This window comes from Tessaracoccus sp. ZS01 (assembly GCF_022342445.1).
GTDB lineage: Bacteria > Actinomycetota > Actinomycetes > Propionibacteriales > Propionibacteriaceae > Arachnia.
The window spans coordinates 1-57,671 of sequence record NZ_PQFE01000018.1 but is presented as its reverse complement, the minus strand read 5'-3'; the positions used below and the strand labels follow the sequence as shown (position 1 = coordinate 57,671).

The 57,671-nt window shown below is 68.7% G+C and carries 47 protein-coding genes, 1 tRNA gene and 1 pseudogene (1 of these 49 running past the window's edge); 20 read left to right on the top strand and 29 right to left on the bottom strand.

Annotation, left to right across the window (positions count from 1 at the left end):
* Nucleotides 1–167, bottom strand: partial view of a DUF480 domain-containing protein gene (locus C3E87_RS14990; protein WP_083665653.1) — the 5' end (the start) only. Its footprint begins 1,012 nt before the window's first position; 167 of the gene's 1,179 nt are visible here — the first part of the coding sequence; the start codon lies at nt 165–167; its stop codon lies beyond the left edge, outside the window.
* Between the two features lie 482 nt (nt 168–649).
* On the opposite strand from C3E87_RS14990, the gene C3E87_RS12840 reads away from it, so the two are divergent.
* Nucleotides 650–1,924 (top strand): aspartate kinase, encoded by a 1,275-nt coding sequence (locus tag C3E87_RS12840; protein ID WP_076063547.1) that lies wholly within the window; start codon nt 650–652, stop codon nt 1,922–1,924.
* A gap of 82 nt (nt 1,925–2,006) precedes the next feature.
* Nucleotides 2,007–3,401 carry an N-acetylglucosamine/diacetylchitobiose ABC transporter substrate-binding protein gene (ngcE, locus tag C3E87_RS12835; protein WP_076063544.1) on the top strand — a complete coding sequence of 465 codons (1,395 nt, stop codon included), beginning with the start codon at nt 2,007–2,009 and terminating at the stop codon, nt 3,399–3,401.
* Between the two features lie 3 nt (nt 3,402–3,404).
* Here the strand turns inward: ngcE and C3E87_RS12830 are convergent, their stop codons facing one another.
* Nucleotides 3,405–5,054 (bottom strand): helicase HerA-like domain-containing protein, encoded by a 1,650-nt coding sequence (locus C3E87_RS12830; protein WP_198928311.1) that lies wholly within the window; start codon nt 5,052–5,054, stop codon nt 3,405–3,407.
* 109 nt (nt 5,055–5,163) lie between these two features.
* Here C3E87_RS12830 and C3E87_RS12825 point away from each other — a divergent pair, with 109 nt between their 5' ends.
* Nucleotides 5,164–5,457 (top strand): type II toxin-antitoxin system VapB family antitoxin, encoded by a 294-nt coding sequence (locus tag C3E87_RS12825; protein ID WP_076063541.1) that lies wholly within the window; start codon nt 5,164–5,166, stop codon nt 5,455–5,457.
* 43 nt (nt 5,458–5,500) lie between these two features.
* Complete coding sequence (locus tag C3E87_RS12820; RefSeq protein WP_076063539.1) at nt 5,501–6,049, top strand: LytR C-terminal domain-containing protein; 549 nt, start codon at nt 5,501–5,503, stop codon at nt 6,047–6,049.
* 84 nt (nt 6,050–6,133) lie between these two features.
* Here the strand turns inward: C3E87_RS12820 and C3E87_RS12815 are convergent.
* Nucleotides 6,134–6,218 (bottom strand) — tRNA-Ser (locus tag C3E87_RS12815).
* Between the two features lie 81 nt (nt 6,219–6,299).
* Here C3E87_RS12815 and C3E87_RS12810 point away from each other — a divergent pair.
* The gene (locus C3E87_RS12810; protein WP_076063536.1) at nt 6,300–7,478 is read left to right on the top strand and encodes an MFS transporter; all 1,179 of its coding nucleotides are present in this window, start codon (nt 6,300–6,302) and stop codon (nt 7,476–7,478) included.
* A 45-nt stretch (nt 7,479–7,523) separates the two neighbouring features.
* Here the strand turns inward: C3E87_RS12810 and tadA are convergent, their stop codons facing one another.
* Both tadA and C3E87_RS12800 read right to left on the bottom strand, forming a co-directional pair.
* Nucleotides 7,524–7,955: a tRNA adenosine(34) deaminase TadA gene (gene tadA, locus C3E87_RS12805; RefSeq protein WP_083665652.1), complete on the bottom strand. Its 432-nt coding sequence runs from the start codon at nt 7,953–7,955 to the stop codon at nt 7,524–7,526.
* A 32-nt stretch (nt 7,956–7,987) separates the two neighbouring features.
* Nucleotides 7,988–8,578 carry a tRNA adenosine deaminase-associated protein gene (locus C3E87_RS12800; protein ID WP_076063533.1) on the bottom strand — a complete coding sequence of 197 codons (591 nt, stop codon included), beginning with the start codon at nt 8,576–8,578 and terminating at the stop codon, nt 7,988–7,990.
* A 119-nt stretch (nt 8,579–8,697) separates the two neighbouring features.
* Between C3E87_RS12800 and upp the strand changes: the two genes are divergently transcribed.
* The 4 genes from upp (at nt 8,698) to C3E87_RS12780 (ending at nt 13,005) form a co-directional block, all read left to right on the top strand.
* Nucleotides 8,698–9,339, top strand: a complete 642-nt coding sequence (upp, locus tag C3E87_RS12795; RefSeq protein WP_076063531.1) for a uracil phosphoribosyltransferase — start codon at nt 8,698–8,700, stop codon at nt 9,337–9,339.
* Between the two features lie 48 nt (nt 9,340–9,387).
* Nucleotides 9,388–10,149, top strand: a complete 762-nt coding sequence (locus tag C3E87_RS12790) for a YwiC-like family protein (protein WP_076063528.1) — start codon at nt 9,388–9,390, stop codon at nt 10,147–10,149.
* Nucleotides 10,150–10,220: 71 nt separating this feature from the next.
* Nucleotides 10,221–11,996, top strand: a complete 1,776-nt coding sequence (locus C3E87_RS12785; RefSeq protein WP_233120808.1) for an alpha-amylase family glycosyl hydrolase — start codon at nt 10,221–10,223, stop codon at nt 11,994–11,996.
* 22 nt (nt 11,997–12,018) lie between these two features.
* Complete coding sequence (locus tag C3E87_RS12780; protein WP_076063524.1) at nt 12,019–13,005, top strand: hypothetical protein; 987 nt, start codon at nt 12,019–12,021, stop codon at nt 13,003–13,005.
* Here C3E87_RS12780 and C3E87_RS12775 read toward each other — a convergent pair.
* From C3E87_RS12775 to C3E87_RS12760, 4 genes are all read right to left on the bottom strand, one after another.
* Nucleotides 12,998–13,558, bottom strand: a complete 561-nt coding sequence (locus C3E87_RS12775; RefSeq protein WP_076063522.1) for an NADAR family protein — start codon at nt 13,556–13,558, stop codon at nt 12,998–13,000. The two genes, C3E87_RS12780 and C3E87_RS12775, sit on opposite strands and share 8 nt — an antisense overlap.
* Before the next feature lie 160 nt (nt 13,559–13,718).
* Nucleotides 13,719–14,615, bottom strand: a complete 897-nt coding sequence (locus C3E87_RS12770; RefSeq protein WP_076063520.1) for a 1,4-dihydroxy-2-naphthoyl-CoA synthase — start codon at nt 14,613–14,615, stop codon at nt 13,719–13,721.
* 202 nt (nt 14,616–14,817) lie between these two features.
* Entirely contained in the window at nt 14,818–15,549 is a 732-nt protein-coding gene (locus C3E87_RS12765) for a glycerophosphodiester phosphodiesterase (protein WP_083665651.1), read from the bottom strand.
* 49 nt (nt 15,550–15,598) lie between these two features.
* A complete protein-coding gene (locus C3E87_RS12760) occupies nt 15,599–19,423 on the bottom strand; it encodes an alpha-N-acetylglucosaminidase TIM-barrel domain-containing protein (protein ID WP_076063515.1) in 3,825 nt (1,274 codons plus the stop codon).
* Nucleotides 19,424–19,600: 177 nt separating this feature from the next.
* Between C3E87_RS12760 and C3E87_RS12755 the strand changes: the two genes are divergently transcribed.
* The gene (locus C3E87_RS12755) at nt 19,601–20,179 is read left to right on the top strand and encodes a hypothetical protein (protein ID WP_076063513.1); all 579 of its coding nucleotides are present in this window, start codon (nt 19,601–19,603) and stop codon (nt 20,177–20,179) included.
* 40 nt (nt 20,180–20,219) lie between these two features.
* Here C3E87_RS12755 and C3E87_RS12750 read toward each other — a convergent pair whose 3' ends face one another.
* From C3E87_RS12750 to C3E87_RS12730, 5 genes are all read right to left on the bottom strand, one after another.
* Nucleotides 20,220–20,546 carry a type II toxin-antitoxin system PemK/MazF family toxin gene (locus C3E87_RS12750; RefSeq protein ID WP_076063511.1) on the bottom strand — a complete coding sequence of 109 codons (327 nt, stop codon included), beginning with the start codon at nt 20,544–20,546 and terminating at the stop codon, nt 20,220–20,222.
* Nucleotides 20,543–20,749: an antitoxin MazE family protein gene (locus C3E87_RS12745; RefSeq protein ID WP_076063509.1), complete on the bottom strand. Its 207-nt coding sequence runs from the start codon at nt 20,747–20,749 to the stop codon at nt 20,543–20,545. Before C3E87_RS12745 ends, C3E87_RS12750 begins: the two co-directional genes overlap by 4 nt.
* Nucleotides 20,750–20,834: 85 nt before the next feature.
* Nucleotides 20,835–21,434, bottom strand: coding sequence for a malonic semialdehyde reductase (locus C3E87_RS12740; RefSeq protein ID WP_076063506.1), 600 nt, complete (start codon nt 21,432–21,434; stop codon nt 20,835–20,837).
* Between the two features lie 65 nt (nt 21,435–21,499).
* Nucleotides 21,500–22,843, bottom strand: coding sequence for an ATP-binding protein (locus C3E87_RS12735; protein WP_076063504.1), 1,344 nt, complete (start codon nt 22,841–22,843; stop codon nt 21,500–21,502).
* Nucleotides 22,840–23,493, bottom strand: a complete 654-nt coding sequence (locus C3E87_RS12730) for a response regulator transcription factor (RefSeq protein ID WP_076063502.1) — start codon at nt 23,491–23,493, stop codon at nt 22,840–22,842. The genes C3E87_RS12735 and C3E87_RS12730 overlap by 4 nt, the downstream gene beginning before the upstream one ends.
* 94 nt (nt 23,494–23,587) lie before the next feature.
* On the opposite strand from C3E87_RS12730, the gene C3E87_RS12725 reads away from it, so the two are divergent.
* From C3E87_RS12725 to C3E87_RS12710, 4 genes are all read left to right on the top strand, one after another.
* Nucleotides 23,588–24,808 carry a hypothetical protein gene (locus tag C3E87_RS12725; RefSeq protein ID WP_076063499.1) on the top strand — a complete coding sequence of 407 codons (1,221 nt, stop codon included), beginning with the start codon at nt 23,588–23,590 and terminating at the stop codon, nt 24,806–24,808.
* Nucleotides 24,805–25,746 (top strand): ABC transporter ATP-binding protein, encoded by a 942-nt coding sequence (locus C3E87_RS12720; RefSeq protein ID WP_076063497.1) that lies wholly within the window; start codon nt 24,805–24,807, stop codon nt 25,744–25,746. The genes C3E87_RS12725 and C3E87_RS12720 overlap by 4 nt, the downstream gene beginning before the upstream one ends.
* Nucleotides 25,733–26,566 carry an ABC transporter permease gene (locus C3E87_RS12715; RefSeq protein WP_076063495.1) on the top strand — a complete coding sequence of 278 codons (834 nt, stop codon included), beginning with the start codon at nt 25,733–25,735 and terminating at the stop codon, nt 26,564–26,566. The genes C3E87_RS12720 and C3E87_RS12715 overlap by 14 nt, the downstream gene beginning before the upstream one ends.
* Nucleotides 26,567–26,679: 113 nt before the next feature.
* Nucleotides 26,680–27,252 carry a heme-binding protein gene (locus C3E87_RS12710; RefSeq protein ID WP_076063492.1) on the top strand — a complete coding sequence of 191 codons (573 nt, stop codon included), beginning with the start codon at nt 26,680–26,682 and terminating at the stop codon, nt 27,250–27,252.
* Here the strand turns inward: C3E87_RS12710 and C3E87_RS12705 are convergent.
* The 3 genes from C3E87_RS12705 to C3E87_RS12695 all read right to left on the bottom strand — a co-directional run bounded on the left by C3E87_RS12705 (nt 27,238) and on the right by C3E87_RS12695 (nt 28,789).
* Nucleotides 27,238–27,831 (bottom strand): hypothetical protein, encoded by a 594-nt coding sequence (locus C3E87_RS12705; RefSeq protein ID WP_076063489.1) that lies wholly within the window; start codon nt 27,829–27,831, stop codon nt 27,238–27,240. The two genes, C3E87_RS12710 and C3E87_RS12705, sit on opposite strands and share 15 nt — an antisense overlap.
* A gap of 378 nt (nt 27,832–28,209) precedes the next feature.
* Nucleotides 28,210–28,509 (bottom strand): ribbon-helix-helix protein, CopG family, encoded by a 300-nt coding sequence (locus C3E87_RS12700; RefSeq protein ID WP_076063487.1) that lies wholly within the window; start codon nt 28,507–28,509, stop codon nt 28,210–28,212.
* Nucleotides 28,496–28,789, bottom strand: a complete 294-nt coding sequence (locus C3E87_RS12695; protein ID WP_143571042.1) for a BrnT family toxin — start codon at nt 28,787–28,789, stop codon at nt 28,496–28,498. Before C3E87_RS12695 ends, C3E87_RS12700 begins: the two co-directional genes overlap by 14 nt.
* A gap of 242 nt (nt 28,790–29,031) precedes the next feature.
* On the opposite strand from C3E87_RS12695, the gene C3E87_RS12690 reads away from it, so the two are divergent.
* Entirely contained in the window at nt 29,032–30,615 is a 1,584-nt protein-coding gene (locus tag C3E87_RS12690) for an SDR family NAD(P)-dependent oxidoreductase (RefSeq protein WP_076063485.1), read from the top strand.
* Between the two features lie 212 nt (nt 30,616–30,827).
* Here the strand turns inward: C3E87_RS12690 and C3E87_RS12685 are convergent, their stop codons facing one another.
* Both C3E87_RS12685 and C3E87_RS12680 read right to left on the bottom strand, forming a co-directional pair.
* Nucleotides 30,828–31,109, bottom strand: a complete 282-nt coding sequence (locus C3E87_RS12685) for a HigA family addiction module antitoxin (protein WP_198928310.1) — start codon at nt 31,107–31,109, stop codon at nt 30,828–30,830.
* 22 nt (nt 31,110–31,131) lie between these two features.
* On the bottom strand, nt 31,132–31,410 hold the full coding sequence (locus C3E87_RS12680; protein ID WP_076063482.1) for a type II toxin-antitoxin system RelE/ParE family toxin: 279 nt from the start codon (nt 31,408–31,410) through the stop codon (nt 31,132–31,134).
* Nucleotides 31,411–31,561: 151 nt separating this feature from the next.
* Here C3E87_RS12680 and C3E87_RS12675 point away from each other — a divergent pair, with 151 nt between their 5' ends.
* Genes C3E87_RS12675 through C3E87_RS12665 form a run of 3 tightly spaced genes read left to right on the top strand, consistent with a single transcriptional unit; the run spans nt 31,562 to nt 33,842 of the window.
* Nucleotides 31,562–32,356, top strand: coding sequence for a CPBP family intramembrane glutamic endopeptidase (locus tag C3E87_RS12675; protein ID WP_076063480.1), 795 nt, complete (start codon nt 31,562–31,564; stop codon nt 32,354–32,356).
* A 50-nt stretch (nt 32,357–32,406) separates the two neighbouring features.
* Nucleotides 32,407–33,477: a serine hydrolase domain-containing protein gene (locus C3E87_RS12670; RefSeq protein ID WP_076063477.1), complete on the top strand. Its 1,071-nt coding sequence runs from the start codon at nt 32,407–32,409 to the stop codon at nt 33,475–33,477.
* A 2-nt stretch (nt 33,478–33,479) separates the two neighbouring features.
* The gene (locus C3E87_RS12665) at nt 33,480–33,842 is read left to right on the top strand and encodes a hypothetical protein (RefSeq protein ID WP_076063475.1); all 363 of its coding nucleotides are present in this window, start codon (nt 33,480–33,482) and stop codon (nt 33,840–33,842) included.
* Between the two features lie 219 nt (nt 33,843–34,061).
* On the opposite strand, the gene C3E87_RS12660 is transcribed toward C3E87_RS12665, so the two are convergent.
* The 9 genes and pseudogenes from C3E87_RS12660 to C3E87_RS12610 all read right to left on the bottom strand — a co-directional run bounded on the left by C3E87_RS12660 (nt 34,062) and on the right by C3E87_RS12610 (nt 54,210).
* Nucleotides 34,062–34,463, bottom strand: coding sequence for a type II toxin-antitoxin system VapC family toxin (locus tag C3E87_RS12660; protein WP_076063473.1), 402 nt, complete (start codon nt 34,461–34,463; stop codon nt 34,062–34,064).
* Entirely contained in the window at nt 34,450–34,680 is a 231-nt protein-coding gene (locus tag C3E87_RS12655; protein WP_040283599.1) for a hypothetical protein, read from the bottom strand. The genes C3E87_RS12660 and C3E87_RS12655 overlap by 14 nt, the downstream gene beginning before the upstream one ends.
* Nucleotides 34,681–34,883: 203 nt before the next feature.
* Nucleotides 34,884–37,097: a UvrD-helicase domain-containing protein gene (locus C3E87_RS12650; RefSeq protein WP_076063471.1), complete on the bottom strand. Its 2,214-nt coding sequence runs from the start codon at nt 37,095–37,097 to the stop codon at nt 34,884–34,886.
* 1,198 nt (nt 37,098–38,295) lie between these two features.
* Nucleotides 38,296–43,523 (bottom strand): annotated as a pseudogene (locus C3E87_RS14985) (DEAD/DEAH box helicase); the annotation flags it as partial.
* A gap of 39 nt (nt 43,524–43,562) precedes the next feature.
* Complete coding sequence (locus tag C3E87_RS12635; RefSeq protein WP_369819274.1) at nt 43,563–44,282, bottom strand: HEPN domain-containing protein; 720 nt, start codon at nt 44,280–44,282, stop codon at nt 43,563–43,565.
* Nucleotides 44,283–44,374: 92 nt separating this feature from the next.
* The gene (locus C3E87_RS12630; protein ID WP_083665648.1) at nt 44,375–45,604 is read right to left on the bottom strand and encodes a DUF262 domain-containing protein; all 1,230 of its coding nucleotides are present in this window, start codon (nt 45,602–45,604) and stop codon (nt 44,375–44,377) included.
* Between the two features lie 222 nt (nt 45,605–45,826).
* The gene (locus C3E87_RS12625) at nt 45,827–50,479 is read right to left on the bottom strand and encodes a restriction endonuclease subunit M (protein WP_076063467.1); all 4,653 of its coding nucleotides are present in this window, start codon (nt 50,477–50,479) and stop codon (nt 45,827–45,829) included.
* Entirely contained in the window at nt 50,472–53,306 is a 2,835-nt protein-coding gene (locus C3E87_RS14980; protein ID WP_076063465.1) for a helicase-related protein, read from the bottom strand. Before C3E87_RS14980 ends, C3E87_RS12625 begins: the two co-directional genes overlap by 8 nt.
* Before the next feature lie 49 nt (nt 53,307–53,355).
* Nucleotides 53,356–54,210, bottom strand: coding sequence for a DUF4349 domain-containing protein (locus C3E87_RS12610; RefSeq protein WP_076063462.1), 855 nt, complete (start codon nt 54,208–54,210; stop codon nt 53,356–53,358).
* Nucleotides 54,211–54,489: 279 nt separating this feature from the next.
* On the opposite strand from C3E87_RS12610, the gene C3E87_RS12605 reads away from it, so the two are divergent.
* Nucleotides 54,490–54,906, top strand: a complete 417-nt coding sequence (locus tag C3E87_RS12605) for a DUF302 domain-containing protein (RefSeq protein ID WP_076063460.1) — start codon at nt 54,490–54,492, stop codon at nt 54,904–54,906.
* Nucleotides 54,907–54,912: 6 nt separating this feature from the next.
* Here C3E87_RS12605 and C3E87_RS12600 read toward each other — a convergent pair whose 3' ends face one another.
* A complete protein-coding gene (locus C3E87_RS12600; protein ID WP_076063458.1) occupies nt 54,913–55,380 on the bottom strand; it encodes a DUF2892 domain-containing protein in 468 nt (155 codons plus the stop codon).
* A 211-nt stretch (nt 55,381–55,591) separates the two neighbouring features.
* On the opposite strand from C3E87_RS12600, the gene C3E87_RS12595 reads away from it, so the two are divergent.
* Nucleotides 55,592–57,671: NPCBM/NEW2 domain-containing protein (locus C3E87_RS12595; RefSeq protein ID WP_158069087.1), on the top strand; the 2,080-nt coding region annotated here is incomplete at its 3' end.

Below are 57,671 nucleotides of genomic sequence, written 5' to 3'. Positions count from 1 at the left end.
GTGCGCTCGTCGTAGTCGACGACGGGCTCGCGGCTGCTGGACTGGTTGCAGGCGGTGCGCAGGGCGTTGAGCGTCAGCGGATAGCTGGCCGGGACGGTGATCTCCTTCTCGAGGAGGCACCCCAGCACGCGCTGTTCTTCTGCGGTGAGGATCGGGAGCGCGGTCACGGGCCCGACATTACCCGCTGGGGCCGGGCGCCGTCGGGGCGGGTGCGGGGGTCGCCCTGGCGACCCGAATCTTGATTCGGCGTCGTCCACAGGGCTGAACCCAGCAATGAACCACGACCTCCTCGTTCAATGCTGGATTTGGCGCCGTCCACAGGGATAAACCCAGCAATGAACGACCGCCTGCTCGTTCAATGCTCAGCCTGATTCCACGCGCCGGGACTGCCCCCAGCGCTGGCGCGCACGTCAGCGAGCAACGGCGACCCGCTGCCCACCCCCTCGCGCTGGCTGCCCCGCCCAGCGCAAGCACCCAACAGCCCAGACCTGACGTGCTCAACTCCCGCGGACTGAGCGCTGCACGTGTGGGTGGTGAGTGCCAGCTCTGAGCGACGGCAGCAACGCGCGACCGGTGCGCGGCGGACGACCCTCGCATCCAGGCCCCGGGCGAACTATCCTGATACGCGGTCCTCAGGAGGTTCTTACACATGGGTCGCATCGTTCAGAAGTTCGGCGGCAGTTCGGTTCAGGACGCGGAGTCCATCAAGCGCGTCGCCCGCCGCATCGCGCGCACCCGCGGCGAGGGGCACGACGTCATCATCGTCATCTCCGCCATGGGTGACACCACCGACGAGTTGATGGACCTGGCGCTGCAGGTCTCCCCCAGCCCCAAGTCACGCGAGCTCGACATGCTGCTGACCACCGGCGAGCGGCAGTCCGCCGCGCTGCTGGCGATGGCGCTGTCGGACCTCGGTGTGGAGGCGGTGTCCTACACCGGATCACAGGCCGGCATCCTTACCACCCCCACGCACGGAAACGCGCGCATCATCGACATCACTCCGGGCCGCGTCGTGAAGTCGCTCGAAGAGGGCAGCGTCGTGATCGTCGCCGGCTTCCAGGGCGTCGCCCAGACCACCAAGGACGTGACGACGCTCGGCCGCGGCGCGTCGGACACCACCGCCGTCGCGCTCGCCTCCGCGCTGGGCGCCGACTACTGCGAGATCTATTCGGATGTGGACGGCGTCTACACGGCGGATCCGCGCATCGTGAAGTCCGCCCGCCAGATCAGCGAGATCGGCTACGAGGACATGATGGAGATGGCCGCCAGCGGCGCCAAGATCCTGCACCTGCGCTGCGTCGAGTACGCGCGCCGCGAGGGCGTGCCCGTGCACGTGCGTTCCTCGTTCACCGACAAGCCCGGCACCTGGGTCAAGAGCCAGGATCAGATCACGAAAGACGGAGCCATGGAAGAAGCCATCATCACCGGTGTCGCCCACGACCGCACCGAAGCCAAGATCACCATCGTCAACGTGCCGGACCGGGTGGGCGAAGCCGCCAGCATCTTCCGCGCGATCGCCCAGGCCGATATCAACATCGACATGATCGTGCAGAACATCTCGCGCCTGTCGGACGCCGCCACGGACATCTCGTTCACCCTCCCCATGGACCTGGGCGCCAAGGCCATCGCCGCGCTCGACGCCATCAAGGACGAGGTGGGCTTCGAGGAGGTGCTCTACGACGACCAGATCGGCAAGGTCTCGGTGGTGGGCGTGGGCATGCGCTCGCACCCGGGGGTCTCCGCCACGTTCTTCGACGCGCTGGCCAAGGCGGACGTGAACCTGCAGATGATCTCCACCTCGGAGATCCGCATCTCGGTGATCGTCGGTGCCGATGATGTCGACGACGCCGTGCGCGCCGCCCACAGCGCCTTCGGGCTCGACGGCTCGGACGAGGCCACGGTCTACGCGGGCACCGGTCGCTGACCCCCCCTCGGCCCCCGTCCCGGCGCTGGGCGCCGGGCAGGCCGAAGGGTGCTCCCTGCGGACCCGGGGCTAGAGTTCCTGCATGACCATTCTGGGGCGACGACACTTCCTGGCCGCGGCCGCCGTCGTGCCGCTGACGGCGTGCGTCAGCACCCAGCCGCCGGCGCCCCCGGGCGAGAGCCGGACGGGGAGCCCCGCCTCCACGCCGGAGCCCAGCCCCACGGTCACCCATCCGTTCGGGCTCACGGTGCCCAGCAGCGTCAAGGCCGTCATCTTCGACGGCGCGTTCGGCGTCGGCTACGTGCGCGACGCCGCCACCGCCATGCGGAAGACCTATGGGGGCCTGCGGGTCCAGGTGGCCGCGAGTAGCGACATCACCGCAGACGTGGCGCCCCTGTTCGCCGACGGCGCCACCCCGCCGGACCTCGTCGACAACTCAGGCAGCCACCAGCTCGCCGTCGCGGACATCGTCGACGAACTCCTTCCGCTCGACGACCTGATGTCGTCCCTCAACCTGGAGGGCGTCCCCATCGAGGAGACGCTGTATGGCGGCGTGGTGCAGGCCGGCACGTTCAACGGCCGCCACGTGGCGCTGGATTACGCGCTGAGCGTCTACGGACTCTGGCACTCCGCCAGCCACTTCGCGGCCCAGGGCTGGGCAGTGCCCACCGCCTGGGACGAGCTGTTGGAGCTCGGCGAGCGGGCCCGCGAGTTGGGTCAGGACCTGTTCGTGTGGGGCGACGACGCCGCCGGCTACTACGCCGAGCTGGCCATCTCGTCGGCCATCAAGGAGGGCGGCCACGACGTGCGCCGCGCGCTCGACAACCTGGAGCCCGAGGGCTGGTACCACCCCGCAGTCACAGGCGTGCTGCAGTCGCTGGCGGAGTGCGTGGCCGCGGGCTTCGTGCGCTACGGCGGGGCGTACGTGGACGCCCAGGCCGAGTGGTCGCAGTACCAGAAGGCCCTGTTCTACCCGTCGGGGTCCTGGATCGCCAGGGAGATGGACGGCCGCACTTCGCAGGGCTTCGAGATGACGGTGGCCCCGGTGCCCGCGCTCACGGCCGCGCCGACGCTGCCCTGGTCAGCCGCGCACGCGCAATCGATCGAGCAGTTCATCGTGCCGAAGAACTCAGCGAACCCGGCCGGCGGACAGGAGCTCCTGCGGACGCTGCTGTCGAGGGAGGCCGCGGAGTCGTTCGCACGGAACAACCTGGTGCCCACGGTCGTGCGCACCACGGTGCCGGCAGACCTGGAGTCGACGGCGTTGGCCGCGCAGACCCGCCTCCTGGCAGATGCCGGGGAGGACGTGTACTCGTGGCGCTTCGTGTCCCACTATGGCCTGTCCGAGGACTACAACCGCCTCTGGGGGCAGTTCCTCAGCGGCGACCTGGGCGCGCAGGCGCTGGCCGAGGAGCTGCAGGCGTTGTCGGACGCCGTGCGCGAGGATCCGGAGATCCCCACCTACACCGTCGACTGAGCGCTACCGCCCCCTGCGGCCGGTGCCGAAGATGCTGCGCACGATCTCGCGGCCGGCCGTGCGCATGACGTCCTTGAACACCGGCGACTTCGTGACCTGCTCGATCAGCGACGGGTTCTCCCGCTCGTAGCGGCGCCGCTCGGCCTCCGCCTGCTTGCGTTCGCGCTCCAGCCGGGCCAGCTCGCGCTCGTTCTCGCGCTGCTGCTTCTCCCACTCCTGCTGGGTGCGCTCGTGCTCCTTCTGCGCGGCGGCCTCGGCCTCCGCCCGCTCCGCCTCGAGCCGTTCGGCCTCGGCCTGCGCCGAGCCGGCCTCGAGCCGGCGGGTCAGGATCTCGTAGGCCGATTCCCTGTCCACCGCCTGGCCGTACCGCGCGAACAGGGGCGACGCCTCCACCGAGGCCCGCAACTGGGCCTCGGGCGTTGGCGACATCGAGGAGGCCGGCGCCCAGATCCGCGTCCAGGCCACCGGGGTGGGCGCGCCCTTCTCGCTCATCACGGTCACGACGGCCTCGCCGATGCCCAACTGCTGCAGCACCTGCTCGAGGTCGTAGTGGGAGTGCGGGTAGGTGTCGACGGTGGCCTTGAGCGCCTTCGCATCGTTGGGCGTGTGGGCCCTGAGCTGGTGCTGGACGCGCGAACCGAGCTGGGCCAGCACGTCGTCGGGCACGTCCTTGGGGGTCTGCGTGACGAAGAACACGCCGATGCCCTTGGAGCGGATCAGCCGGACGGTCTGCGTGATGGCCTGGAGGAACGCCTTCGACGCGTCGTTGAAGAGCAGGTGGGCCTCGTCGAAGAAGAACACCAGCTTGGGCTTGTCGAGGTCGCCGACCTCGGGCAGCGAGGTGAACAGGTCTGCCAGCAGCCACATCAGGAACGTGGAGAACAGCGCGGGCTGCGTGGCGAGTTGCGGCAGTTCCAGCAGCGACACCACGCCGCGGCCGTCCGGCGCCACCCGCAGCAGCTCCGAGGGCTCGAACTCGGGCTCGCCGAAGAAGACGTCGCCACCCTGGTCCGAAAGGGTCACGAGCGAGCGGAGGATCACGCCGGCGGTGGCCGTCGACACCCCGCCGATGCCCTTCAGCTCCGGCTTGCCCTCATCCGAGGTGAGCCATTTGAGCAGGCCGACGAGGTCCTTGAGGTCGAGGAGCAGCAGGCCGTTCTTGTCGGCGTAGTGGAACACCAGCCCCAGCGAGGATTCCTGCACCTGGTTGAGGCCCAGCACCTTGGACAGGAGGATGGGCCCGAACGACGACACCGCCGCCCGCACCGGCACTCCGATGCCCTGCCCGCCCAGGGCGTAGAACTCGGCGGGGAACGCCGTCGGCTGCCAGGGCTGGCCCTGCTTCTGCGTGCGCGCGAGGATCTTCTCGTTCGATTCGCCCGGCGAGGCCATGCCGCTGAGGTCGCCCTTGATGTCCGCGGCGAAGACGGGTACACCGGCCACCGACAGCGCCTCGGCCATCACCTGCAGGGTCTTGGTCTTGCCCGTGCCGGTGGCCCCGGCCACCAGGCCGTGCCTGTTGAACATCGACAGGGGGATGCGGATGGGCACGTCGACGGCGGGCTCTCCGTCGACGAGGACGCCCAGCGTCGCTGCGGGTGCCTCGAAGGTGTAGCCGGCCCTGATCTGGTCAGTCGGTGCTGCATCGTTCACGTCCGCATCGTCCCACAGACCCCCGTCGAAGGGGCGTGTTCACGCAGTACGGGGGCACCTCTGGGCGCCGCGGGCTCCGGGCGGCGGGCGGGTTGGGTAGGCTGGCGGCGTGATCTTCAAGCGAGTCGGCGATTCCCGCCCCTACCCGGACCACGGGTACACCCAGAAGCAGTGGATCGCGATCGCGCCCCATCAGGTGCGCCTCGACGAACTCGTGACCACCAAGCGCACCCTGGATCTGGAGGCGCTGCTGGAGGAGGATTCCACCTTCTACGGCGACCTCTTCGCGCACGTCGTGTCCTACCGCGGCGAGCTCTACCTGGAGGACGGGCTGCACCGGGCGCTGCGCGCCGCGCTCCAGCAACGGCAGACAATGCACGCCAGGGTCCTCGAGTTGAAGTAATCTCCCACCAGGGAAACTCCTCGACGAAAGCGAATGTAAACAAGTGCGCATCTTCCGCCTGATAGCCACCCCGGTGATTCTGCTGGGCCTGCTGGGCTTTCTCGGGTGGGGTTTCCTGTGGGGTTGGCGCGAACTCACCGCGCCGCTGCCGACGACACCGCCCACGCCGTGCGTCACTGAAGCCACGGAGTTCGTCAACCCCACCATGGTGTTCGTGCACGTGTACAACGGCGGCTTCACCACCGGGCTGGCGCGTCGGATCGGCACGCAACTGACCGACGGTGGGTACAACGTGGTGAGCGTCGACGACACCGAGGAGACCATCAAGGAGACGGTGATCCGCGGCAACAAGGATCAGTACCCCGCCATGCGGCTGCTGATGTCGAACTTCATCGACCCGAAGATCGAGTACGACGACCGCATCGACGGCACCCTCGACGTGCTGGTCGGCACCGCCTGGCAGGGCTACGCGCCCACGGAGCAGATCATCTACCAGGTGTCGTCCGCGGGTGGTTCGATCTGCAGGCCGCCGGTGGCCACGGACGAGTCGGCGTCTGCGTCCCCGTCCCCCTCGCCGACGACGGAGAGCTGAGCCCGTCGCACGCACGCCCGTAGCCTCGGCTCCGGGGCCCACAGAAACATTGAACCCCCGGAATCTCTTCCGGGGGTTCGTCGGCGGTGATGGAGGGATTTGAACCCCCGGTAGGTTGCCCTACTCTCGCTTTCGAGGCGAGCTCTTTCGGCCGCTCAGACACATCACCGCAGACCAGTGTAGTGATTCCCACCGGTGATCACCAATCGTGGTTTGCCAGCCACCCGCGCCCGGCGCGTACAGTAGGCCGGTGCGTGAAATCTCGGCCCTCCTCCGTGTCCCGGGACTCCCGCTCATCTTGGCGGCCCAGCTGGCCGCCCGGTTCCCGGCGGGGATGTACACGCTGGGGATCCTCATGCACGTGGAGCGGGCCCAGGGCACGTACACCGCCGCGGGCCTGGTGCTCGGCGCGTTCTCGGCGGCCATGGCTGTGGCCGGGCCGCCGGTGTCGCGGCTGCTGAGCCGGTTCGGCACCTTCCGGGTGCTGCTGGTGTGCACCCTCCTGTCGGTCACCGCCTTCTCCGCGCTCGCACTGTTCCCCACCCTCCCCCTGTTCTGGCTCATCGTGCTGGGCGCCCTGGGCGGCGGCACCGTCCCGCCCGTGATCCCTGCGGTCCGCACCCTGTACCCGCGGGTGACCCCGCGCCCCCTCCTCACGACGCTCTTCAGCTTCGACGCCGCGCTGCAGGAGGTCATCTGGGTCATCGGCCCGGTGTCCATCACCATGCTGGTGGCCGCGTTCGACACCACCGTGGCGCTGCTCATCGTGGTGGCCGTACAGATCGTCGGCGGCCTCGCCTTCATGCTGGCCCCGGCGGTGCGCACCATGAAGATCCCGCTGACCGACCGCAAGCTGGGCCGCGTGCTCCAGAACCCGTCGGTGATCCTCATGATGGTCACCTCGGCGCTGTTCCTGGGTGCCTTCGCCGCCGTCGAGGTGGGTGTCGTGGCCAGCTTCGACGAGGGCTCGATCCTCGCCGGCATCGTGCTGGGCATCACGTCGTTCGGGTCGCTCATCGGCGGGCTCGCGGCGGGCAACCGGCCCATCTCGCGCTGGTCGCTGGCCCTGCGCACGATGATCATGGTGGTCGGCCTGGTGTTGGCCGCGATCCTGACCGGCTTCTGGGGCCTGACCGCCGCCTTGTTCATCGCGGGCGTGGGCATCGCGCCGGCGCTGGCGGCGGTGTCCTCGGTCATCGCCGGCAGCGTGCCGTTCGCCGACACCGCGGAGGCCTACGGCTGGATCGGCACCGGCCAGTTGCTGGGCACCTCTGTGTGCGCCGCCGTCGCCGGCGTGGCGATCGACGCGGTGGGGGCGCCCGGCGCGCTGTTCATCGCCGCCGGGGCCGGCGTGCTGGCGCTCGTGGTGGCCATCGTGTTCCGCAAGGCGCAGCCGGATCTGCGCGGCGGCATCTCCATCCTCGACTGACCTGGTTCAGGCGCTCAGCTGTCATGACCGGACAGGTGGGTTCCCCTAGCGCTTGGCGGCGAAGAACCGCTCAAGAATGGCGGCGCATTCGGTTTCCAGCACCCGCGAGGTCACCGTCGGGCGGTGGTTGAGCCGGGGGTCGCGCACCACGTCCCACAGCGACGAGACGGCGCCGGCCTTCTCGTCGAACGCGCCGAACACGAGGTGCCCGATCCGGGAGGCGACGATGGCCCCGGCGCACATGGTGCAGGGCTCCAGGGTGACCACGAGCGTGCAGTCCGTGAGCCGCCACTCCCCCACCGCCTGCGCGGCGCGGCGGATGGCGACGACCTCCGCATGCGCGGTGGGGTCCCCAGTGAGTTCCCGTTCGTTCCCGGCGGCGGCGATGACCTCGCCCGCCGGGTTCAGGACGACGGCGCCGATGGGCACGTCGCCGTGCGCTTCGGCGGCCGACGCCTCGGCCAGCGCGCGACGCATCGCGTCATGCCAGCGCGTGCCCACGGCGTCGGTCAGTCGTCGAAGGACTCGACGGCGCGCTCGAACTCCGCGCCGATCTTCAGCTTCTTCGCGATGACGCCGAGGAGGACGTCGGAGTCCTCGTCGTAATCCGTGGCGATGGCCTCCATCTCGAAGCCGCGCAGACCGCTGGCTGCGTAGATCTCGAGGTCGCCCAACGGGAAGGAGTCGTCGTCCTCGTCCGGCACGTCCTCGCCGAGGTAGTCGACCACGTCGCGGGCCAGGGGCCAGTCGTTGGCGGCCGTCGCGTCGGACAGCAGCACCTCGACGGTGCGGCCGCGCACGCGGCACAACACGAAGAACTCGCCGGCCACGGAGACCCAGCCGTCGGCGCCGGAGTCGCCTGGGAGGCGGCTCAGCTGACGGATGAGCTCGTCGAAGTCGTTGGCGAGGTCGTAATCCATGGGCACCGCAGTGGCCTTACCGTCTTCACGGTAGAGCGCGACCACAAGGTCGACGTCGTCCTCGGTGGCGTCCTCGAGGTCGTCACCGTCGTCGTCGAAATCGTCCAGATCAGCGTCGTCTGTTTCCTCGACGTCGTTCTTCAAGTCGAACGGCTCCGCATCCTCATCGAACACGTCCACAACCCACTCCTTCCGACGAACCCAGGTGCCTCGCCCATCCTTGCACGCTTCCCCGGAATGAGACAGCGCGGGGGGCAACCCGCTACGCGGAAGTGCCCGGATGTGCGAAGGTTGGTCCCGTGGAACTACACGTCGTCGAACACCCGCTCGTCCATCACAAGCTCACGGTCCTGCGGGACAAGAACACTCCGCAGCCGGTCTTCCGGTTGCTGGTGGAGGAGCTCGTCACTCTGCTCGCCTACGAGGCGACCCGCGGGGTGCGCGTCCATGAGGTGCAGATCGAGACCCCCGTCGCCCCCACCACCGGCGTGAAGCTGGCGCAGCCGGCACCGCTGGTGGTGCCCATCCTGCGCGCCGGGCTCGGCATGCTCGACGGCATGCTGCGCCTCGTGCCCACCGCGGAGGTGGGCTTCCTCGGCATGATCCGCGACGAGAAGACCCTGCAGCCCATGACCTACGCGGAGCGCCTCCCGCAGGACCTGTCCGGCAGGCAGTGCTACGTCCTGGACCCGATGCTCGCAACCGGCGGCTCACTCGGCGGCGCCATCCAGTACCTGGTGGACCGCGGAGCGGACGACATCACCGCCATCTGCCTCACCGCCGCGCCCGAGGGCGTGGAGAAGCTGCAGCACCTCCTGGGCGACCTGCAGGTGCCGTGCCGCGTCGTGGTCGCCTCGCTGGACGAGCGCCTCAACGAGGCCGGCTACATCGTGCCCGGCCTGGGTGACGCCGGCGACCGCCTGTACGGCCTGGCCGAGTAGGCACACCCCTCCGCTCGACGCCCGCGTGGGGGTCGATAGGTTGGGGTCATGGCCAAGCGAGCGTCAAAGGGGTGGATGACCAACCAGCACGGCGCCTGGGCGATGATCATCGTCCCGTTCCTCGCCGGGCTGATCCTGGTGGCCCCCTACCGCTCCCTCGACGGTGGCGACGCCGCGCTGGGTGTCACCTGGCTGATCGGGTACTTCGCCTACCACGCACTCACGCTGGCGCTGAAGGCCGCGCCGCGCCGCCGCCCCTCGTACTATCCCGCCGTGGCCGTCTACGGCGCCATCGCGGTCGTCGCGGGCCTTGTCACCTTGTGGTTCCGGGGCTGGTCGCTGCTGCTCTGGGCGCCGGTGTACGCCGTCCTGCTCGGCAGCGCGCTGTGGTTGGCTGCCTCCAAACGGGAGCGCACCGTGCTCTCCGGGGTGCTCACGATCGTCGCCTCCTGCGGCCTGATGGCGGTGCTGCGCAGCACCGCGGGGGTGGACTTCGTCCGGGCTGACGAGGTCGCCGTCATGGTGGCCATCACGGCCTACTTCGTGGGCACGGTGCTGCACGTGAAGGCACTCATCCGGGAGCGCAACGACCCCCGCTCGGCGAAGCGGTCGCTGTTCTACCACGTGGCGCTCGGCGCGCTGGTGCTGGCGGCGGCCATCGTCGGCTGGCTCGGCTGGGGCTGGCCGGTGTGGGCCGCGGCCCTCATCGTGCGCGCCTGGTGGCTGCCGCGGCAGCGTCGCTCGCCGGGGCAGATCGGCGTCGTCGAGATCGTGGCGTCGGCATGGGCGTTGCTGCTCGTGCTGTTCTGAGCCACCCTCCACTCCCAGCGCACGCTTGGACACATCCCCTACTCTGAGGCGAGATCAGAAAGGGGGCCATCGTGGTTCTAGAGGGTATGGGCGCGATCGTCGCCGAGGGTGGCATCGGCTTCCGGGTGTGGGCGCCGAACGCCGACAGCGTCAGCGTCACCGGCGACTTCAACGGCTGGGACACCACGGCACATCCCCTCACCCGTGAGAACGACGAGGGCTACTGGTACGGCTACGTCGAGGGAGCCGAAGCCGGGCAGGAGTACAAGTACTTCCTCACCAACGGCAGTCTCGAACTCCACCGCAACGACCCCTACGCCCGCGAGGTGACGAACTCCGTCGGCAACACCGTCATCGTCGACCCCCTCGATTTCGACTGGGAGGACGACAGCTTCGAGCCTCCGGCGCACAACGAGATCGTCATCTACGAGGCCCACGTCGGTTCCTTCTTCACCAAGAGCGACGACACCGGCAGCTTCACGATGATGGCCGAGAAGCTCCAGCACGTCCTGGACCTGGGCTGCAACGCCATCCAGCTCATGCCCATCGCCGAGTTCGCCGGCGACCTCTCCTGGGGCTACAACCCCGCCCACATCTTCGCCGTCGAATCCACCTACGGCGGCCCGCGCGCCTACCGCGAGTTCGTGAAGCAGGCGCACCGCATGGGCCTGGCCGTGATCCAGGACGTCGTCTACAACCACTTCGGCCCGTCAGATCTGGACCTGTGGCAGTTCGACGGGTGGCAGGAGAACGACAAGGGCGGTATCTACTTCTACAACGACCACCGCTCCAGCACCCCGTGGGGCGACACCCGCCCGGATTACGGCCGGGCCGAGGTGCGTCGCTTCATCCACGACAACGCGCTGATGTGGCTGCGCGAGTACCGCGTCGACGGGCTGCGCTACGACATGACGCCGTACATGCGCTCCGTGGACGCCACGGGCTTCGACATCATCGACGGCTGGACCCTGCAGTCCTGGATCAACCGCGACATCCGCACCCAGTTCCCGAAGGCGCTGCTCATCGCGGAGGACATGCACTCCAACCCGCTGGTCACCGGCCTGGACCACGACGGCGCGGGCTACCACGCGCAGTGGGACCCCAACTTCGTGCACCCGGTGCGCAAGGCGCTGCAGGAATATGACGACGCGCACCGCAGCATCGACGCCATCGCCGACGCGCTCACCTTCAACTACGACGGCGACGCGTTCCGCCGGGTGGTCTACACCGAGTCGCACGACGAGGTGGCCAACGGCAAGGCGAGGGTCGTGGCGGAGGTCCAGCCCGGCGACCAGCAGGGCTGGTTCGCGCAGAAGCGCTCGACGCTGGGCGCCGCGCTCGTGATGACCGCGCCGGGCATCCCCATGCTGTTCCAGGGCCAGGAGTTCCTCCAGGGCGACTGGTTCCGCGACGACGTGCCGCTCGACTGGCATCTGAAGCGGGAGCATCACGGCATCGTGCAGCTCTACGCCGACCTCATCACGCTGCGGCGCAACCTGTTCGGCGAGTCGCAGGGGCTGCAGGGTCAGGGCGTCAACGTCTTCCATCGCAATGATGACGCGAAGGTCATCGCGTTCCAGCGCTGGTACGACCACGGCATCGGCGACGACGTCGTGGTGGTGGCGAACTTCTCTGGCGAGGTGCGCGACGACTACCGCATCGGGCTGCCGTCCGGCGGCAGGTGGGAGTTGAAGCTCAATTCCGATGCCACCCTGTACTCCGACGACTTCGGCGACCACCCGTCGGGCGACCTGCACAGCAACGACGAGGGCCAGGACGGGTTCGGCGCCAGCGCCACGCTCACCATCGCCCCGTACTCGGTGCTGGTCTACAGCTACGCGGGCTGACGACTCGCCCTAGGCTCGGGTCATGGACGAGGCACAGCGGATCGACGCGTTCTGGCAGTGGTGGGGGCGGCATTCAGCCGCGTTGGGGTCGCTGCTGGACACCGGCGCCGAGGAGGCTGCGGTCCGCACCTACGGGCCGCTGCTCGCCGAGCAGCTCGACGCCGTCGACTCGCGCCTCGGCTACCGCATCGACGACAACGCGGGGCGCAGCCGTCGCACCCTCACCATCTCCGCGCACGGGCAGCCGTGGCTGATGGCGCTGGCCCGCCGGGTCCGCGACGGCGCCCCCGCGCCGGATCGGCACTGGACCTACTCCAACTTCATCAAGCGCTCACCGGAGCCGCTGGACGTCACCTTCGACATCGACGGGCTCGCCCTCGAGTTGGCCGACACCCAGATCGCCTGCCGCGACATGGCGCGCCGCATCGACGTCGGCGTGTGGCACCCGTTGTTCGAGCCCTTCACCGCCGAGCAGCGGGCGTCGCTGGCCGCTGCCATGGTCGACGTCGCGCTGGGCGAGGAGCATGTGCAGTGCTGGGTGGGTGGGCTCGAGGCCCTGGACAGCCCGCCGGAGAACCCTGTCGACCTCGTGGCGCTGCGGCGCTTCGTCGACGATGTGCGCACCCGGTTCGTCGAGCTTCCGGACGTCAGCCCCTGGACCACGGTGCAGGGCACCCGCTACGACGGCAAGGAGCTCCACGCGCGCATCAGGGTGCCGCTGTGCGTGGCGCGGGAACCGCTGCTGGAGAAGGTCGTCACCATCCGGCTCCGGCTCGAAGACCTGCGGGGCCCGGCGGCCGACGAGGTCGAGGAGATGATCAACGAGAGCATCGGGGCCGACGGCGAACTGGTCGCCGTCGAAACCCTCAACAGCCTGCGCACGTGGTACTCCTACGTCCGGCCCGACACGGAGGCGACGCAGCGGCTGCTCGATCTCGCCACCGCGCTCGCCCTGCCGGTGGAGGCGGCCAACGACCCCACCTGGGAGGTCGTCTCCCACCTCAGCTGAGCAGCCGGCGGCGGGCCTCCATCAGGGCGAAGCCCTGGATGTTGAGGCCGGGCCAGCGGGCGGGATCCAGAGCGGCGGGGTCCTCTGCCGACAGGCCGATGCCCCACACCCTGTCGATGGGCGAGGCGTTGACCAGCACCGCGCGCCCGGTGGACCTCAGGTGGTCGGCCAACTGCGGATCCGCGGCGAACTTGGCCACGTTGGCGGCCACCGCCACCTCGAAGCGGTGCGACTTCCACACCTCGTCGTTGAACGGCCGGACGGTGCGGCCGATGGCCCGGGCCGTCGTCGGCGACTCTGCCCTCAGCACGCGCTGTGCGGAATGGGTGTCGCCGAAGAGGGTCGCCTTGCGCCAGGCGAGGTAGTGCTCGACGGTGCGGAAGAGCTCACCGTCGGACTCGAACGGCGCGGGATAGTGCTCGCTGAGGCAGCCGTTGTCGACCTGGCCGGGGTGTTCCGGCACGTGGCCGTGGAACAGCAGCAGATCGAGCCCGGCGCCCGCGGCGAAGGCAGTTCGGAGTTCGGCGACTGAGTAGGGCTCCAGGATCACCATCGACCCTCACTTCCACACGGTAGGTCTACCCGGTCACCCTACTGAGCGCCGAGTCGATTGGAGCGTGGTCCCCGAGAGGTCAGACGTACTACTTTCCGGCGCTCCGCGGGGAGTCGTCGCTTGTCAGACGCGGGTGCGTCCCTTGCGCTGCCGCGATGGCTCAGTAGTAGTACGGGAACTTCGACCAGTCCGGCCTGCGCTTCTCCAGGAAGGAGTCGCGGCCCTCCACGGCCTCGTCGGTCATGTAGGCCAGGCGGGTGGTCTCGCCCGCGAAGATCTGCTGGCCGACCAGCCCGTCGTCGATGGCGTTGAAGGCGTACTTGAGCATGCGCTGAGCGGTGGGTGACTTGCCGCAGATCTTGGCGGCCCATTCCAGGCCGACGTCCTCGAGTTCGGCGTGCGGCACCACCCGGTTGACCATGCCCATGCGGTGGGCGTCCTCGGCGTCGTGGACGTCGCCGAGGAAGAAGATCTCGCGCGCGAACTTCTGCCCCACCTGGCGGGCGAGGTAGGCCGAGCCGTAGCCCGCGTCGAACGAGCCGACGTCGGCGTCGGTCTGCTTGAACTTGGCGTGTTCGCGCGACGCCAGCGTGAGGTCTGAGACCACGTGCAGGGAATGACCGCCGCCGGCGGCCCACCCGTTGACCAGGGCGATGACGACCTTCGGCATGAAACGGATCAGGCGCTGGCACTCGAGGATGTGCAGGCGGCCGAGCTTGGCGGCGTCGACGGATTCCGCCGTCTCACCCTCCGCGTACTGGTAGCCGGCGCGGCCGCGGATGCGCTGGTCCCCGCCGGAGCAGAACGCCCAGCCGCCGTCCTTCTCGGACGGCCCGTTGCCCGTCAGCAGCACGCAGCCGATGTCGGACGAGGTGCGGGCGTGCTCGAGCGCCTGGTACAGCTCGTCGACGGTGTGCGGGCGGAACGCGTTGCGCACCTCCGGCCGGTCGAACGCGATCCGCACGGCGGGCACGTCCTTGGCGCGGTGGTACGTGATGTCGGTGAACTCGAAGCCCTCGACGGGGGTCCACAGCTCTGGGCGGAACGGGTTGCTCATGCGCCCACCCTATCGAGCGGGGCTCGGCGTCGTCGCAGACCCGGGGTCGACGTCGCAGACGCGGGGTCGACGTCGCAGACGCGGGGCGGACGTCGCAGACGCGGGGCGGACGTCGCAGACAGAGGACCGTCTGCGAGGGCAGCCAAGGTCTGCGACGTGGGCCCGAGCGTGGGAGCTGGTTCGCGCCCGTTGGCGGGTTGGGTCAGAGGTAGCCGCGACGGACGGTCTCGCCCAGTCTGTCGGGGAAGTTCGTGATGATTGCGTCCACGCCCATGTTCTTCAACCACAGCGCGTCTTCGTCGTTGTTCACCGTCCACGCATGCACCTTGATGCCCCGCTCGTGGCACAGCCACACGAAATCCGGGTTGCGCAGCGCCAGGTAATGCGGGTGCACGGCACCGGCGCCGAACCAGGCGGCGTACTCCCACGGCTCGTAGAGGCCGTCCGAGAACAGCAGGCCGAGGTGATCAGGCGACACCCGGCCGCGCAGGTTCGCCAGGCCGCGGTGGTTGAACGACGAGAACAGCGTCTGGTCCAGCATCCCTGCATCCGTGACGGCGGTGAGCACGTCGTCCTCGATCCCCGGGTAGAGCTCGACGGTGTTCTTCAGCTCGACGTTCACCATCGCGTCGGTGCCCTTGACGAGGTCGAGCACGTCACGCAGGAGCGGGATCTTGGTGTTACGACGGCCGGGGAAGCCGTGCGAGAAGTCTGCGCCGTGCAGTTCCTCCAGCGTCTGGTCCACGACCTTGCCGAAGCCGTTGGACGTGCGGTTGATCGCCTCGTCGTGGACGACGACGAGCTGCCCGTCTGCGGTGCGCTGGACGTCCAGTTCCAAGCCGTCGGCACCCATCTTCAGGGCGAGCTCAAATGCCGGCATGGTGTTCTCCGGTGCGTATGCCGATGCACCTCGGTGGGCCCAGATTGCAGTCACGCCCTCCATCCTTTCACCTCTCGGCGAGCTGGGCATCTTCTGAACGGCCTCAGCCGAACAACACCATGTTGTTGAAGACCCATTCGTTGCGCTGGGTGAAGGCATACCCCCCACCCGCTTGTGCCGACGCCGCGTACACCGTCGCCATGGTGTAACTGCGGCACCCGCCCTGGCCGGTGCGTGCCGTGTCGCACTCCGTGCGCCACTGGCGGCCGGCGGAGGCGAACCCGGCGTCGTTGTGGTTGGCCAGCGGGTTCTGACCCCACTGCGCGCGGGTCATGTGCGGCAGGTACGTGAGGTTGTTGAACGCCCAGCCGCTCTTGCGGACGAACTCGCCGTCCTCGATGACCACGACGGTGGCCCAGATGTCGGTGCGGCAGCGCTCCGTGCGTGAGTACGGTTCGCAGGTGGTCATCCAGTCGCGCCCGTTCAGCGTGTGCTTCCCGGCCTCCGTGTACGGGGCGGTGGGCACGAACGGCTTGCGCGTCGGGGCGGTGCTCGTGGGGCGGGGGGTCGTCGGCTTCGGGCTCGACGACTTGCTCGGCGACGGCGACGCGGAGGGCGACGGCGAGGGTGACACCGAAGGCGAAGGCGAGGGCGACGGCGAAGGCGAAGGCGAGGGCGACGGCGAGGGTGACACCGAAGGCGAGGGCGACGGCGAGGGAGAGGGAGAGGGCGAGGCCGGGCAGGCGACCTTGGCATCGGCCCAGTCGCCCCGATCCCACCAGGCCGCCTCTGTCTGCCCGCCGTTGACGACGCCCTCTGCCGGATCGAGCTCCAACTCCAGCTCCGACACCCCCGTCACGTCGACGTCCACGGCCGCGGTCTGGCCCTTCAGCAGCACGTCGCTCTCGAACAACAGCGCACCGTCTCCCCATGCCCGGAAGATGATTGACGGAAACTGCTGCGGCCCGCTCATGGTGTCGTCCGGGCCCACGACGGCGCTGAACCGGCTGCACTGCTCGCCCAGCAGGAACGACACCGTCGACGGCGCCTGCATTCCCAGCCCCTTCTCGTAGGCCACACCCGCCATGCGGATGGGTTGCGGGGTTTCGCCCGGCTGGCTCACCTCCCGGTCACGCTGCACCGGGAACGCCCCGGAATCCTCCGCGAGGAAAGGCAGGTCCGACAGGTAGTGGTCGCCGGGGGCGGGTGGCTCCACATTGGTGGCGTCGGCGCCCAGCCGCAGTTCCGCGGCCGTGCCGAACTGGTGTCCGCCCGCCGCCTGCGTCCAGGACTCGTCGATCTGGAACCGGATGAACGGCCCCACCGTCGGGGCGGTGAAGTCGATGGTGGTCGCGGCTGCGCTGTTGGGCCGTTCCCCGGACGCGACAACGGTCGCGTTCGACCAGTCGTCGTCGCTCGCCGAGGCGTAGACGGTGTAGCGCTTCGCGCGCCCGTTGACGCTGTCCTGCCGCGGCACGTACAGCAGTGACTCGACGGTGTGCCCGCCGGCCACGCGCAGCGTCACCCAGTGCGGCGGCGCGGGGACGTCGGTCCCGTCCCAGCGGGAGTGCCAGAACGTGCCGGTGTCGCCGTCGTTGACGTTGGCGGCAGCGCCGTCCTCACCCACCGTCTCCTGGCTGGACCAGCCGGTGACCGTCACGTCACCGCGCGGCAGCCACGGGTCCGGCGGCGGCTCCGGCAGCGGGCGGTCGACGGCGGCCTGGGCCGCCCGCGCGAGTGCCACCACGTCGCCGCGGGGCGTCGACCAGATGCCGGTGCGGTCCGTCGAGGCCAGCCAGGGCTGGGCTTCGTCGAACCAGTCGAAGGACTGCACGGCCCCGCCCGTGGTGAGGGCGGTGCGGTGGGCGTCGAAGAACTTCTCCCAGCGGGGCTGGTAGTAGGTCCCGACGAGGCCCTGGTGCTCGCGGCCTGCGTAGTCACCGAGCCCGCTCGCGTGCCCGGAGCGCTGCGCCCACACGGTGAGCAGGGTGCGCTGGCTCCTCTCGAAGGCCGCCGCCTGCTCGACGGTGGCGCCGGCGCTGCGGGCCTCGTCGAGCAGGCGCCCGAGCAGACTGATCTCCTGCGTTCCTGCGAGGTGGTCCACCAGCGCCATGTTCTCGAGCCAGCGGGCGGTGAGTTCGTCGAACTGCGCTGCGCCGCCGAGGTTGAACGCGTTGCGGATCTCGGGCAACAGGACGCGCCCGTGGTTGCTGAGCACCTGGCGAGCGACGTCCATCAGGTCGTAGCGGTAGGCCGGGTTGTCGCCGAGCCTCTCGGCGGCGGCGAGGAGCCGGGGCAGGGCGGTGGCGAACTCGGCCAGGTCATAGGTGGAACGTGTCGGCGACCACTGCGACGAGGTGGCCGCCGTCAGCGACGGGATCGCGGCGTAGAGGCTGTCGTGGGCCTCGGCGAAGTCACCGCTGGTGGGGAGGGTGTAGGCGGTGCGGCTGACGATCTGCCATGCCGCCACGGCGTCGGCGTCGCGGGAGCCGTAGCGCTTGAAGACGTAGTCGGACCACCACTGGTCGATGTCGACGGGGCCGGTGGTCCAGGCGAGGTTGGCGAAGAAGTCGAGTGCCGCGCCGTTGTTGTCGCCGCCCTCCGGCATTGCGGCGAGGCCGCGCATGGCGCTCCCCGCCTGGTCCTTGAAGCGGAAGTAGTCGGTGTTCCAGCGGGTGAGCTTGGCGCCGATGGTGGTGTCGCCGCCGTAGTTCCAGATGGTGCCGTACGCCCAGGGCCGGTTCAGCCAGGCAGCCTCGCGGCTGCTGCCGGGGTGGCGGTCCGTGATGCCGTCGACGATGAACGTGGTGGCGGGGTCGACCGCGCCCATGATGTCGTTCTGGGGGTTGGCCTGCCAGCCGAGGAACACCCAGGTGGCGCCGGGGTTGGCAGTCTGGAGGGCCTGTTCGATGCGCCTGGTCGCGGCGGGGATGTCGGCCGTGCCGCGCTGGCCGCCCTCGTGGAGGAGGTCCATCTTGTACATGGTGGAGCGGCCGAGGCGGGCGGCCGACGACTGGTAGAACTTCGCCGCGACGGCGGGGAACGCCGGCGAGTTGGGGTCCAGCCAGTCGGGGCGCTGGAAGCCCACCCAGCCGCCCTGCGGCACGACCACCGCTCCCGGGTTGCGGGCCACGAAGCCGGGCGGGACGGTGCCGAAGTAGCCCGGCAGCACGGGAGTCATGTCGAGTTCGCGGAGCCGGTCCGCGATCCGTCGGCCCAGCGCGGCACGGGCCTCGATCGAGGCCTCCGTCGTGCCGGCGGGCCAGGCGGCCATGTTCTGCAGCAGCCACCACGGCTGGTGCTCCGGGGTCGGGATCCACGCGGCGGCCTCGGCGGCGGTGTAGCCGAACTGCCGCAGGACGTCGAAGTAGACGGCCTCGGAGCCCACCGGCATGAACACCTGGTTGAAGCCGAGCGCGGCCAGTTCGTCGATCAATCGCTCCCACTGCTCGAAGGTGCGGTGGGCGCCGGTGTAGCCATCTTCTGTGTCGTTGCCGTAGTAGCGGGCGGCGACATTGGCGGTCCGGCCGAGTTCGCCGTCGGGCAGCGGGTAGGCGACGGCGGGGTCGACGTTGCGCACCGTGTAGCTGAGTGACTGCCCGATGCTGCCGAGGTAATGGTTCAGGCCGGCCACCGCCGTCGAGGGCGTGGAGGCGGTGACCCTGATCTTGTCGCCGCTGGCGCTGACGGAATAGGTGTCCTGCCCGGACGGCGGATCGGCGGGCACGGTGATCTCGAACCGGTTCGCGGCGGTGCCGAGGATGCGGGTGAACGCGTCGCGGGCTGCCTGCTCCTGCGCGTTGGAGGGGGCCGACGGCGGGGTGTCGGTGGCGTGACCGGTTGCCGCCGCGCTGGGCGGCAGGACAAACATGGTGGCGGCGAGCGCAGCCGACAGCAGCGCGGTGATGGTGGCGTTCCAGATCTTCACGTGGGCCCCTCGGCGGCAGAAGTGTGAACGTCAGCTAAGCATCCGGCTCCTCCACCTCGGGAGGGCCACGGCCGAATCGCGCCGGCCCGTTGAGCGGTCGGGGTGCACCGGGTGAAAGTTATGCTCCGACTACGGCTCCTGCATGAGGAGCACCGAGATTCGCCGAAAGGAAAGATCATGAATCACAGAATCGGCACCTCCATCATCGCCGCCATGGCAGCCCTCGGGCTCGCCGCATGTTCCGGCACCCCAGGGGAGTCGACGACGCCCTCCGCCTCCGTCGAAGCCCCCGCAACGGACACCACCACCACCGCCGAAACCGGCACCGAGTCGGCGTCGGCCGACCCCACCACCGAGTCCGCCTCCGCCGACCCCAGCGCGGACTCCGACGCGTCGACGCCGGCCGGCACCGACGCCCAGCAGCCGGTGGCGGACGCCTGCGCGAGCATGTCCGGCCCCCTCGCGGACGCGAGCAACGCGATCGCTGACATCGCTTCGGTCGGCACCACGGATCCGCAGGTAGCCGTGGACACCTGGACCGAGTTGGTCGAGGCCTACCGCACGGCCGCGGACAACGTGGTCAACCCGGAGGTCAAGGCGGCCGCCAGCGCCGTGCAGGAAGACGCCACGAAGATGCGCGACGCGATCCAGAAGGTCTACGTCGACCAGGACATGAGTGAGATGGGAGACGTCACCGAGGCCACCACTGAGTTCGGGGCCTCCATGGCGGAGTTGCAGGCGCTCTGCACCGGCTGAGTCCACGTTCATCGACGCGGGAGCCCGCTGACGCCATCTGTCAGCGGGCCATCCCGAGGAAGGTCATGAGGAGTCGCTCCAAGTCGACCATCTGCTGGCTGGAGAGCCTGCCGACGCGCACCTGCACGTTACTCCGCCTCACCGTTGTCAGCTTGTCGACCATCACGTCGCTGTCCTGGGACAACCCACCCGCGCCACCTGCGGGGATTCGCAATCGCAACAGTGGAGCGTCGATGAGCCTCGTGGTCAGGGGCACGACGGTCACCGAGTCCGTTTGATCGAAGACATCATCCTGAACGATGATCGCCGGCCGCGGTTTCGAGGCGTAGACACCGCCCGCCACCGTCCATAGTTCGCCGCGTTTCACTCCTCGTCCCAGTCGACGGAAACGGCCTCGATGAAGTCCTGCTCGTCATGTCTGCGGTCAGAGTCCGCCACTAGGGCGGCCTGGCGACGGGCTTCACGAGCGAATTGCTCCGACCGCACGTCCGGCACCCACACCTGCACCGCACGATACCCGCGAGCCCGCATTCGCTCGCGGTACTGACCCACCCTGTCGCTGACGCTCATGGATCCATGTTACATGTAACGCTTTCCCGCGACAAGAGGCTCATGTGGCGGCGTTAGGTTCGCGCGGGGCCGGGGCCGACGCGGATCAGATCAGGCTGGCTGCCTCGTCGAATGCGAGGCGCGGGTTCCGCGGGAACGTGCCGTCCTCGGCGACATGGCCGATGTTGACCACCATGAGGCTGCGCAGCGACGTGCCGGGGAAGAACTCCCGGTCGAGGCCTGCGAGGTCGACGCCGCCCATCGGGCCGGCGTCGAGCCCGACGGAACGCACAGCGAGGATGAACCCGCCGGCCTGGAGCCACGCGTTGTTACGCGCGAACGCCTCGCGCATCGCATCGTCGGCCTCGAACCGGTCGCGCGCTCCGGCAGACTGGGGCGAGACGACGGGCAGGTGCTCGTGGAAGTCGATGTCAGCGGCGAGGATGGCCACGACGGGAGCCGACTCCGACTTGTGGCGGTTGAACTCCGCCAGCAACGGCAGCAGGCGGGACTTCGCCTCGGGAGTGCGCACGAACGTGATCCGCAGCGGCTGGCTGTTCATGGCCGTGGGGGTGAACTTCGCCAGTTCGTACACCTGAGCCAGCTGCTCGTCGCTGACCGGCTCCGACGTGAAGCGGTAGGCGGTGTGCCGCTCGGTGAAGATGCGGCTGGCGGTGATGTGCTCGGGCGGGGCGACCAAGGTCATGCAGAATCATCCTTCAGAGAGGTAGTTGATCCTTCTACTATATCTCACGATCCGGAAACGGCCGTCTAACAGGGAGGCGGCTGAGCCGCGAGCGTCAACTCCGCCCGAAGTCCGCCCAGTTCCGAGTCGCCCAGCGCAACGTCGCCCCCGTTGTCGCGGGCGATCTCCTGAGCGATGGCGAGCCCCAGACCGCTGCCCCCGGCTTCACGCTGGCGCGCCTCATCGAGGCGGACGAACCTCTCGAACACACGCTCCCGATCCCCCGGCGCGATCCCCGCCCCGTCGTCCTCGACCACGACCCGGGGCCCCGCAACCGTGATGCGAACTCGGGAGCCGGCATGCCGCACCGCGTTGTCGACGAGGTTGCGCAGCACCCGCTCCACGGCCGGCCCGTCCACCGTCGCTTCGCCTTCCCCCATCACCTCGAGCGCCACCCCGGCGCGGCGCGTACCCGCCACCAGCTCCGCCACCGCCCGCAGATCGGTCAGACGACGACGTCCACCCGCCGCCCCGACCCGGGCCAGCAGCAACAGGTCGTCGACGAGTGCCTGCATCCTCAGCACTTCCGGCTCCAGCTCGGCCGCCAGCTCCCCCGTCGGGAAGGCGTCGGGATGTGACAGGGCCACTTCGATGCTCGCCCTGAGTGACGACAGCGGCGACCTGAGCTCGTGCGCGGCATCCTCCACGAATCGGCGTTGCCGCGACGCCGCCCGATCCAGTCGATCAAGCATCTCGTTGAGCGTGCGTGCGAGCGCGGCGAGCTCGTCATCCGCGTCGGGCACCGGCAACGCCCCGGGCCCACCCTCACTCGCCACCCGTGCGGCGGCCACCCGGAGCTCCTCCACTGGGCGCAGCGCCCTGCCCAGTGCGAGCCAGATGAGTCCAGCCAGCGCGAGGGTCAGGATGGGCACGACCCCGACGAGCGATACGCGAAGCGCCCCGAGCACCCCCTCCACGTCGCGCAGCGGCAGCGCGACCACCACGGTGACGCGCTCCCCTCGCCAGGTCGCAGTCCTGGCGGCGATGCGGGCGCGGTCGTCGTAGGCGGTGGGCAAGGTGACCCCGGGTCGCTCCGTGGCGAGCGCTGCCTCCTCGGCGCTCAGCAGCGGCAGCGTTCGGCTGGCCGACGCGGAGCTCGACACCACCAACCCATCGGTGTCGAGCACCTGCGCGATCTCTCCGGGCTGGGTGACGGGGAGCGGATCCGGGAGCCGGTCGTCGGAAGCGAGCCGGGCGATGGTCTCCACGCGGGCGGTGGCAGCGCGGTCGAGTTCGGCGACGCGGCTGGAGGAGACGACGGCGGTCAGCGCGACGGCGCCCAAGGACAGCCCCACCGCCAGCAGGCCGGCTGTCAGCAGGGTGAGCCGTAGACGCAGCGACAGCCCTCCCCACCGCACGGGGCCAGTCATCCGACGGCCCGGTAGCCGGCGCCCCGGATGGTCGAGATGACGTCGCGACCCAGTTTGCGCCTCAGGTAGCCGACGTAGACCTCAACGACATTGAGGTCCTCGCCGGTGCCCTCCCAGACGTGGTCACGCAGCTCCACCTTGCCGACCACGCGGTCGCTGTGGCGCATCAGGTATTCCAGCAACGCCACCTCGCGGGCGGTCAATTCCACCGCCGCGCCGCCCAGCGTGACGGCTCGGGTGGACGGATCAAGGGTGAGCGCACCCACTTCGAGCACGGCCGGCCTGGCGCCGGAGGGTCGCCGAACCAGAGCCCGGAGCCTCGCCACGAGCACGACGAACGAGAACGGTTTGGTGAGGTAGTCGTCTGCACCGAGGTCGAGGGCGTCGGCCACGTCGTATTCGCCGTCCTTCGCGCTCAGCATCAGCACCGGGGTCCAGACGCCGCGCTTCCGCAGCTCAGCGGTCACCGCGTACCCGTTGCGCCTCGGCAGCATGATGTCGAGCACGATGGCGTCGTAGTCGCCGTGGGTGGCCAACGTGAGCCCCGCGTCACCGTCGTGAGCGACGTCCACAGCGAAACCCTCAGCGGTCAGTCCCCGTTGGAGCGCGCGCGCGAGGGTGCGCTCATCGTCGACCACCAGTACGCGCACGGCTTCATCATGTCATTCACGCGTCGTCCGCACCCCAGCGCCGCACGCTCCGGCTCTCAGCAGCCTCTCAGCGAGCGGCGCCTATCGTGGCACCATGACCGATTCCCAGGTTGACCGCCGTTCCCCGCTCCGCTCCCCGTGGGCGGTGCCGATCGTCGTCGTCGTGGCCGTCGCTGCCTCCCTGGCCGCCCAGCCACTGCTGGCCGCGGGCGAATCGAATGATCTGCCCGACATCTCCGCCGAGGAACTCGTCGCTCGAGTGCTCGAGGCCGACCCGCAGCCGATGTCCGGCACGGTGGTGCACACCGCACGTCTCGGCCTACCCGACCTCCTCTTCACCGAGGCAACCGGCGCCGACCCGATGTCGCTGCTGGGCGGCAGCTCCACGCTCAAGGTGTGGACCGACGGCGAGCAGCGGTCGCGGGTGGCACTGCTGGGCGCCGTGTCCGAGTACTCGGTCGTGGCCGCCGGAGCGGACCTGTGGACCTACTCCAGCTCCGACGACGAGGCCGTGCACTACAGCGTCAGCGATGCTGACCGGGCGCGCCTGGAGGCGATGAGCGAGGAGGCCCGTGCCGAGGTCCTCGCCCGCAAGGCGGAACTGCCCACCCCGCAGGAAGCCGCAGCGGAAGCGCTCGCGAGGGCCGACGAGTCCAGCACCATCAGCGTCGACTCCCAGATGATCATCGCGGGCAGGGACGTCTACCAGCTCGTCGTGACCCCCGACACCGACGCCACCCTCGTGGAGCGCGTCGTAGTGGCCGTCGACGGCGAAACGATGACCCCCCTCCGCGTACAGACCTGGAGCACCCAGGACCAGACAGCGCCAGCCGTCGAGATCTCCTTCACCGACGTCTCCTTCCAGATGCCCAACGAATCGGTGTTCGACTTCTCCCCTCCCGCGGGGGCCACCGAGCGCGAGGTCGTCGTACCGCTCCCCGAGCAGGATGGCGCGATGCCGTCGCACGAGGGCACGCAACATCAGAAGCCGACGGTCACCGGCTCGGGATGGGAGAGCGTCGTCGAACTCCAGGGAATGGACCTCACCAAGCTCCTCGCCGCTGACCCGGGCGCCATGTCCGGTATGCCCGATCGCCTTGTCGGATCGGACGAGGCCCAGGAACTGATGGACGAGTTCACCCCCGACCACTCCGGGGGGATGGGGCTCGACAACGCAGCGCTGTTCGAACAGCTCACCACGGAGGTTCCCGAGGGACGCCTGCTCAGTTCCACGCTGCTCAGCATCCTCATGACCGACGACGGCCGCGTGCTCGTGGGTGCTGTGCCCGCCGAGACGCTGCGTGCGATGGCGTGAGCGCCCCCGCCATTGAGACCTCGGGGCTGACCAAGCGCTTCCGCTCCGGGCAGGTGGCGGTCGACGGGGTCGACCTCGCAGTGCCGCACGGTGCTGTCTACGGCTTCCTCGGCCCCAACGGATCGGGGAAGACCACCACCATCCGCATGCTACTGGGCCTCGTCTCCCCCACGTCCGGCTCCGCACGCCTGCTCGACCAGCCGATGCCGGGAGACGCCCTGGAGGTGCTTCCCCGCGTGGGGGCGCTGGTGGAGGGACCCGCCTTCCATCCCTACCTCAGCGGACGCGCCAACCTGGCCCGGCTCGACGCCTGTGACGCGACGTCCACCCGGTCCTCGTCGCGGCAACGGATCGGCGAGGCTCTCGAACGCGTGGGGCTCACCGCCGCCGCCCGCAAGCCGTACCGTCAGTACTCGCTCGGGATGAAGCAGAGGTTGGGACTCGCAGCAGCGCTCCTGAGGCCCCGCGACCTGCTGGTGCTCGATGAGCCGACCAACGGCCTCGATCCCCAGGGCACCCGGGAAGTCCGCCACCTCATCCGCGAGCTCTCGGCCGAGGGCGCCACCGTGCTGGTTTCCTCCCACCTGCTGGCTGAGATCGAACAGGTCTGCACGCACATCGGGATCATGAGCCAGGGTCGGCTGCTGGCCCAATCGGAACGGGCATCGCTTGTGGCCGACGACGCCGCGACGCTGGTGGTCACCACCAACCTCGACGACGTAGCTACCGCCGCCGATGTGCTCCGCGGGCTCGGGCTCGAGTCAGTAACCGCCGAGGGCGCCGTGCTGCACGCTGCGCTCGGCGCCACTCCCCCGTCGGGGGTGGCCGCAGCGCTGGTGCACGCCGGTGTCGGCCTGGACGGGCTCGAGGTCCGACGGCGCAGCTTGGAGCAATTGTTCGTGGAACTGACCGGAGAGGGCTTCGATGTCGCGCGCTAGGGGTTCGTTCGGGCGGCTGGTCCGCAGCGAGCTCCGGCTCCTGTTCGGGCGACGGCGCACGCTGGCCCTGTTGGCGGGTCTGGCCCTGGTGCCACTCCTGCTCGCTCTCGTCTTGTTCATTGCCAGCAACTCCGGCATGAGCGGGCAAGGTCCAGCTTTCATCGACCGGGTGACCGGCAACGGACTCTTCCTGGTCATCGCCGCACTGTTCATGTGCCTGCCGTTCCTGCTGCCCTTGACCATCGGCATCACGGCCGGCGACGCCATCGCCGGTGAGGCCCAGACGGGGACCCTGCGGTACGTATTGACGGTACCGGTGGCCAGAACCCGGCTGCTGGCGGCTAAGGCCCTCGTCGCACTCGCTTTCGCGTTCGCGGCCGTGCTGGTGATCACGATCGTCGCTCTCGCCGCCGGCGGTGCATTCTTCGGATTTTCGGAGATGACGTTGCTGTCCGGCACCACGGTGTCCCTCGGCGCGGGCGTGGCCCGGATGCTGGGCGTCGCGGCGTTTGTGGCCCTGTCGCTGACAGGTTTGGTCGCCGTCGGGCTGTTCTTCTCAACCCTGACGGAGGTGCCAGTCGGCGCGATGGCCGCGACGACCGTCGTGGCCGTGGTGTCGTCGGTGCTGGACACGCTGCCGCAACTGTCGGCCATCCATCCCTATCTGCTCACGCATCACTGGTTCGACTTCGCCGAGTTCCTCCGCCTCGAGGTCGACTGGAGTGTCCTCGCGTCCGGCCTTCTGGTTCAACTGGGCTGGGTGGCGATCTTCGCCTCGCTGGCCTGGGGCCGCTTCAGGACCGCCGACGTCACAGCCTGACCTGGCTCGAAGAGGCCGAGGCGGGCAAGCAACCGCCCGCTACCCCCACATCTTCCGGGCCGGATGTGGGAGTTCCGGGCAGTCCGTCGGGTCCGGAGTGTCACGCTGGTGCCATGACGGAACAGCAACCGTACGAGGTCCTCAGGCGCTTCCCTCTCTTCGAGGCGCGCCGTTACCCCGCGCACCTGGTGGCCGAGGTGGAGGTGGAAGCCTCGTTCACCCGCGCGGGCAACGAGGCATTCGGGGTGCTGGTGGCCTTCATCTCCGGCCGCAACAGCACCCGGGGCAAGGTCACGATGACCGCGCCGGTGCTGCAGGAGCAGGCACCGACCAAGATCGCCATGACCTCACCCGTGGTCCAGCAGCCCGGCGCCGAGTCGGGCCGACACGTGGTGGCCTTCGTGATGCCGGCCGAGTTCACGTTGGATACGCTGCCGACACCTTCCGATCCACGCATCCAGGTGCGGCAGGTCCCTGCCCAGGTGGCCGCGGTCAAGCCCTTCACCGGACGCTGGACGGAGCACATCTACCAGCAACAGTTGGCAGCTCTCCGTGGCGCCGTCGAGCAGGCTGGACTCGAGGTGAGCGGGCCGCCCCGATTCGCCCGCTTCGATCCTCCCTGGACGCCGTGGTTCCTCCGTCGCAACGAGGTGGTGCTGCCGATCGCCTTCTCACCCGGCCTGTGATCGAGGTGGCCGCGACCTGCGGGCCCGCCACCATGCGGTGACGGCGATGACCACGCCGATCACCAGCAGAAGGAAGCTGACGGACAGGGTGAGCCACTTGCCGGCGGTGAAGATCGGCGCCAACTCCGCCAACACCGGCGTCCGGGCCGGATAACGTGCCATCACCGTCGCGGCGCAGATGTTCTCGGCGTAGTCCAGCGCCACCACGACCACCGGAAGCACCGCTACCGACCGCCAACGACTCCCCGCGGCTGTCGCTCGCGCCCAAACCCAGGCGAGTGTCGTCATCAGGAACGCCCCGTACACCAACGGCCAGATGACGTCGAACGTCACGCGCGCCTGGACATACGCGGCTCGGCCGTCTGGTCCCCACGCCTCGGCCGCCGCGTACAGGGCCCCCGGCCAGTACCACAGGGACGTGTCCGGGGCGGGGTAGCGGACCGTGTAGAAGGCCCCTGCCTCAGCCTGGTCGGGCAGCACCATCGCGGTGAACACCGCGAACAGCAGCGTCGACGCGATGGCCATCCATCCCCGTACCCCGTGCGCCAAGCGCTCGGCCAACCGTTCCACCACCGTCATGGCACCTCGTCCCGGTCAGCTGCACGGATGGCAGCACCGTCCTGTTGTGAGTGAGCGTAGCTGCTGCGGGTACCGGCAGCCGGCTGGCTGGAACGGGGCGGCTGCCCTTGGATACCACACTGGTATCAGCGGTCCACCGCCCGAGTGTGCGGGTCTTCGGTGGGGAGGCGTATACCGGTGTCGACGCCAAATCAGTGCGTTCGGAACGGTTGTGGCCATCCTTACTTCGTTCTCCCTTCTGTGGCAGGGACAGGACCGGCGAGCACTTGCGGAAGATCGCCGTCGCGATCAAGCTGCTCAAGTGACTGCCATGGGTGGAGTGGACACCAACCGCACCGCAGATCCACCTGCGGCAGATCAGGACGTTGGTCGGATGGGTCAGGCTACTCGTGAGGCAAGGTCGTCCAGCTCTGCCCGGATCCTGGCAATCAACGCCCCTGCGGATTCGTCGGAACCCGCCAGTTGGGTCAGGAGAATGTCCCGAGCCAGTGTGGACACGGGGAGGCCGCGTCGTTCTGCGAGCCGCGTCAACGCCTCGAGTTCCTCGGCGTTCAGGCGAACCTGAAGCGTCTTGGCACGCTGGTGTCCGCGGGTCACCCTGCTTCCTGGCTTGAGGCCGGCATCTCGGTTGCGTTCGGCCGCTTCAGCTTCGGCCGCGATGAGATCACTGATCGACATCCAACTGTTCCTCTCGGTATCGGCGCTGGTCTGTACTGTTCGACGGCCACGCGTTGACTCCCCAGGTGATCCCTTCATCCGGGAGCACGATGACCGTGATCAGCATGCTGGTCGTGGATGACCAGCCGATGACCCGGATGGTTCTGCCCGAGTCAGACGAAGGATCTGGGTCGATGGCCAGCCTGTTCGGATCGGCGAAGGCCTCGTCGGCGACGTCCGGCGTCAGCCCGTGCTTTGAGATGTACTCGCCCCGGTGCCGCCAGTCGATACCTTCACCCACTAACGCAGTGTACTACGCGCGCACTACGTTATCCAGTGGTTCCCCGCCGCCGTGACATTCTCAATTCGGCAGTTGCGCACATTCACAACTCGGGCTGTCACCCCTGGTCCGTGCCTCCGATCAGCGTGGGCAGGGGATGGGGACTCCGGCACCGCGGCTGAGACGCTCATGGACGCCTTGGCTTCGATTGGCCCATGGGGCTGTGAGGTGCCCGCGGCCGAGTCCTGAGTACGCTTAGCGCCGTGTCGAATCCATCAGCGCCCGAGCCCACTGCAGCACCCTCCTCGGCGGCGGTCGGCAGCGGAGTCGACGCAGACGACTTGGCCGCGACCCTGCGGGTCTTGAGCACCATCCACGAGCTCGACGAGGCCCACCCCGACTTCGTGGCCGTCCGACGGGCGACCGGCAGGATGTTCAAGGCGGTCAAGCGCCACCGTCGAGGCGTCAGGCGAGCGGCAATCCAGGACAACGACAAGGCGATCGTCGCCGGGACGGCCACGGGGGCTCCCGACCGCATCGACGATGAGACGCGGGGGCTGGCGCTCACGTCAGGCGTCGAGGCGCAGACGGCCGGGACGCTCATGAAGGCCCGACCCTGCTACATCTGCAAGCAGCGGTACACGCTGGTGGACGCGTTCTACCATCAGCTCTGCCCCGCGTGTGCGGCCATGAGTCACGCCAAGCGCGGCGCGCGGACGGATCTGACCGGCAAGCGAGCGCTGCTGACCGGCGGCCGGGCCAAGATCGGAATGCACATCGCGCTGCGGCTGCTGCGCGATGGTGCCCACACCACGATCACCACCCGCTTCCCGCGCGACGCGGTGCGACGCTTCGCGGCGATGCCCGACGCCGCCAACTGGCTGCATCGACTGCACGTGGTCGGCATCGACCTGCGTGATCCGTCCCAGGTCATCGCCTTGGCCGACGCGGTGGCCGCCCGGGGCCCGCTGGACATCCTGATCAACAACGCGGCACAGACCGTACGGCGCTCGCCTGGTGCGTACGCGCCCCTCGTCGACGCCGAGTCGATCCCGATCCCGGACGGATTGTGGCCCGAAGGCCAAGGCCCAGAACTCCTGACGTTCGGGCACACACGAGACCTGCATCCTCTGGCACTGGCCGAGTCGGTCAAGGCCCACCCGCTGCTCGCGGCGGCGGACGCCGCGGTCACCGGCTCTGCCTCCACTCACGCGGATGCCGAGGCCGCGGCGCGCCACGCCCAGCGCCTGACAGACATGGCTCTGGCTCCGGGCTCGTCGTCACTGGCGCGTCTGGCCGACGGCTCAGCGATCGACGCCGGAGGGCTCGTTCCCGACCTTCACGACTCGAACAGCTGGGTCCAGGGCGTCGGCGAGGTGGACGCGCTCGAGATGCTCGAGGTGCAGCTCTGCAACGAGACGGCGCCGTTCATCCTCATCAGCCGCCTGCGGCCGCGCCTGGCCGAGGCGGCGAGAAGCGTGGCGAGCGGTCCGGCCCGGGCGTACGTGGTCAACGTGTCAGCGATGGAGGGGGTCTTCGGGCGCGGCTACAAGGGTCCCGGCCATCCGCACACCAACATGGCGAAGGCGGCGGTCAACATGCTGACCCGGACGAGCGCGCGGGAGATGTTCGAGTCCGACGGCATTCTGATGACCAGCGTCGACACCGGCTGGATCACCGACGAGCGACCGCACCCCACGAAAGTTCGGCTCGCCGAGGAGGGGTTCCATGCGCCCTTGGACTTGGTCGACGGAGCCGCCCGGGTCTACGACCCGATCGTCCGCGGGCAGGCCGGCGACGACCTGTTCGGCGTCTTCCTGAAGGACTACGCACCCTCACGTTGGTAGGCCCGCACGACAAGAACTCGCCTCGCCAACCGCCTCATGAACCGCCCCCACCCCGGCCCAGGCCCTGGGCTGGCGGTGGCCGGGCCGCGGTCACCTAGCAGGAAACGGCCAGACGAAGCTCTGCGCCTTTGTCGGCCCAGCGGGGAGGTCGCGCGCCAGCGCTACGCAAGCAAGGTCGCCTGAAGCACCAGGTGCGGCAGATCCGGATGTTGTCAGGCGACGGGGTCGAGCTTGCGGACGGAGGGCAGCCCGGCGGCACGCTCCGCCGCGAGGTCATGAGCCGACTGCAGTGCCAGCCAAGCACGGGCGGTACCAACGCCCGCCCCCTCCAGTCGAACAGCAAGGTTGGGGCTCACCCGGGCATGGCCGTGCAGGACTCGGCTCAACGTCACCCGGGAGATCCCGAGCCGGGACGCAGCCTCCCCGACACTCAGCCCCAGGTTGCCCAGCACGTCCTCACGCAGGATCTCGCCGGGATGTACCGGAGTCTTCATCACCATGTTGTCCACCTCCTGGTCAGTGGTAATCCTGATAGTCGACGAGTTCGACGTCGCTCTCAGTGAAGCGGAACGTGATCCGCCAATTGCCGTTCACCCAGACCGACCAGTGCCCGGCCAGGTCCCCTTTGAGGGGGTGGGTCCGAAACGACGGGATCGCGAGGTCTTCCGGGGTCTGTGCCACGTCAAGCAGCGACAAGATGCGCAGCAATTTGGGGACGTGAGCCGCTTGAACACCCTTCTTCGAACCATCCCGATACAGCCGCTCCAGACACTTGTGCCTGAAACTGACGATCACAAGGCAACAGTATCGCGTAACGATACGCGATACAAGCCATTTCCACATCGTCCACCCTGAAGGCCACACCCCTCTCCTACGCGGCGTAGTATCCATGGCGGGGCCGTTGACGACCGCTTGGTTCGTCTCCTCCCCTAAGGAAGTGGCTGTCATGAACAGGCTGCAGGAGAACCGTCCCATTTGGCACGCGGTCGCGTGGATAGCGATCTACGTGGTTGCGGTCAACATCGGCGACTGGCTTTCAACGCTTGTCGGCGTTCCGAATGCGGGGGCCAGCGCGGTGCTGGTCCTGCTCGCGGTGTGGCTCGTGGTCCGCCTCCGCAAGCACGGTTGGCTGACGTACTACGGCGTCCGCCCCCTGCTCAGGCGCGATTTCAACGCGACGCTGCTATACATCCCGCTCCTGCTGATCGCGCTGATGCAGTTCACGAAGGGTTTCAGGGACGACCTCGACTTCACCACGGTGGCGCTGATCATCGTTCTCATGGTCGCTGTCGGTTTCCTTGAGGAACTGATCTTCCGCGGCATGTTGTTCCGCGGAATCCAACGCACCAGCACGTTGACGCGCGCGGTTGTGATCTCCGGCGTCACTTTCGGCATCGGGCACATCGTGAACCTCACCAGGGGAATGGCGCCGTTGGATCAGGCAATCCAGATCGCGTTCGGCGTCACCCTGGGAATCGTCCTGGCGCTGCCGTTCGCCGTTACCGGCACGATCGTTCCGCTCATCGCCTTCCACGCCCTCCTCAACATCAGCGGGAATCTGACCAGGGCGGATGCGCAGGCAGAACTGGTCATGCTCGCGGCGACCACGCTGGTCTGCGCCGGATACGCCGGGTACTTGATCACCGTGCTTCGACGACGTGGGCCCAGCCCGGAGATATCGCAACCCGCGCCTTCGGACACCGCGGCCGCTCCGCCGGCGCGAGCTTCGGCTCTCACCTGAGCGGGGCGGCGAGACGGGTGCGCACTTCCGAGGTCTCGAGGAGGGGTCTCTTGGCTGCCGGCGCCGGCGCCGGTGCGATGGCGCTGTTGGCGCTCGTTGGCCCGCGCCCGGTGGGAGCGGCCGCGGGCCGCACCGGTGATCCTGCGCTGCTCCGGCGCGTGGACCCCCATCTCCGGGGGCTCAATCGCGTGGCACTGGCCTATGTCGACGGGGATGCCACCCAGTTTGCGGGCATTGGCGCCGACGAGACCACCCCCTTCGGGATCGGCTCGGTGTCGAAGACCTTCTGTGGCGCAGTGCTGATGGACATGGTTGCCAAGGCCGAAGTGAGCCTTGACACCACCGTCGACGAGATCACCGACGCAAGCGGATCCGAGGTGGCCGACGTCACGCTGCGGGAGCTCGCCTCCCACACCTCGGGCCTCCCGGACTTCACGGCGAAAGCGGCCGGGAGCCAGAACACGTGGTTCGGGTTGCTCCACGCAGACGGCTTGCGGCAGGACGCGGCCGAGACCGTCGCCGACATCCTCCAGCAGGGCACGGAAGGACGGGGCAGCTACTCCTACTCCACTGCCGGCATCGCCCTGCTCGCCCACCTCCTGGCGGCGAAGGCCGCGACCACTTACGGCGAGCTGCTCACGGAACGCATCCTGGAGCCGTTCGCACTGACCGACACGCTGCTCCCCGCGACTGTGGCGGACCTGCCGGAGGGATGGACCAAGGGCCGGCTCGGCGGGCGACCCGCAGAGCCGTGGGTCCTGGGGGGTCTGGGGCCGGGCGGCGGCATGTGGTCCACCTGCCAGGATCTTGCGTCCTGGTTGCGGCTGACGCGGGACGGCCGCCAACCGGGCTCCACCGGGCTCGACCCGGTGGCACCGGCGCCGATCCTGCCCTGGATGCCGGAGGCCCAGATGAGCATCACGTGGGTCCGGGCCTCCACTGCCGGCGGCGAGGAACTCATCTTCCACAACGGTCTCACCGGGTCGCACCATTCGTACGTGGGGTTCTGCCCCCGCACCGGGCGCGGCCTGGCCTACGTCGTCAATTCGGTGCCCACCGGTGCCCAGTTGCTCACCCTGCAGGGCGACCTCGTGAGCGCCCTACTGGACGAAGCGCACTAGCCATGAGCGAGACATTCGTCCTGGCCCTGTCCGCCGCACTGGCCCTCGCTACCGTCGTCGGTACTGGATGGTCGATGTGGCGGATCACTCGGCACAATCCCAGCCGCCATCGCGCCCTCTCCTACGTGCTGTGGAGCGTCACGGGCACCACGCTCATCGGGGTGGTTCTTCCTGCCATCGTGATGGGAATGGTGGACCCCTTCCCCATCTGGATGGTCCAGGCGACGTTCACGTCGGCGACTGCGGCGGCCCTGGGCTGGCGGTGGCCGGCCCTGCCCCGTGAGCCGCGAGACCGGGCCTGGGTCGCCGTCGGCTCGGTGGTCTTGGCCCTGGCGCTTGCGCTGGCCGGGGTCGCGGTCACCTAGCAGGAAACGGCCAGGCGAAGCCCGCCGCCTGCGTCGGCCCAGCGGAGAGGTCGCGCGCCAGCGCTACCCGAGCAAGATCGCCTGAAGCCCCAGCGGCGCGTGAGAGTACCGAAAGTCTGTGGGGCAGACTGGTTGAGGTGACGAACATATTGCCCGCAAGCGACGCGAAGTCGGGGGAGTGGCTGCGGCAGATCCTCGACCTCTGCGGCAACCGTGACGTCAACCGTGGGCCTTGACGACCTCGATGGTGCAGCGTGGGCCGGTGGATCGTGCGAGGCGCCTGTCACCGGTGAGCAGGGGCGCCTGGAGTGCTTCGGCGAGGGCAACGTACGCGGCGTCGTAGATGGTGAGGTTGTCCCGCAGTTCCCAACAGCGAACCAGCAGCGAAGTGTGCTCGACGCGCTGGAGTGGCAGCTCCTGCAGGTCGTCAAGAGCAAGCCGGACCCGGCGCGGGTCCAGGTGGCCGCCGAGGGCCAGGCCGCGCCACACCGAGGCCACTTCGAGGTCGACCAGCGCGGGTGCGGCGAGTCGTTCACCGCGCAGCCTGTCCCGCACTGTGTCACCGTCCTGGCCGTCGTCAAGCAGTGCGACGGCCAGGACGCTGGCGTCAATGACCAGCACGGTCGGACCGCAACGCGCTCACCGCGTCGGCCAGCGGCAGCGATCCACCGGCGCGCCCGCCGGCCCTGGCCAACACCTCGTCCAACGTCGGCTGGGCGGCTTCGGCGATCAGCTTCGAGCGCAGGTACTCCTGAAGTGACTGGTGCGCCGCGCTAGCCCGCTGTCGCAGCACAGCATGCGTCTGGTCCGGCACGTCCTTGATCTGAATATTCGGCATGGAGCCATTATGGCGCCATGCACGCCTTAATGGAAGCGCGCCACTCTAGGCAGATCAGCTCTTTTCGCCACTGAGGTATCGACTGCGGCGGAGCGCGTTGCGCAGTGGCTATTGGTAGTGGGTCCGCATCCTCAGACGTGGACCCCGTGGCGACCAGGTATCGTCAGCGGCCCGGAATCCTCCTTCACCTGATCCGCTCAGGATCAGCTTGGCAGTAGCGACGACGGCGTGCCGCTGTAGGTCACCACCAACTCATCGCGGGCGCGCGACGCCGCCACGTACAGCAGCGAGCGTTCCCGCAGCTGAGCCTCGCTGAGCTCCTCGGCGTCGTAGTCGTAGGCCTTCAATCCCATCGGCATCCAGTCCTTGCTCAACCCGAACAGCAGCACCCGCGTGAACTCCGTGCCCTTCGCCCGGTGCATCGTCAGCGCCACCGGGCAACCGGGCTTCACCGTGCCGGCCTCCAGCGCCCGCACCTCGACGCCCCGCTCCCCCAGCCCGGCGACGACGCGGTCCCGCGTCACCCGGTCGCGCACCAGCACCGCGACCGTCTCCGGCGCTACCTCACCACCGGCCACCCAGGAACCGACGAGGTCCGCCGCGAAGTCCAGCTCCGCCGTCAGCGTCGGGAACGACCGCACCTCCGGTTTGGGCCCCGTACGCGCCGACAGGTAGCCGGCCATGGTCTCGGCCTCGCCGTCGGAGTCGACGACCTCCTGCCCGGTCAGCACCCCGACGGCCCACGCCAGGTTTTGCGCCGTCGTCCGGTAGTTCAGCTTCAACCCCCGCGACCGTCCCTGCGTCCGGATCCCATACGCCGAGAGCACCAGCTTCTGCCCGTAGATCCGCTGGTGGGCGTCCTCGGCGATGAAGACGTCGTTGGGCACCTCGGGAGCCAGCGCCCGGACCAGCTGCCAGTGGCACGGCTTGAAGTCCTGCCCCTCGTCGACGAGCACGTGCCGGGCGGGCCGCTCCCCCGTCGCCTCGAGGTGAGCTGCGGCGATGGAGGCGGCCTCGGCGAAATCCAACGTGCCCGCCTCGCGGGCGGCGCCGCGGTAGGCCTCGACGACGGCCCACACCGCCTTGCGCCCGGCCCGCGACAGCCGCACCCCGCGACCCATCCGCGCCACCTTGAGGTAGTCGGCCAGCTGCGTGATGCGGTGCGGCAGGATCACCATCTCGTACTCGGCGGCCAGGAAAGCGGGCTTGCGGAGCTTCTCGTCCAGGTCCTCCCCCGCGCGCAGCACGGCTTGGCGCCAGGCGGCGTCGGTGTCGGTCCGGCCCCCGATGTCGGTGCGCCCCACGCCCAGCACGGCCGCGACGGCCTCGCTCACGTCGGCACCCGCCGACTGCAGCACCGCCCGGGCCAGCGCGTCGATGCCCTTGACGTGGAGGCCGGGCGCGCCGAGGGCGTCGGCGAAGCGCAGGCCGGGGTCGAGGCGCTCGAGGCTACGGGCAAGTTCAGCGGCCAGGTTGGTGGTGAACGTGGTCACAACGATGGGCGCGTCCGGGTCCTCGACGGCGAGCCGCCGAGCCCGGTGGATCACGACGACGGTCTTGCCGGTCCCGGCGCCGCCGGAGATCCGGTACGGGCCCTTCCAGTTGCCCCGCACCCAGGTGCGCTGCTGCGGGTGGAGGAACACGCGCCAGGCGGAGAAGTCGCCGCCGGTGATGACCCGGCGGAGCTCGTCGGCACCGGCGAGCTTGGCGAATCCCATCTGGGCGGTGGGGTGGTCGAAGCTGTCGAGGAGCTCCTGGTCGCTGACCGGCTCGGGCTCGACGAACCGGGTGGCTGCCTCCTCGTGACTCATCGGCCGGTTCATGATCTCCAGCTCCTGCTGGATCTGGGTGATCGACTCGCCGTCGGCCAGGAGCAGCAGCGCGAGGCCCTGCCACTCGGGCAGCGTCTGCGCGAAGGCCTGCAGCGCGTCCTTGCTGGTGAGCGCGACGGCCTGCTCCGAGGTGGCCGGCGGGATGCCGAGAGAGACGGTGAGGTCGGCGGCGCTGAAGGCGATCAACGGCTCGGGACCTGCCGGCAGCGGAGGGACGGCCACCGGCGGTTCCCACGTGGGTGCCGCTTCGCTGGCCACTTCGTTGTACTCGGGGAGCCCGTTGATCGGGTTGATCGTCAGCTGCACCTTGGCGGCCGCCTTGTAGGCGTCGTCGTGGTTGTAGATGCCGTGCACCACATAGGCGGTCGAGGTGGGGGTGGTCAGCTTGAACAGCAACGCCCGGTACTGGATGTCGACGCGACCCGTCCGGGCCCGCGAATCTGCAGCGTTGGCGATCGGCTCGATGTGCAATCCCGGGGCGCTGTCGTCCTGGGCGAGCTTTTCGAGGAAGGTGTAGGCCTTCTGCTTGATCGACGCGTCGAGCAGCTTGTCCTGCTTGGGGTAGATGATCACACTCTCAGCCATGGGGCTGCTCCTTCCATGCCGCCGCGATCACGGCTGCGTCGGGCGCGAGGATGCGCCACCCCTGCTGATCGGGCACCGGTTCGGCATCCAACCGCACCGCGATCCGCTCGTTGGTCCAGACGAGGTCGAAGGGAACGCCGTCGAGCTCGTAGCCCACCTCGGCGTCCGGCGCGGCCACCCCGGCCTCGCTGAGCGCGGCGATGAGCTCCAGCACGGACGCCGACTCCCCCGCCAACTCCTCGACGGTGGGCTGCCACTCGGCGCCGACCTCCACACCCCGATGGACGATGTCCACCACCGGGACGGTCGGAAGGGCAGCGGAGGATCGCGCCTCGAACGTGGCGAGCGACGCGGGCAGCAGCGCCATGACGTTGGCCAGCCGCAGCCACACGCGCCAGGCGTCCTTGGCCTCGGAAGCCGAGAGGTCGACGGTGTCGTCGAGCACCGCAGCCAGCCGCACGGAGCCCGGGGCCGGGACGCTCACCGCGACGGCGAGACTCCCGTGCCGCCAGACCCGGGTCTGCCCGCCCGCCCCGGACAGCAGACCGACGGCGAGGTCCTCCACCGGCGCATCCGTAGGAGTGGCGCCGGAGGCGAACACCGAGAACGCGGCCGCCCGGGCGAAACGCCCCAGATTGTCGGGGTCTGGCTGCTGCATCCACCCGGCCAGGAACGCCAGCGGCCCACCGAGCAGGGACTCGCGCGCGGCGGCGGTGTGCTGCATCGCCGGCTCGCCGTTCAGCTTCTGCACCAGCGGCGCCTTGAACCACGACGGCGCGGTGGCGGCGTCGCCCGCCTCTTCGAGCGCCAGGTCCTGTGCGGTGATCGCGAGCACGAGCGTGCCGCCCTGGCGGAGGATGCGGCGCTTGGCTGCGTCGTCGGCGATGTTGTTGTGCTTGGGCGAGGCGTGGAACTGCCAGCCGTCGGTGAAGATCGCGACGTCGGGCAGGCCCTCGCTGGACAGGACGAAGTCGGGCTTGGAGTTGGCCACGTGCACCTGCGGCCGGAGCCGGAAGGTGCGGCTGCCCAGCGACACGGTGATGATGTTGCCGCCGGAGATGCTCGGGGTCTGCTTGACGGTGCCGCCCAGCTTGGCCGCCAGCCGCAGGAACGCGGCGCGGAACCGCTCCTCCAACCACGACTCCCCCGTCGGGTCCGGCGCCGGCGGTGCCTCCGTGATCTTCCACGACGGCACCAGCGGCGGCTCCCCGCCGTCGATCCCCAGCAGCGTCCGCAGGTGCCGCTCGGCGGCAACCCGGGAGGTGACCTCGCGGTTGTAGGGGGCGGCGAACGGCAGCAGGCAGCGGTGGCAGGACAGCCGTCCCTCGTCGGCGCAGGCGCAGTCCTTGACCCGCTCCAGCGCGCCGGTCAGCACCTGCCACAGCTCGCGGGGGTCGGCCAGCTCGGCCAGGTAGCCGGTGCCGCCGGGGACGAGGTCGTGCAGGAGGAGGGCGTCGCGGTTGTCGAGGAGCGGGTCCTTGATGAAGGCGACGTCGAGGTGGTCGGGCGCGCCGCCGTAGTTCTCCCGCAGCCCGAGGAGCACGGCGGCGGTGAGGCTGGGAACGGCGAACACGTCGTCGCCGAACGCGATGCCCTGCGGGAGGGTGAGCACGACGCCCTCGGTGGTGAGCTTGCGGGTGAGGAGCACGGAGCGGGTGTGCTCCTCGTGGCTGTGGCGGTGCTTGCACCACGGCCGGTGCTCGTCGCGCTTGTTGGCCAGCCCGGTGCGGTCGAGGTGGCCGCAGGCCTCGCAGATCCGGAACCGCGGCCCGGCGAGCCGGTTGCCGGCGATGGTGATCTCGCCGGCGGTGTGGCGGCGGGGGCCGAGGTTGTACCAGCGCACGTCCATGCCCTTGAGGTACGCCACGCCCAGGCCGCCGGTGGTGTACCAGCGGTCTTGGACGGTTTGCGGGTCGACGTCGGCGGCGGTGACGATGGAGAAGCCGGCGCGGACGCGCTCGTCGTTGGAGTCGTCGATGCGGGACTCGTCACGCCGCACGAACGCGGAGACGCGGGTGAGCTCGATGGTCTCGAACCGCTGGCCGACGTCGTTGATGCCCGACTTCCCGCAGCGCGGGCAGGTCGTGGGGGTGTCGTCGCCCTCGTGGCTGTAGCCGCAGTGCGGGCAGAGCCGCACGGAGCGGATGGCGGAGCCGTCGTGGCCCACCTCGACGGCGTCGATGTCGATCTGGTGGCCGCCGACGTAGAACGACGCGCCGGGCGCGAAGTCGCGCAGGGCGTTGGCGCTGGCGCGGGAGTAGTCGGCGGCCTCGGAGTGGTACTCGCCGGTGTCGGAGTCGATCCAGCTCATGGTGACGTCCAGCTGGACGGAGTCGTCGACCAGCGAGTAGTTGGGCAGCAGCCCGATCCTCTCGAGCGCGGAGATCCAGAAGTCGCCGTAAGCGGCGCCGATCTGGGCCTCCAGCATGCGCTGCTCGGCGCGGGCCTCCTTGAGCGCCCGGGCGTCGTCGTCGCTGTCCTGCTCGCGGGCCTCGAGGTCGGGCAGTTCGGCGACGAGCTGGTCGAGGCGGTCCTTGAGGTCCTGCTGCTCGGCGTGCCAGCGCTGGGCGGCGTGGCCGATGGTGGCCACCAGCCCGCTGGAGCCGTCCGGCCCCGGGGTGGCCCATGCACGCAGCGCCTCGGCGGCGTCGCGGCGGAGGGTGGCGGTGAGGTCGCCGTCGACGACGAACGCGGCGAGGAACCGATCGACGGCGCCGGGCTTCCTGGAGGCCTCGACGAGCTGGTCGAGGAAGGTGGCCTTCCCCCCGGTGGGCTGCGCGAGGGCGGTGCCGGTGGTGCGGGGGTGGATGGCGTCGGGGTCGCGGGCGAGGCTGTCGGCGAGGTGGGCGATGTACTGGCGGCGGAGGATCTCCTCGGCGCTCAGGTACGTGGCAGGCGGGGTGACGGCGCCGTTGATGAGGGAGAGCGGGTCGCCGAGTCGGGGCAGGAACTCCCCGCGGCCCTGGACGAACGCCAGGTCCAGCGCATTGCCGGTGAGGCGGCCGGCGCGGCCGACGCGCTGGACGTAGTTGCTGACGGTGCGGGGCAGGGAGGCGAGCATCACCGAGGACAGGTCGCCGATGTCGATGCCCATCTCCAGCGTCGGGGTGGCCACCAGCACGTTGGGCGCGGTGGGGTCGTCGGCGCTGGACTTGAAGGCGTTCTCGTACTCGAGGCGCTTCTTGGTGTCCAGGAGGCTGGTGTGTTCGCGGGCGACGACGCGCCGCACCTCGGAGGAGCGGTAGAGGCGTCGGTAGTAGTTGTCCGGGTCGCCGGGGTGGGGGGCGAGGGTGCCGGCGCAGGTGGCGTGGAGGCAGGGGCCGCCGTCGAGTTCCTGGGCGGTGGCGAGGCTGACGGGGAACTCGCCGTGGCATGTGGTGCAGCGCAGGGTGTGGCGGCCGTCGTCGACGTCCGAATCCTCGGTGGGCGCGACGACGACTCGCTCCGGCTCGATGGCGTAGACGGTGGCGCCGCTGCGGGTCTCGACGGCGTGCAGCAGCTGGTCCTTGGCGAGCTGGTCCAGCAGGGTGCGGGCGAGCACTCCCCCGGCAGTGCCGTCGACAAGGAGGCAGCGCCTGGCCCACTGGGCGTACCAGGCCCTGCTGCCGGTGACGGGGTCGAGCAGCGCCTTGTTCGGCTCGATCTTTGCGCCCCCCACCCGCGGGAAGGCGGGCGTGGAGCGGCCGGGCGGGAAGGGCGGCATGTACTTGGCGCGGCCCTTGCGGCTCCACAGGTGCCAGCGGTTGCCGTCCTCGGCGACGTACCTCTCCAGCCATGGGTGCCAGATGCCGCCCTGGGTGCGGATGCGTTCGACGGCGCCGCGGGCCCAGGCGGTGAGCATCCGATCGTCGACGCCCTGGGGGAACAGGCCGGCATCGAGCGTGTCGAGTGCCTTCCTGGCGGAGCGCAGCAGGTCGGCGCCGTCGATGGCCACGTGGGCGCTCATGGTGCCGGTGCGCTCCAGGGTGCGGCCAAAGCTGCTGGTGAGGCCGAACTCGAGGGTGGCGGAGAACAGCAGGCGTTCCTGGGCGATGGCGGTGAGCTTGGCGGGCGGGTTGTCGCGCTCCCAGAACGGCTTGAACTCCTCCTCGCGGGCGGTGAGGTTGGGGGCGAGCAGCCGGTAGCGCTTGAACTTGTCGTGTTTGGCCTGCTCGACGGCGTGCTCCACCAGAGCCGGCAGTGATCGCGGCGCGTCGCCGGCGGCGCGCAGCACGGAGCGCAGGGTGAGGGTGTGGGAGCGGGAGGAGACGAAGCCGGCGCGGTGGGCGGCGTCCTGGACGGAGTCGACGAAGACCAGCGACTTCTTCTCGGCCTCATCGAGGGTGGCCTGGCCGAACATGTTGGACAGCGTCACCGACATCAGGGTGGCGATGGCGCTGCCGGTGAAGCGGATGGCATCCGTCTGCCCGCAGCTGGGGCAGGTGTCCTTGGCGGAGTCGTCGTCGGCGTCCTCACCGACGTGGGTGACGACGCGCAACACGCGGCCCTCGCGGACGGCGGTGGGGTCGACGTCGCTGGGTGTGGTGGTGATCCGGCGCTCGCGGTGGTCGAACCAGGCCAGCCCGGTCTCGGGCGGGGCGTCTGAGTCAACATCCGCGGAGGCGTTGAGCAGCGGGCGGAACCGGCCCTCGCGCGTGACGTGATGGCGTCGGATGTTCTCGTCGTTGGCCGCCAGCTGGTCGCCGACCGGGCCGAGCTCGACGCCCCACCCGGAGCGGCCACAGAACCGGCAATGGATGGCGGGGAACGCGATCCCACCGCCCTGGGTGGCATCCTCGCTCGCGACGGGCGGGCCGTCGTCAGCCCAGCGGAATCGGGCGGCCGAGTCGGCGTAGCGGTCGATGCGGCTGAGTTCCCGCACCCACAGGTGGGCCTCGGTGGACGGCATGGACCGGTCTGGCCCGCCGTCCTTGCCGCGCGCCCGCAGGTGTCCGAGCGCCCCGTGGACCGCGATGACGAACCGACGACGGACCTCCAGCGTCTCGGGCGTCCCGCGGACGAGCCGCGCGAGCTCGGTGACGTGGGTGGCCTGGGCTGTGGCGGCGAGGAAGTCACGGATGAACGCGCTGGACCTCGCGAGGGTCTTGAGGTCGGATGTTTCCGGATCCTCGTGGAGGGCGGTCAGGACGATCCGGCACAGCTCGGCCGGGTCGGTGTCGTCGTCGATCTGCCCGACGACGTCGGCAGCCACCTGCTCGGTGACTTCGCCTATACCGCTGGTTGAGGAGCGAGCGCTAGCGAGCCTCGAAACCTCCTGACTCGCGCCAACTCCGCCGACTGACGTGCGAGCTCCATTCCCGCTGGCTGAGGAGCGAGCGCTAGCGAGCCTCGAAGCCTCAGAAACCGACGGCCGACCGCCCAGCCCGGCCCGGCCCCCACATCCGACCACTCATCCGGAGCCAAGCGCTGCTCCCCCACGACACAGCCCTCATCGAACTTCTCCCCGAACACCCGCGTGGCGAACTTCGTGATGTCCCGATCCTCAGAGCCAGCATCCTCCCGAGGCCCCAGGGTGGCCGACGTCCCCACGGGAGTGATCCGCCCCAGCGGCCGGCCCCACTCCTCAGAACTGTGCGAGTCGCCCGCACTCCCCTGTTCCGGCCAGTACGACTTCAGCGCCAGTCCCAAACGACGGAGCAGCATCGCGACGTCCGTGCCCTGCGCTCCGTCGTAGGTGTGGAACTCGTCGAGCACCAGGTAGGTCAGCGACTCGGCCGACTTCTCCCACAGCTTCTGGTCGGCGGAACGCAGGAGGAGTTGGTCGAGCATCTTGTAGTTGGTCAGCAGGATGTCCGGAGGGTCGTCACGGATGATCGCCCGGTCGGTGATGAGCCCGTTCTCCGTGACCTTGGTGGAGGGACCGGAACGCTTCCCATCCGCGGAGACGGCCGCCTCTCCGGTGTAGAGGGCCGCGGTGACCGAACCGAGGGGCTGATGACCGTCTGCTTCGCGTTGGGTGATCAGCCGGGCGAGGCGCTGGGCCTGGTCATTGGCGAGTGCGTTCATCGGATAGAGGATGAGGGCCTTCATGCCGCCAACGCCCTGCCGGCGGGCGCGAAGGCAGTGGTCCAGGATCGGGTAGAGAAAGGCCTCCGTCTTACCCGAGCCCGTACCGGTGGTGACCAGCGTCGGCTGGGGACGGCCGTTGAGGCTGGAGAGGCGCCGGAACGCGGCTGCCTGATGGGCGTAGGAGTCGAACCCGGAGGGCATCCAATCCAACGGAGAAACGGCTCGACGCGGCGCTGCACTGAACGGCATCCCTGTGCGCAGGTAGGGTCCCTTGAACATCCCCTCTGTCTCGTCCTCTAAGAGTTCGCGCAGAGCGGCCTGCGCGTCGGAATCGACGAGGGCGAAGGTGGTGGTGAGGTAGTCAATCAAGCCGGTGCGCAGCCGCATGGCCTGGCGACCGGGCAGCAACTCACTCAACGATCCTCCTGTTAGGTAACTCAAGTTGCGCAGGACACGTCAGAGCATTCGATCTTGGCAAGAGCGCTGACCAAGTCGCGATACCGAGAGCGCATTGTTGAAAGAGTAGCTGCTTACCGCACTCCGACGCCTCCGCGTGCTCCCCGGGCTCCTACGCTGCGAGGTGCTCTTACGTGCCGCAGTGGGTGCTTGACGGCGAAGTTCATTCGACCCTTTAGAACGCGGCGGGCAAAGCCGGTCGAGGTATTGCCCAACGGCCTCGACGGCATCTTGGCCATTACGAACCCACTCCCTGATCTGATCCGGCCCGTCAGCCGTAGAAATGGCATTGATCTTATTGGTATATGGTGACAAGTGACCCGCCGCGCCTCGTTTGTGGCCAAGTGTGTCCAGGTCGGCGAGCTGGATGTTGAGAGCAGACTCCAACTCCGACCAGTCGGCCCCAAGAGCACGAGCTAGCACCTCTACGTTCTGGGTCTTGAGCCCGTTATTGGCATTCAGTTGCTTCTCGAATTGCTTCTTACCAAAATGGCGAATGACCTCAACAGTATTGCGCTTTCGATAGGAACCGGAGCCTTCCGAGGTCAGAGCCGAGACGGCAAAGGCGAACTGGACGCATTCCTTGGGAACCAATGGCTCATCCAACCAAGAGCATAGACGTTCAAAATGCGAAAGAAACGCCGTCTCTAGATACTCCTCCAACACAGCGTGCGCTAAGACTAGGTAGGCGTGGACCTGAGCCCGCTCGGGCTCTGACATTGGATCTGGAAACTGAGTGGTCACGGATCCGAGCAGCGTGGCGTCCAGGTGGCGAAGCTGTTGCGCTAAATCCATGTCAGCTATGGCCCATTTCAGCTACGCTTGAGAGGCTCTGGCATTGGATAGCCAGCCTGAACTGACTCGCTCAGAACCTGGGACCAGACACGATGCCGCGTGATGAACGCTTCCGCCGTCTTCGTTGTCGTTGAGATCGAACGCACGAACGTGTCACTTTCGCAGGCACTCTTGAAGCGATCGAGCACCCCATAGGGGTCAGCCTGAACAGCACTCCTCACGTTCGGGAACTTCAGGGAGTATGCCTGGACATCTAGGAGCGCCCTGTTGAGTGCTCTCTCGAAGCGGGCTGCTCCCCTTGCGGGGTCGGGCACCCACTTACGAGCGAAGGATGTTCCCCACATCTCCAGCCCCGTATTCAATGCCTCATTGTAGTCACTCGCCTCTTGCGTCGCCAGGTCAACATGCTTTTCCCAGTTCTGATTGAAAAAGCGAGAAGTCTCATCGAGAAAGACTTTGAGGTTTCCACTGTACCGATAAGGAGAGGACGCGAATGACAAGTGACGCAACAATAGCTCTGCATCGATCATGCGGCGATCCGGGTGCTCATTATTCAGCAGGCGACGCAACCCCTGCAAGTCGCCAGACGCTTGATCCAGCCATTTGACAAACTCACCAGGGATGAGTGCCTGCCGGAGTTCTTGCGGCGAGAGAGCGACACTCCCTGTATTCAACCGAAGAAATAGTGATAACAGGAGGTTCTCCGAACTCCAGTCCGACAGCGCCACGGTTCGAATACTGTGATTCTCAATTCTCGCCAACCACTCTGGATAGGACTCTGCCAGGGAGTCCACATCCTTCCGATTCAGTTCAGTGAGGACCTCGAGTCCCGTGAGTCGTAGAGGTACGAAGTGAGCGTCCCTAGGGTCGTCCGGGTCGGCAAAGAACTGCCGGAGCGCCAGTAATCGCTGTTTGCCGTCGAGCACGAAAAAGTAACCAGGAGCGTCCCTCTTCTCGGCTAAGACAATCTGGGGAATGGGGAAACCAAGCATGATTGACTCGAGCAACTTGCTCTTTCGATTGTCGAGCCAGGCATTTCTACGCTGAAAGGATGGGTCCAAGTCAATGCGCCCTTTTCGCATCTGGGACAATAGGGTCTCCACAGTCCAGTCCCGACTACCGATTGACGCCTTGAATCCTGCAAGCAACCCACCGGCGTCCGACTCGTCCTCGCCTTGATGAGGCACTAGCTGAGTGCTGTCGAGGTCAATAACCTCACCGATGTCATCGGATCCAGAGTGTGCCATCGTTCGTCTTTCTGAGATGAGCCGTTTGTGATGCCATGGGCCTCGGAGACCGACTCTCAATATACAAGCAAGGTGCTCCTCTAGTCGGCGTCACCCAAAGAGCGCGAGTTGGGCGACGAGGCAACGGCACCCGAAAACGTTCGCACGAAGCGTGACGGTGTTTTGCCTTAGGCTCCCTGGTCTGCCTGCTCGCGACACGCGAGTCGGCGCTCGTGAAGACGCTCATCCTCGTGCCCGGAGCGATGCAAGAGCTACGTGCAGGTCGCCCTCGCGGTCGCGGGGGGCGAAGGGGAGCTCGTAGGTGTAGACGGTGCCGGCCGGGTGGGTGGCGGTGCGCTCCTCCTCAGTGAGCTTGTCGCCCTTCTTTCGCCACAGCTGGCGGAGCTGTGTGGGGACCAAGCGGCCGTTGGCGTCGTAGATGTAGTCGTTCTGGTCGTAGCCGTGCAGGACCGCGAACTGGGTGCGGTAGATCGTGGCGAGTTCGTCGGCGGTGACTCCGAGCATCCTGGCCATGAGTGCGTCGATCTCCACCAAGGCGTTGCGGCGATCGATGACGCGTCGCAGTGGCGTTTCGGGTGTCCACACGGGTGCGATGTCGCCCAGATTGGGGGCGTCTGGGTAGGCCTGGCCGAGCAGCCATTCGTCCTCTGCGAAAGCCGGGTCCCACAACTCGCGCCAGAGCTCGGCGTAGGCATCCGTTAGGCAGTTCAGCCGTAGCGTTCGCAGCAACAGTCGTGGCATGAGCGGATCATCCAACGACGGGAGGGCCAGCCGGTCAACCACGCTCTGGTAGATGCCGCTCTTGGGAGCGACGCGCACCGCGAAGTCAGAAAGGATTGAAGCGAGGACGCCGCTGAGGATCGCCACGAGTCGTGTTTCACCGCCGAGACAGAAGACTCCGTTGGGGTGCGCGGCGCCGGGCGGAATTATCGCCGAGATGAGAGTGCGTTCATTCGAGTTGGCTGCCATAGCGCGCCACGCGATGCGGTAATGGGCGCGGACGTCGATGCCGCTCCAGGTTCCGTAAGTAGAGTCATACGTCGCACGATCGCCAGCAGGCTTGTACGACGTGACCGGTTCGGCGTCGGGCGCGAGGGTCTCCAAGTCCAGCGACGACCAGTCGAGGTTGTGGAGCATCGTCGGGTTGGGCGACTTGTAGAAGGGGTTCGCGACGTGAAGGTTCGGGCCTTGAAGGATCGCATCTTCCCAGGACGCCGGCCCCCACTCCTGGACGAAGCGGCCTTTCTGTCGATCGATAGACTCATCCCAGCCTCGTGAGAAACTCAAGCCGAGCTCCCCGACTCTCCTGGCCTTCGCCAGACGAGCGAGAACCGTAGCCGAGGAGCTATTCACCGTGTAGAGCATCCGTGAGCGCTCGACCGGCGTGGTCGGAGACTCCAGGACATCGCGCCACACCTGCAGTGTCTCCCGATTGACCCTTTGGATGCGTGATCGGTGAGGGCGACGATCCCAGCCACCCTCGTGCTTGAAGCCCGGTTCGGGACCCGAGCCATCGTGCTGGGCAGAACGCGTGACGGTCTCGGGGTGGTAGAGCCCGGCTGCATGCAGGAAGATTGCCTCTCCTATAGGTCCGTAGACATGGACCCCGTAATTGACGAGATGGTGGACTTCGTCGAAGAGTTGCAGCTCGTTGATGAACTGCCAGTGTCGCCGGAGCCGCGCGTAGGTGGCTTCGCGAAGCACTCCCGCCTTCTCGTCTGTGAAATGAGTCTCCGGGTGGATCAGGCCGGTGGCACCGCGGTCAGACGAGTTCACCCAGGTCCGGGACATGAAGCAGCGGTACAAGTCCGGCTGAAGGCCTGACAGCACCGGATACGTCGTGATGTCTCCGACGAACTCAGCGAGAGCCACGAGTTCCGCGTCGCCATCGATCACGCCTTGCCCGATCCCGGGCTGTTGGAGCGTCTGCTCGCGGCGCGCCTTCTTCTCCGCAACTGACGGTTTCCACGCCAACTGCCACCACGGGTCGCCCTCGGCCAGGAGAGACTCGACGTCACTTCGCGGCCGAACCCACGGCGGGTTTCCGACCTGCAGGTCGAAGCCTCCGCGACCGAACACCGTCGCGAAGTCCAACTGCCAGTGGAAGAAACCCTGCTCCTTCGCCACGTCCTCGCAGACACGCAGCCACGCGTGATCGTCGAGCACGTCCCTGACTCGTCTGGCACCGGCGCCGGCGAGTTCGAAGCTCTCCTGGTCGGCCATCGCCTCCCATTGGTCCCCCGGGGACAGCGTGCCCATCCCCTGCTTCGCGCCGCGGGACGACAGCTTCTGCGTGCCGAGGATGCCCTGGGCGGCGTCGATCCACTGGTCGAGCGTCGGCGGAGCCACCTCGTCGCCGGTCAGCGGCCAGAACCACAGCGCAGTCCAGGCGTCCATCATGCGGCGGAGTCGGCGGTAGGCGCCGTCGTCGTCGGCTAGTGACTGTTCGATTTGTTCGCGGGTGACGTTGGGGGTGCGAGTCTTTGACGCTTCGAGGCCGCTCCGCGGCACCTCAGCCAGCGGAAGGGGGTCTCCCCACAGCTTGATGTGGCGGGCTGACTGCTCCTCGGCGACCTTCAGGCGGCGGTAGGCCATTGCCCACAGTCCCTCCGCTTGGTGGGAGATCGCCACCAGTTGGTCGAGCTGCTTCTTCGTCGGCTTGCCCTTGATGGCCTTGCGCCACGCCTTGACCTTGGCCACGCGGTCGGGGACGAGTTCCTTCGCCTCCTTGGACTCGGACGTGGCTCCCCAACCTGCCGCGGGCAGCAGCCAGTGATGGATGCGGCCGCCGGAGCCGCTGAGCTCGGGACGATCCTGCTCGATGCGTGCGGCGATGTCGGTGAGCGGCTCCGCCGCGGGTGGGCTGGTGAGCCAGCGCTTGTCGTCGACTTGATCGCGCGTGTAGAAGGAGCGCGACGCCCCCACCAGCGAGTTGCCTCGTCGCAGCCGCAGCCCGAACCATGGGGCGTGCAGTCCCTCGGCCATGGTGTCCAGCCACAGCGTGATCTCCGCGAACTCCACGGCGGTGGCGTTGAGGTCCACGCCGTAGACGTTGTGCAGGGCAAGGTAGGCCTTAACCTTCTGGAGCTCGGCCGGGTAGACGTCGGGGTCGATCCGCTCCCCCAGCTCCTCCTGCCGACGCTTGAGGTACTGCTCAGCCAGCTGCCGGACGGCCTCGATGGCGAACGCACCGGAGCCGAGGGCGGGCTCGCAGACGCTGAGGCCCAGGATCTCCTCGGCGGTGGTGGTGTGGCCGTCCTGGTCCAGCAGTTCGGCGAGCGCCTCGGAGACGGTGAACTTCGTCAGCACCTCGGGGGTGTAGTAGGAGGCGGAGCGCTGTCGCTGGCGGCCGGAGAGCCGGAAGACGAACTGGCCACGGGAGTAGCGGCGGCGGCTCTTCTGGCCGGTGACGGGGTCGGTGTCGAGGACGAAGTCCTTGTCGGCCAAGTGGTCGGAGCGCTCCCCCACCGGGACCACCCAGGAGCCCTTCTCCGGGTTGCCGTCGCGGGCCACCTCGTAGAGGTCGACGTCGGCGAACGAGCCGGTGTAGCTCATCAGGCCCTCGTAGACGGCGCCCAGCTGGTTGATGCCGAGCTCGACGTAGCTGATGAAGCCGCGCTCCTTGCCGGAGCGTTCCTTGCTGAGCAGGAGTCGTCGGAGGACTTCCTGGAGGGCGTGGTTGCCGAGGCCAACCTCGTCGATGAGTGCTGTGGCCTTCGGGGAGAACAAGTCGGCTCGGAGGGGCTGGAACTCGAGGCCGCGCTCGACGAGGCGGTCGGCGTCGCCGCCGAGTGCATGGCCGCGGTCGACGAGGCGGAAGAGCAGGGCCAGCGACTCGTACAGGTGGGTGCCGGTACGGGCGCGCGGGGAGGCGAGCTCCACCTGCACCAGCTCCCGGAGCCGGTCGAGGGAGTAGCCGCGGGCGTAGTCCGGGTCCCCGACGGGGAGGATCTTCAGCTCCGGCGACGCCTCGGCGTAGAGGAGGAACAGGATCCGGTAGAGGAACCGCAGCGACTGCAGCGCCAGCGGCTGCGCCTGGCTCTGCGGCAGCGGGTCGAGGCCCTGGGCGCGCCGTCGGTCCACCACCTCGTTGGCGATGAGCTCGATGGATTCCCGAACGCCCTCGCGTAGGTCGGCGGAGACCCCGACGGTGTGGGCGACGGACGCCTCGAGCGTGGCGTCCCACCAGATGTTGCCGTCGGCGTCGGGGGCCAGCGACTCGGCGTCGACAGCCACCAGCGCCCGGTCGATCTCGCCGCCCTGCTTGGTGTCGCCGCGCTCGGCGACGGTGTGGAGGTCGACGGCCAGGTAGCGGCCCTCGGGCCAGCGGGAGGCCTCTGCCACCACCAGCCAGCGGCCGGTCATGATGAGCGCGAACTTCGTCTCCTCGTGATCGAGGAACAGGGTGGAGACGAGCTTCGTGGCAGAGGTGATCGGGTCCTCATCGTCGACGACGTACGGCTCGGCGAGCGTGTCGGCGTGGCGGGCGAACAGCTCGTCCAGCGTGGCGGCGGGCTTGGCCTCGATCAGGGCGAGTGTCGGCTCCAGTCCGGGCGAGCGAAGCAGCCGGACCGGGCCGTTGACGGTGGTCTCGTAGGGGCCGGGCTCGTAGCCGAGGATGCGGCGGAGGTCGGCGTGGAGTGCCGCGGCGGCGTCAGGGTCCGGGTCGTCGTCGGCGTAGAGGGCGGCCATGGCGGTGGCCAGCTTGGAGCGCTCGGCGGTGAACCTGGATTTGGTGGTGGGGTGCTCGGCGTCGCGCCACTGCTTGACCCGGTCCAGGACGCGGGCCACGTAGGACTCCTTGCGGGCGTCGGTGGTGAAGAAGTGCTCGCTGATCCAGTCCTCGACGACGAGGAGGGCGTCGCTGTCAGCCATGGGTGGCCTCCGGGGTGTCGGCGGGGAGGACTACCAGCAGGGGGCGCACCAGCTGACGGTCTGGGGTCATGTCGCGGCTCAGCCGCTCCTGCGCGTCGACGAGCGCGCGGCGGCGGCGCACCTGGTCGCGCTGGATGAGCGCCTCGGCCTCGGACTGCCACTCCTCCGCGCGGGCCACCCACTCGTCGACCCGCGCCTTCGCGGCGTCCGCCGCGGCCTGGAACTGGAACCGCAGGGTGTCCTCGGCGCGGTCGACTGCGGGACGGACGAGGTCCATGTCCGGGAGCTGGACCGGGCCGGGGTTGCTGCGCTCGCCGATGACTCCGGCGTCGGCGAGCATCTCCCCCGCCGTCGCGTGGACCTCGACGAAGGGCGTGGCGCCGTGGAACTGGGCGGACAGCCACGATGAGGCCACCACCTGGCCGCGGCGGTTGATGAGGGTGCCGTTGAGCAGCACGGTGGGCACGTCGACGTCGCCGCGGACGGCGAAGATCTCGCCGCGGGCCAGCCGGGCCAGTGCGCGGTCGGCGGCCCAGTCGAGCACCGGGTGGAGGGGGCCGAGGTAGTGGGCCTCTGGCCAGGAGGAGGCGCTGGTGTCGGTGAGGGCGGCGTCGAGGATGGTGCTCGCCTTGTTGGGTTCCGTGACGAGCTGGAGGCGCTCGAGCACGTTGCGGTCGGCGAGGTAGCTCTGCGGGAGCACCTCGAAGCGCTGTCGGAGATCGGCGGGTGGGACGAACTCGACGATGTGCTCGGCCTGGTGTTCGCGCCAGCCGACGCCGCCGAGGTCCCGAGGCAGCGGCTTGTCCTCGGGTGAGGGGTAGTACTCGTGGAGGGCGTCGCGGAGGAAGTCGACCGGCTTGGCGTAGAGGAGGTGGTCGCCGACGACGGCTGGCTCGGGCTGATCGTCGGCGTCGTCGTCGAGGTACTGGGCCAGCCAGTCGTCGACGCTGGTGGCGATGTCCTCGGGGCTGGCCACCACGTCGTCGAAGCTCTTGGAGCCGGCCAGCACTTGGCGGATGGCCTCCTCCTCGGCGGTGACGCTGTAGCGGCCCATGAGGCTGGCGGCGTCGCCGAGGGCGCGGTGGGCCTCGTGCTCGCGGGCGACGAGGGCGGTGAGGACCCGGATGTCGCCGGAGAAGCGCTCGTTGGCGGCGCTCAACAGCAGGGTGGTGATCTGCGGGGGCTGCTTCTGGCCGTAGCGGTCGATGCGGCCGTTGCGCTGCTCGATGCGGATGAGGCTCCACGGGATGTCGTAGTGGATGAGGTGGTGGCACTGCTTGTGGAGGTTGACGCCCTCGGAGGCGACGTCGCCGGTGACGAGCACGCGGATGGGTGAGCTGGTCTGCTTGAAGCTCTCGACGATGGACTGCTGCTGGTCGTCGGCCAGGCCGCCGTGGAGGACGTCCACCTGGCCGGGCTTGAGGCCGAGATCCTTCTCAAGCTTGGCCTGGAGCCAGTGGAGGGTGGCGACGCGCTCGGAGAAGACGACGGCGCGCATGGGCGAGGACTTGCCGACTCCGACCTCGTCTCGGAGGTAGCTGACCAGGGCCTGGTACTTCGACGAGGTGGCCATGGTGGCGTCGTTGAGGACCGCCAGGCGGCGCAGGGCCTCGGCCTCGCGGTGGGCCGCGGGCGTGTGGTCGAGGCGCTCGATGCGGTTGTGCAGGGTGTCGCGGAGTGCGGCCGGCGAGGACAGGAAGGCCTTCGCCAGCGTCCACGGGAAGAGGGAGCCGTTGGCGCCGGAGTAGGGCGAGGACCCCGTCGGGCGGAGCCAGGTGTCGACCAGCTCGTCGACGACGGCGTCCTCCTGCGGGGACGCGTCGATGAGGCGGTTGTCGGGCTCGAGGCGCTCGGCCCAATCGGCGCCCACCTCCTCGGCAACCTCGGCGCTGTGGCGGTGTCGTCGGATGGTGAGTTGCTCGACGCGCTTGGCGTCGAGGTCGCCGTCGGCCTTGACGGCGGTGGGGTCGAGGAGGCGCACCAGCTCGGCGAACGACTCCCGCGACCCGTTGTGCGGGGTGGCGGAGGCGAGGATGAGCGCGTCGGCCTGCGGCGCGAGGATGCTGGCCAGCCGGTTGTTGAGGGTGGCGGTGTTGGTGACGTTGTGCGACTCGTCGATGACGACGGCGTCCCAGTGGTGGCGGCGCAGGTCGTGGACGAAGCGCTCCTGCTTCAGCGTGTCGATGGAGATGATGACGCGGCGGAAGTAGGAGAACGGGTTGCGGTTGGCGGGCAGCTTCTGCTTGACGCGGGCCACGCCCTGGGAGTCGAGGCGCACGAACGGGATGGCGAAGCGGCTCCACATCTCGTGCTGCATCTGCTCCAGCACGTGTCGCGGGGTGACCACCAGGATCCGCTCCCCGCGGCCGCGGCGGATGAGCTCGGAGAGGATCATTCCGATCTCGAGCGTCTTGCCCAAGCCGACGGCGTCGGCCAGCAGGATGCGGGGCCGCAGTGTGGCGGGGTCGAGGGCCTTGGCGACGGCCTTGTGCTGATAGCCGAGCTGGCGCGCGAGCATGCGTGGTGAGACGGTGAGCGAGTCGTCGCTGAGGGGGACGGCGGTCTTGCGGAGGGTGGACTCCACCCAGAGCCTTGAGCGGCGGTATTTCGGGGAATTGTCCGGGCGGACGGTGGTGTCGCGGGGGTCGTTGAGCTTGATCCGGTCCAGCGAGGGGTAGAAGACGGCGTCCTGGCCGCGGACCAGATCCGAGAGGCCCTGGGCGTTGAGGACTGGTCCGTCGGACGACTCGTCGACTGACGTCACCAGCCAGTCCTCGTCGCGCACCACGACGACGTTGCCGGGTGCGAATGTATAAGTGCCACTCATTGTGGCTGCAGCCTACCCAAGCCGATCCTGGCTAGGGGCACCTTGCCATTCAAGCTGAGCGTTCTTCGGCTGGCGTTATCGGCTCTCCTAGAGGCGCCGCACGGCGCCCGGCCCGCCGTCGGAGGTAGGCGCGCAGCGGGAAGAACAGCACCAAGGCCACCAGCCACACAGGGGCGGTGGCGATCAGCAGCGTCAGCAGCCCGGTCAACAGGCCGGCGGCGCCGCGGATGCCGTCGGTGATGGCCTCGCCGAAGCCCCACGACTCGCCGCCGGGGCTCACCACGGCGCGGGGTTCGACCAGCTCGATCGTCACCGTCGCCATCGCGGCCTGCCGCTCCAGGTAGGTCACCTGCGCGTCGAGCGATTCGATCTCGCCCCGCACCCGGGACAGCTCGGTCTCGATGGCCAGCATGTCCTTGACGTCCTTGGCCGCGTCGAAGAACTCACGCAGGCGCACCTCCTGGGCTCGCAGGTTGTCCAGCCGCGCGGAGAGATCGACGTGCTCCTGGGTGACGTCGCTGGTGGCCTCGGACTGGAACTTCACGACCCCGAGCGCGGCCACCTCGGCGAGGAAATCCTCGTAGGTCTCGGCGGGGACGCGCGTGGTCACCCAGCCGCGCAACGCCGACCCGTCTCCCGCGGGCGCACCGTCCTCGCCGTAGCGGTAGAGCCATTCGTCGGTGTCGGTGGCCACCTGCATGTCGGTGACGGTGCCCTCGTGGCTGCGGGCCAGGTCGCGGATCTTCGTCACCGCGTCCGGCGTGCTCTCCACCTCCAGGCGGAGCACCTTCGACCGGATGATCAGGCGGTCCCCGCCGCCGGAATCCTCATCACCGTCCTTCTGGGGCATGCCCACGGAGCCACCGCCGGCATCCGGAGCGGGGCCACCCGCGGGTGAATCCACAGTGGCCCCATCGCCACCGGCGCAAGCCGCCAACAGCAACGTCATCAGAAGCGCGACGACAGCTCCCACAACGCTCCGCAGCCCAGCATTCCCCCACATGGCCCCTCCTCCATCGGCTCGGTGACGTCGACGCTACCCCCGTGCCGCGCGGATGCGCGCGGGCCGGACAAGGCTGAGTCCGGATCGTTACGGGAGGGCGCGCAGCACGTCGGTCGCCAATTCCCCACACGCCCCCCGCCGTGGCGCTGAACGGAGCATGATCGGTGCCAGGAGGTTGACATGAACTACGGACTTCGCATCGACCTGGAGCGCCCCTTCGACGACGTGGTGGCGCTCACCAAGGATTCCCTCGCCGAGAGCGGCTTCGGCATCCTCACCGAAATCAACCTGAAGCAGACGCTCAAGAACAAGCTGGACGTCGACATCGACGACCAGATCATCCTGGGCGCCTGCAACCCGGGCTTCGCCTTCAAGGGTCTGCAGGTCGAGCCGTCGCTCGGCCTGCTGCTGCCGTGCAACGTGGTGGTGAGGCACACGGCCGGCGTCACCGTCGTGGAGGCGATCGACCCGGAGACGATGGTCGCCATCACCGACAACCCGGAGATGGAACCGCTGGCCGACGAGGTGCGCGAGGCGCTGAGGGCAGCACTGGACCGCGTGTACGTCAGCGCGACGGGGAACCCCGAGGGCGTCTGAAGGCGCTCAGGAGGGCTGCGGTTCCTCCGCGGCCTCGATCGCTGCGCGGGCGGCGCTCACGGGGTCGAGTCCCTCAAAGTTGAGGTCGGCGAAGTCGCCGCGCAGGGCCTTCAGCGCCGTGCGTTCCACCTCGATCTCCTTGCGGGTGCGCACGTTCAGCCGCCGGAACACCTCGATGGGCGGGCACCAACCCTGGATGGCGTGCTGAAGCAGGAACGAGGGCACCGCGGCGGCAAGCCACAGCCACTGACGGGAGTGCAGGCGCGCCAGCCCGAGGCTGATCAACATCAGGGTGGAGGCGTTGGCTTCGAGCACGCGCTCCACGTCCCACGCCCTGTCGAGGTCCTTGATGTGCTGGGTGATGACATCGGCGGGGGCGTCGGCCAGGGCTGCCACGCGCTGGAGCCGTTCCTTCTCGAGGCGCTGCTGCACCTTGTCCGGGGTGGATCGCCGGACGTGATCTGCGTTGGGCATGTATTCCTCCTCGGGTGATCTTCCAGTCAAGCACCTGAATCGGTGGGCGGGGACGCCCTTTGGGGTGCAAGCCGCACCGCGCCGCCCCCAGCCGTGGCCGGCCGCGCCGCCGTCAAAGGCGGCCAACGTCTCTGATCGATTGTCCAGGACTTGCCGAACCTGGTCGTCGCGCTACAGCACGGTGGTGGGACATCGATTCAATGGAGTATCAATGAGCTCACGCTTTTCCCGAACGGCCGTACTCGCTCTTGTCCCAGCCCTGGCTTTGTCGGTCGCGACGGTGGTGTCGAGCCCTTCGGCCGCCGCTCCGGTCCCCGACCCCACCCTCGCGGTGGCCGCGGAGGACCATCCGCTCGGAAACCTGGCACCCACCCCGCCGATGGGATGGAGCAGCTGGAACACCTTCGGCTGTGACATCTCCGCAGACCTCATCGAGCAGACCGCGGACGCCCTCGTCGAGAGCGGCATGGCGGCCGCAGGCTACGAGTACGTCAACATCGACGACTGCTGGTCGACCATGAGCCGCTCCGCCGATGGCAAGCTCGTACCTGATCCGGCGAAGTTCCCGCAGGGCATCAAGGGCGTCGCGGATTACGTCCACGGGTTGGGCCTGAAGCTCGGCATCTATTCGTCGGCCGGCACCACCACCTGTGCCGGCTACCCGGCCTCGCTCGGCTACGAGATGTCCGACGCGCAGCAGTGGGCCGACTGGGGCGTCGACCTGGTCAAGTACGACAACTGCGGCGGCCACGGCGGTCTCGAGGAGCAGGAGCGCTACCAGGCCATGGCCGACGCCATCGCCGCCACGGGTCGCGACATGCTGTTCAGCCTGTGCGACTGGGGCGAGGGTCGCGACTGGCTGTGGAACGGCACGGATCAGGTCGGACACTTCTATCGCACCACCTATGACATCCGGGCCGAGTGGTCCGTGATGATGAGCAACGGCGATTTCCAGGCCGAGATGGCGCCCTATGCGGGGCCCAACAGTTGGGCCGATCCGGACATGCTCGTGGTGGGCGTGAACCGGTTCCTCGGCAACGACGTCCCAGGCCTCACGCCCGGCGAGTCCCGCGTCCATATGGGTCTGTGGGCCATCACGAACGCTCCCCTGATCGCCGGCAACGACGTCAGGTCGATGGAGCCATGGGTGCGTGAGTTGCTTACCAACCCTCGAGTCATCGAGATCGACCAGGATTGGAGCGGGGAGATCGGCACCCGGCTGCGCCACAACGGTGACGAGGACGTCTGGGTGAAGCAGATGGAAGACGGCTCGACGGCCGTGCTGCTGATCAACCGGGGGACCGAAGCGCGCACCATCTCCGTCGACCCGGCGGAGGTCGGGCGACCCGACGGGGCGTCGCAGCAGGTGACCGACGTCTGGTCCGGCCGTGCCTACGCCGCCTCCGACGCCGTTCGCGCGCGTGTGGCAGGACACGACGCGGCACTGTTCGTGATCGGCGCCCCCACGCAGCAGGACCTCGAGGCGATGACCACGCTCGAAACCGACGTGCCGCCCTACCTCAACCTGGACACCCCGTTCGAGCTGACGGTGCGCCTGCACAACGACGGCACGGAGTCCGTCCGCAACGTGCGCCTCGAGGCCGTTGTTCCCGACGGCTGGCTGGCGACGAGCGCCACGTCGAGCGTCGCTGCACAGATCGAACCCGGCCAATCCGCGACGCTGACGGTGGACGTGGAGCCGGATTCCCCGGCGGCCGGGGCGGCCGTCTTCGAGTCTTCAGCCACCTGGGACGGGAAGTCCGGCGTGATGCGCACCACCGACCGCGCGACGGCGCTGGCGCTGGTCCCGCCTGCTGCCGGGACGACGCAGGTGTCCGCGGTGGAATGGCTCAGCAGCACCAACGGCTGGGGACCGGTTGAACGCGACACGAGCGTCGGCAACCAAGCCCTCGGCGACGGCCTACCCCTCACCATCGGCGGCAAGATCTACGAAACCGGGCTGGGCGCGCACGCGCCCAGTGAAGTTCGCGTGTACCTGGGCGGCGTGTGCGAGTCCTTCGACGCCGAGGTCGGGCTGGACGACGAGGTCGGCAACTACGGCCGCGTCGACTTCGTGGTGCTCGCTGACGGCGTCGAGGTCGCGCGAGTTGCCGCCGCCGGCGCTGATGCAGCCAAGCCGGTCAGCGTGTCCATGGTCGGCGTCGACGTCATGACGTTGGCGGTCGACGCGGTCGACGGCGAGAACTACGATCACGCCGACTGGGCCGACGCGCGCGTGCGCTGCACCGAGCCACCGACTCCCACCCCCACCCCAACCCCCTCACCTACGC

Bases quoted from the DNA above. Each gene is read 5' to 3' on its own strand.
- C3E87_RS12840 (WP_076063547.1), top strand. From the start codon at position 650: ATGGGTCGCATCGTTCAGAAGTTCGGCGGCAGTTCGGTTCAGGACGCG.
- ngcE (WP_076063544.1), top strand. From the start codon at position 2,007: ATGACCATTCTGGGGCGACGACACTTCCTGGCCGCGGCCGCCGTCGTG.
- tadA (WP_083665652.1), bottom strand. From the start codon at position 7,955: ATGCGTCGCGCGCTGGCCGAGGCGTCGGCCGCCGAAGCGCACGGCGAC.
- C3E87_RS12790 (WP_076063528.1), top strand. From the start codon at position 9,388: ATGGCCAAGCGAGCGTCAAAGGGGTGGATGACCAACCAGCACGGCGCC.
- C3E87_RS12780 (WP_076063524.1), top strand. From the start codon at position 12,019: ATGGACGAGGCACAGCGGATCGACGCGTTCTGGCAGTGGTGGGGGCGG.
- C3E87_RS12775 (WP_076063522.1), bottom strand. From the start codon at position 13,558: ATGGTGATCCTGGAGCCCTACTCAGTCGCCGAACTCCGAACTGCCTTC.
- C3E87_RS12770 (WP_076063520.1), bottom strand. From the start codon at position 14,615: ATGAGCAACCCGTTCCGCCCAGAGCTGTGGACCCCCGTCGAGGGCTTC.
- C3E87_RS12755 (WP_076063513.1), top strand. From the start codon at position 19,601: ATGAATCACAGAATCGGCACCTCCATCATCGCCGCCATGGCAGCCCTC.
- C3E87_RS12745 (WP_076063509.1), bottom strand. From the start codon at position 20,749: ATGAGCGTCAGCGACAGGGTGGGTCAGTACCGCGAGCGAATGCGGGCT.
- C3E87_RS12740 (WP_076063506.1), bottom strand. From the start codon at position 21,434: ATGACCTTGGTCGCCCCGCCCGAGCACATCACCGCCAGCCGCATCTTC.
- C3E87_RS12735 (WP_076063504.1), bottom strand. From the start codon at position 22,843: ATGACTGGCCCCGTGCGGTGGGGAGGGCTGTCGCTGCGTCTACGGCTC.
- C3E87_RS12725 (WP_076063499.1), top strand. From the start codon at position 23,588: ATGACCGATTCCCAGGTTGACCGCCGTTCCCCGCTCCGCTCCCCGTGG.
- C3E87_RS12715 (WP_076063495.1), top strand. From the start codon at position 25,733: ATGTCGCGCGCTAGGGGTTCGTTCGGGCGGCTGGTCCGCAGCGAGCTC.
- C3E87_RS12710 (WP_076063492.1), top strand. From the start codon at position 26,680: ATGACGGAACAGCAACCGTACGAGGTCCTCAGGCGCTTCCCTCTCTTC.
- C3E87_RS12705 (WP_076063489.1), bottom strand. From the start codon at position 27,831: ATGACGGTGGTGGAACGGTTGGCCGAGCGCTTGGCGCACGGGGTACGG.
- C3E87_RS12700 (WP_076063487.1), bottom strand. From the start codon at position 28,509: ATGTCGATCAGTGATCTCATCGCGGCCGAAGCTGAAGCGGCCGAACGC.
- C3E87_RS12685 (WP_198928310.1), bottom strand. From the start codon at position 31,109: ATGAAGACTCCGGTACATCCCGGCGAGATCCTGCGTGAGGACGTGCTG.
- C3E87_RS12675 (WP_076063480.1), top strand. From the start codon at position 31,562: ATGAACAGGCTGCAGGAGAACCGTCCCATTTGGCACGCGGTCGCGTGG.
- C3E87_RS12665 (WP_076063475.1), top strand. From the start codon at position 33,480: ATGAGCGAGACATTCGTCCTGGCCCTGTCCGCCGCACTGGCCCTCGCT.
- C3E87_RS12655 (WP_040283599.1), bottom strand. From the start codon at position 34,680: ATGCCGAATATTCAGATCAAGGACGTGCCGGACCAGACGCATGCTGTG.
- C3E87_RS12650 (WP_076063471.1), bottom strand. From the start codon at position 37,097: ATGGCTGAGAGTGTGATCATCTACCCCAAGCAGGACAAGCTGCTCGAC.
- C3E87_RS12635 (WP_369819274.1), bottom strand. From the start codon at position 44,282: ATGTCAGAGCCCGAGCGGGCTCAGGTCCACGCCTACCTAGTCTTAGCG.
- C3E87_RS12630 (WP_083665648.1), bottom strand. From the start codon at position 45,604: ATGGCACACTCTGGATCCGATGACATCGGTGAGGTTATTGACCTCGAC.
- C3E87_RS12625 (WP_076063467.1), bottom strand. From the start codon at position 50,479: ATGGCTGACAGCGACGCCCTCCTCGTCGTCGAGGACTGGATCAGCGAG.
- C3E87_RS14980 (WP_076063465.1), bottom strand. From the start codon at position 53,306: ATGAGTGGCACTTATACATTCGCACCCGGCAACGTCGTCGTGGTGCGC.
- C3E87_RS12605 (WP_076063460.1), top strand. From the start codon at position 54,490: ATGAACTACGGACTTCGCATCGACCTGGAGCGCCCCTTCGACGACGTG.
- C3E87_RS12600 (WP_076063458.1), bottom strand. From the start codon at position 55,380: ATGCCCAACGCAGATCACGTCCGGCGATCCACCCCGGACAAGGTGCAG.